This is a genomic window from Nocardiopsis sp. TSRI0078, assembly GCF_001905145.1.
Classification (GTDB): Bacteria; Actinomycetota; Actinomycetes; order Streptosporangiales; family Streptosporangiaceae; genus Nocardiopsis.
The window spans coordinates 1-56,785 of the sequence record NZ_LWLB01000009.1; the positions used below are offsets into that span (position 1 = coordinate 1).

Annotated in this window: 49 protein-coding genes and 1 pseudogene (1 of these 50 cut by a window edge); 27 read left to right on the forward strand and 23 right to left on the reverse strand. The window is 71.8% G+C overall.

Annotation, left to right across the window (positions count from 1 at the left end):
* Positions 1-14: 14 nt before the first annotated feature.
* The 4 genes and pseudogenes from A6A08_RS29340 to A6A08_RS09290 all read right to left on the reverse strand — a co-directional run bounded on the left by A6A08_RS29340 (position 15) and on the right by A6A08_RS09290 (position 4,272).
* Positions 15-3,013: pseudogene (locus A6A08_RS29340) on the reverse strand (AAA family ATPase).
* Positions 3,014-3,200: 187 nt separating this feature from the next.
* On the reverse strand, positions 3,201-3,437 hold the full coding sequence (locus A6A08_RS09280) for a helix-turn-helix transcriptional regulator (protein ID WP_073702142.1): 237 nt from the start codon (positions 3,435-3,437) through the stop codon (positions 3,201-3,203).
* Positions 3,437-3,934: a DUF2975 domain-containing protein gene (locus A6A08_RS09285; RefSeq protein ID WP_073702143.1), complete on the reverse strand. Its 498-nt coding sequence runs from the start codon at positions 3,932-3,934 to the stop codon at positions 3,437-3,439. Before A6A08_RS09285 ends, A6A08_RS09280 begins: the two co-directional genes overlap by 1 nt.
* Before the next feature lie 155 nt (positions 3,935-4,089).
* A complete protein-coding gene (locus A6A08_RS09290) occupies positions 4,090-4,272 on the reverse strand; it encodes a hypothetical protein (protein WP_073702144.1) in 183 nt (60 codons plus the stop codon).
* A 254-nt stretch (positions 4,273-4,526) separates the two neighbouring features.
* Between A6A08_RS09290 and A6A08_RS09295 the strand changes: the two genes are divergently transcribed.
* The 3 genes from A6A08_RS09295 (at position 4,527) to A6A08_RS09305 (ending at position 7,878) form a co-directional block, all read left to right on the forward strand.
* The gene (locus A6A08_RS09295) at positions 4,527-5,168 is read left to right on the forward strand and encodes a hypothetical protein (protein ID WP_242422287.1); all 642 of its coding nucleotides are present in this window, start codon (positions 4,527-4,529) and stop codon (positions 5,166-5,168) included.
* A gap of 121 nt (positions 5,169-5,289) precedes the next feature.
* Positions 5,290-5,628, forward strand: coding sequence for a hypothetical protein (locus A6A08_RS09300; RefSeq protein WP_073702146.1), 339 nt, complete (start codon positions 5,290-5,292; stop codon positions 5,626-5,628).
* 411 nt (positions 5,629-6,039) lie between these two features.
* The gene (locus tag A6A08_RS09305; RefSeq protein ID WP_073702147.1) at positions 6,040-7,878 is read left to right on the forward strand and encodes a carbohydrate-binding module family 20 domain-containing protein; all 1,839 of its coding nucleotides are present in this window, start codon (positions 6,040-6,042) and stop codon (positions 7,876-7,878) included.
* A 344-nt stretch (positions 7,879-8,222) separates the two neighbouring features.
* Here A6A08_RS09305 and A6A08_RS09310 read toward each other — a convergent pair whose 3' ends face one another.
* Positions 8,223-11,273, reverse strand: a complete 3,051-nt coding sequence (locus tag A6A08_RS09310) for a bifunctional [glutamine synthetase] adenylyltransferase/[glutamine synthetase]-adenylyl-L-tyrosine phosphorylase (protein WP_073702148.1) — start codon at positions 11,271-11,273, stop codon at positions 8,223-8,225.
* A 196-nt stretch (positions 11,274-11,469) separates the two neighbouring features.
* Entirely contained in the window at positions 11,470-12,894 is a 1,425-nt protein-coding gene (gene glnA / locus A6A08_RS09315) for a type I glutamate--ammonia ligase (RefSeq protein WP_073702149.1), read from the reverse strand.
* A gap of 327 nt (positions 12,895-13,221) precedes the next feature.
* Between glnA and A6A08_RS09320 the strand changes: the two genes are divergently transcribed.
* From A6A08_RS09320 to A6A08_RS09340, 5 genes are all read left to right on the forward strand, one after another.
* On the forward strand, positions 13,222-13,698 hold the full coding sequence (locus A6A08_RS09320) for a transporter (protein WP_073702150.1): 477 nt from the start codon (positions 13,222-13,224) through the stop codon (positions 13,696-13,698).
* A gap of 166 nt (positions 13,699-13,864) precedes the next feature.
* Positions 13,865-15,292, forward strand: coding sequence for an LCP family protein (locus A6A08_RS09325; RefSeq protein ID WP_073702151.1), 1,428 nt, complete (start codon positions 13,865-13,867; stop codon positions 15,290-15,292).
* A gap of 187 nt (positions 15,293-15,479) precedes the next feature.
* Entirely contained in the window at positions 15,480-16,835 is a 1,356-nt protein-coding gene (locus A6A08_RS09330) for an LCP family protein (RefSeq protein ID WP_073702213.1), read from the forward strand.
* Between the two features lie 173 nt (positions 16,836-17,008).
* Positions 17,009-17,662 (forward strand): DUF2975 domain-containing protein, encoded by a 654-nt coding sequence (locus A6A08_RS09335; protein ID WP_073702152.1) that lies wholly within the window; start codon positions 17,009-17,011, stop codon positions 17,660-17,662.
* A complete protein-coding gene (locus tag A6A08_RS09340; protein WP_073702153.1) occupies positions 17,662-17,907 on the forward strand; it encodes a helix-turn-helix transcriptional regulator in 246 nt (81 codons plus the stop codon). Before A6A08_RS09335 ends, A6A08_RS09340 begins: the two co-directional genes overlap by 1 nt.
* Before the next feature lie 80 nt (positions 17,908-17,987).
* Here the strand turns inward: A6A08_RS09340 and A6A08_RS09345 are convergent, their stop codons facing one another.
* The 10 genes from A6A08_RS09345 to A6A08_RS09390 form a co-directional block, all read right to left on the reverse strand.
* Entirely contained in the window at positions 17,988-18,707 is a 720-nt protein-coding gene (locus tag A6A08_RS09345; RefSeq protein ID WP_073702154.1) for a DUF4191 domain-containing protein, read from the reverse strand.
* Positions 18,708-18,922: 215 nt separating this feature from the next.
* On the reverse strand, positions 18,923-19,876 hold the full coding sequence (gene lipA, locus A6A08_RS09350) for a lipoyl synthase (protein WP_073702155.1): 954 nt from the start codon (positions 19,874-19,876) through the stop codon (positions 18,923-18,925).
* A 96-nt stretch (positions 19,877-19,972) separates the two neighbouring features.
* A complete protein-coding gene (gene lipB, locus A6A08_RS09355; protein WP_073702156.1) occupies positions 19,973-20,677 on the reverse strand; it encodes a lipoyl(octanoyl) transferase LipB in 705 nt (234 codons plus the stop codon).
* Between the two features lie 9 nt (positions 20,678-20,686).
* Positions 20,687-21,619 (reverse strand): TIGR01777 family oxidoreductase, encoded by a 933-nt coding sequence (locus tag A6A08_RS09360; protein WP_073702157.1) that lies wholly within the window; start codon positions 21,617-21,619, stop codon positions 20,687-20,689.
* Positions 21,620-21,948: 329 nt separating this feature from the next.
* Entirely contained in the window at positions 21,949-22,515 is a 567-nt protein-coding gene (locus tag A6A08_RS09365) for an NADPH-dependent FMN reductase (RefSeq protein WP_073702158.1), read from the reverse strand.
* Between the two features lie 298 nt (positions 22,516-22,813).
* Positions 22,814-24,649 (reverse strand): 2-oxoglutarate dehydrogenase, E2 component, dihydrolipoamide succinyltransferase, encoded by a 1,836-nt coding sequence (sucB, locus tag A6A08_RS09370; protein ID WP_073702159.1) that lies wholly within the window; start codon positions 24,647-24,649, stop codon positions 22,814-22,816.
* 104 nt (positions 24,650-24,753) lie between these two features.
* A complete protein-coding gene (gene lpdA / locus A6A08_RS09375) occupies positions 24,754-26,130 on the reverse strand; it encodes a dihydrolipoyl dehydrogenase (protein ID WP_073702160.1) in 1,377 nt (458 codons plus the stop codon).
* A gap of 145 nt (positions 26,131-26,275) precedes the next feature.
* Complete coding sequence (locus tag A6A08_RS09380) at positions 26,276-27,781, reverse strand: leucyl aminopeptidase (RefSeq protein WP_073702161.1); 1,506 nt, start codon at positions 27,779-27,781, stop codon at positions 26,276-26,278.
* Positions 27,782-28,115: 334 nt separating this feature from the next.
* The gene (locus tag A6A08_RS09385) at positions 28,116-28,874 is read right to left on the reverse strand and encodes an adenosylcobinamide-GDP ribazoletransferase (RefSeq protein WP_073702214.1); all 759 of its coding nucleotides are present in this window, start codon (positions 28,872-28,874) and stop codon (positions 28,116-28,118) included.
* An 80-nt stretch (positions 28,875-28,954) separates the two neighbouring features.
* The gene (locus tag A6A08_RS09390) at positions 28,955-29,950 is read right to left on the reverse strand and encodes a bifunctional adenosylcobinamide kinase/adenosylcobinamide-phosphate guanylyltransferase (protein ID WP_073702215.1); all 996 of its coding nucleotides are present in this window, start codon (positions 29,948-29,950) and stop codon (positions 28,955-28,957) included.
* A gap of 271 nt (positions 29,951-30,221) precedes the next feature.
* Here A6A08_RS09390 and A6A08_RS09395 point away from each other — a divergent pair, with 271 nt between their 5' ends.
* Positions 30,222-30,428, forward strand: coding sequence for a hypothetical protein (locus A6A08_RS09395; RefSeq protein ID WP_073702162.1), 207 nt, complete (start codon positions 30,222-30,224; stop codon positions 30,426-30,428).
* Positions 30,429-30,523: 95 nt separating this feature from the next.
* Positions 30,524-30,988, forward strand: a complete 465-nt coding sequence (locus tag A6A08_RS09400) for a hypothetical protein (RefSeq protein WP_073702163.1) — start codon at positions 30,524-30,526, stop codon at positions 30,986-30,988.
* A gap of 24 nt (positions 30,989-31,012) precedes the next feature.
* Here the strand turns inward: A6A08_RS09400 and A6A08_RS09405 are convergent, their stop codons facing one another.
* From A6A08_RS09405 to A6A08_RS09415, 3 genes are all read right to left on the reverse strand, one after another.
* The gene (locus A6A08_RS09405) at positions 31,013-31,378 is read right to left on the reverse strand and encodes a DUF1622 domain-containing protein (protein ID WP_073702164.1); all 366 of its coding nucleotides are present in this window, start codon (positions 31,376-31,378) and stop codon (positions 31,013-31,015) included.
* Positions 31,379-31,670: 292 nt separating this feature from the next.
* On the reverse strand, positions 31,671-32,675 hold the full coding sequence (locus tag A6A08_RS09410) for an aldo/keto reductase family protein (RefSeq protein ID WP_199866892.1): 1,005 nt from the start codon (positions 32,673-32,675) through the stop codon (positions 31,671-31,673).
* A 164-nt stretch (positions 32,676-32,839) separates the two neighbouring features.
* Positions 32,840-33,493 (reverse strand): DUF3043 domain-containing protein, encoded by a 654-nt coding sequence (locus tag A6A08_RS09415; protein WP_083609029.1) that lies wholly within the window; start codon positions 33,491-33,493, stop codon positions 32,840-32,842.
* Positions 33,494-33,610: 117 nt separating this feature from the next.
* Between A6A08_RS09415 and A6A08_RS09420 the strand changes: the two genes are divergently transcribed.
* From A6A08_RS09420 to A6A08_RS09440, 5 genes are all read left to right on the forward strand, one after another.
* Positions 33,611-34,384 carry a PspA/IM30 family protein gene (locus A6A08_RS09420; RefSeq protein ID WP_073702166.1) on the forward strand — a complete coding sequence of 258 codons (774 nt, stop codon included), beginning with the start codon at positions 33,611-33,613 and terminating at the stop codon, positions 34,382-34,384.
* On the forward strand, positions 34,381-34,659 hold the full coding sequence (locus A6A08_RS09425; protein WP_073702167.1) for a hypothetical protein: 279 nt from the start codon (positions 34,381-34,383) through the stop codon (positions 34,657-34,659). The genes A6A08_RS09420 and A6A08_RS09425 overlap by 4 nt, the downstream gene beginning before the upstream one ends.
* Before the next feature lie 382 nt (positions 34,660-35,041).
* Complete coding sequence (gene htpX / locus A6A08_RS09430) at positions 35,042-35,962, forward strand: zinc metalloprotease HtpX (RefSeq protein ID WP_073702168.1); 921 nt, start codon at positions 35,042-35,044, stop codon at positions 35,960-35,962.
* Positions 35,963-36,041: 79 nt separating this feature from the next.
* Positions 36,042-36,638 (forward strand): hypothetical protein, encoded by a 597-nt coding sequence (locus A6A08_RS09435; RefSeq protein ID WP_073702169.1) that lies wholly within the window; start codon positions 36,042-36,044, stop codon positions 36,636-36,638.
* A gap of 70 nt (positions 36,639-36,708) precedes the next feature.
* On the forward strand, positions 36,709-37,812 hold the full coding sequence (locus A6A08_RS09440; RefSeq protein ID WP_073702170.1) for a glycerate kinase: 1,104 nt from the start codon (positions 36,709-36,711) through the stop codon (positions 37,810-37,812).
* Positions 37,813-38,005: 193 nt separating this feature from the next.
* Here A6A08_RS09440 and A6A08_RS09445 read toward each other — a convergent pair whose 3' ends face one another.
* Positions 38,006-39,253 carry an ABC transporter substrate-binding protein gene (locus A6A08_RS09445; RefSeq protein ID WP_073702217.1) on the reverse strand — a complete coding sequence of 416 codons (1,248 nt, stop codon included), beginning with the start codon at positions 39,251-39,253 and terminating at the stop codon, positions 38,006-38,008.
* Between the two features lie 427 nt (positions 39,254-39,680).
* Positions 39,681-40,127 (reverse strand): PaaI family thioesterase, encoded by a 447-nt coding sequence (locus A6A08_RS09450; RefSeq protein WP_073702171.1) that lies wholly within the window; start codon positions 40,125-40,127, stop codon positions 39,681-39,683.
* Between the two features lie 135 nt (positions 40,128-40,262).
* Between A6A08_RS09450 and polA the strand changes: the two genes are divergently transcribed.
* The 5 genes from polA to coaE all read left to right on the forward strand — a co-directional run bounded on the left by polA (position 40,263) and on the right by coaE (position 46,775).
* Positions 40,263-43,064: a DNA polymerase I gene (gene polA, locus A6A08_RS09455; RefSeq protein WP_073702172.1), complete on the forward strand. Its 2,802-nt coding sequence runs from the start codon at positions 40,263-40,265 to the stop codon at positions 43,062-43,064.
* A 48-nt stretch (positions 43,065-43,112) separates the two neighbouring features.
* Positions 43,113-43,556 carry an alternative ribosome rescue aminoacyl-tRNA hydrolase ArfB gene (gene arfB / locus A6A08_RS09460; RefSeq protein ID WP_073702173.1) on the forward strand — a complete coding sequence of 148 codons (444 nt, stop codon included), beginning with the start codon at positions 43,113-43,115 and terminating at the stop codon, positions 43,554-43,556.
* A gap of 436 nt (positions 43,557-43,992) precedes the next feature.
* Complete coding sequence (gene rpsA / locus A6A08_RS09465; protein WP_073702174.1) at positions 43,993-45,489, forward strand: 30S ribosomal protein S1; 1,497 nt, start codon at positions 43,993-43,995, stop codon at positions 45,487-45,489.
* A 151-nt stretch (positions 45,490-45,640) separates the two neighbouring features.
* Positions 45,641-46,165: a GNAT family N-acetyltransferase gene (locus A6A08_RS09470; RefSeq protein WP_073702175.1), complete on the forward strand. Its 525-nt coding sequence runs from the start codon at positions 45,641-45,643 to the stop codon at positions 46,163-46,165.
* A 10-nt stretch (positions 46,166-46,175) separates the two neighbouring features.
* The gene (gene coaE / locus A6A08_RS09475; protein ID WP_073702176.1) at positions 46,176-46,775 is read left to right on the forward strand and encodes a dephospho-CoA kinase; all 600 of its coding nucleotides are present in this window, start codon (positions 46,176-46,178) and stop codon (positions 46,773-46,775) included.
* 240 nt (positions 46,776-47,015) lie between these two features.
* Here coaE and A6A08_RS09480 read toward each other — a convergent pair whose 3' ends face one another.
* Positions 47,016-48,128 (reverse strand): hypothetical protein, encoded by a 1,113-nt coding sequence (locus A6A08_RS09480; protein ID WP_242422257.1) that lies wholly within the window; start codon positions 48,126-48,128, stop codon positions 47,016-47,018.
* Positions 48,129-48,283: 155 nt separating this feature from the next.
* On the opposite strand from A6A08_RS09480, the gene uvrB reads away from it, so the two are divergent.
* From uvrB to A6A08_RS09500, 4 genes are all read left to right on the forward strand, one after another.
* Positions 48,284-50,383: an excinuclease ABC subunit UvrB gene (gene uvrB, locus A6A08_RS09485; RefSeq protein ID WP_073702177.1), complete on the forward strand. Its 2,100-nt coding sequence runs from the start codon at positions 48,284-48,286 to the stop codon at positions 50,381-50,383.
* Between the two features lie 180 nt (positions 50,384-50,563).
* Positions 50,564-51,010, forward strand: coding sequence for a DUF3060 domain-containing protein (locus A6A08_RS09490; protein WP_073702178.1), 447 nt, complete (start codon positions 50,564-50,566; stop codon positions 51,008-51,010).
* A 361-nt stretch (positions 51,011-51,371) separates the two neighbouring features.
* Positions 51,372-52,367 (forward strand): GNAT family N-acetyltransferase, encoded by a 996-nt coding sequence (locus A6A08_RS09495; RefSeq protein ID WP_073702179.1) that lies wholly within the window; start codon positions 51,372-51,374, stop codon positions 52,365-52,367.
* A gap of 78 nt (positions 52,368-52,445) precedes the next feature.
* Positions 52,446-53,369, forward strand: coding sequence for a hydroxymethylglutaryl-CoA lyase (locus tag A6A08_RS09500; RefSeq protein WP_073702180.1), 924 nt, complete (start codon positions 52,446-52,448; stop codon positions 53,367-53,369).
* A gap of 53 nt (positions 53,370-53,422) precedes the next feature.
* On the opposite strand, the gene A6A08_RS09505 is transcribed toward A6A08_RS09500, so the two are convergent.
* The gene (locus A6A08_RS09505) at positions 53,423-53,740 is read right to left on the reverse strand and encodes a hypothetical protein (RefSeq protein ID WP_143181728.1); all 318 of its coding nucleotides are present in this window, start codon (positions 53,738-53,740) and stop codon (positions 53,423-53,425) included.
* Positions 53,741-53,792: 52 nt separating this feature from the next.
* Here A6A08_RS09505 and A6A08_RS09510 point away from each other — a divergent pair, with 52 nt between their 5' ends.
* From A6A08_RS09510 to A6A08_RS09520, 3 genes are all read left to right on the forward strand, one after another.
* Entirely contained in the window at positions 53,793-54,128 is a 336-nt protein-coding gene (locus tag A6A08_RS09510) for a helix-turn-helix transcriptional regulator (RefSeq protein WP_073702182.1), read from the forward strand.
* Positions 54,128-54,844: a cation diffusion facilitator family transporter gene (locus A6A08_RS09515; protein WP_073702183.1), complete on the forward strand. Its 717-nt coding sequence runs from the start codon at positions 54,128-54,130 to the stop codon at positions 54,842-54,844. Before A6A08_RS09510 ends, A6A08_RS09515 begins: the two co-directional genes overlap by 1 nt.
* A gap of 354 nt (positions 54,845-55,198) precedes the next feature.
* Positions 55,199-56,785, forward strand: the 5' portion of a protein-coding gene (locus tag A6A08_RS09520) for a CTP synthase (RefSeq protein ID WP_073702184.1). It continues 54 nt past the right edge of the window; 1,587 of the gene's 1,641 nt are visible here — the first part of the coding sequence; its start codon is at positions 55,199-55,201; the stop codon falls past the right edge of the window.

Sequence of the window (56,785 nt, forward strand, 5' to 3'; positions counted from 1 at the left end):
TTCCCAAACAGGCCCTAGGCCAGCCCCAGCTCCCGGAGCCGGGCCCCGGCGGCCGCCCGGTTGGGCACGTCGAGCTTGGCCAGGATGTTGGACACGTGCACGCTCGCGGTCTTGGGTGTGATGAACAGCTCTCCGGCGATCTGGGCGTTGGTGCTGCCCACCGTCAGCAGCCGCGCCACCTCCGCCTCGCGCGCGGTCAGCCCGGCCGGCACGGCGGGCGGTGCGGTGTCCTCCACCAGCCCCGAGCCCATCCTGCGCGCCAGGTCCGCCGCGGCGCCGGCCAGCGGTACCGCCCCGCACTCCTCGGCCGCCGTGTGCACCTGCCGTACCCACTCAAGGGCCCGACCCCGGTCCCCGCCCGCCACCGCCGCCTCGGCCGCCCGCAACCGGGCGCCCGCCAGGTGCAGCCGCATCGGCGTGGCCTCCCAGGCCGCCACCGCGGCCGTCCACCGCTCCAGCAGCGCGGCGGGCTCCACGCCGTCCACCGCCGCGACCCGGGCCGCCACGGACATCTGGTAGGCCTGCTGCGCCGTTCCGTGGGCCGGCATCAGCGTCACCAGGTCGGCCACCAGGTCCCGTACCCGGCGTGCCCGCGCCGCCGTCTCCTCCGAGCGGCCCGGCGCCGCGCCCCGCCGCGCCGCCTCGGCCATCACGTCCGCCATCGGCCACGTGTACCCGTGCGCGGACTCCAGGACCAGCCGCTCCAGGGCCCGTTCGGACACCGCGAGCGCGTCGTCGACCTCGCCCGCGACCAGGTCCGTCTCCAGGAGCGCCAGCAGGGACAGCTGCACGATGTTCATCCGCTGCGAGGTCAGGGCGTCCGACCGCCCCGGCGCCCGCATGGCCCGCCGCGCGGCGGGCAGGTCTCCCTGGGCGGCGGCCGACCGGGCCAGCACCGCGTCGACGTAGTAGCGGTGCTTGCTGAGCGGGTGGGTGCGCAGGACCGCCTCGACGATCCGCCGCGCCCCGGCCAGGTCGCCCAGCTCGAAGTAGATCTCCGCGCGGTTCTGGTGGTTGAAGGTCTTGTGGACGGACGCCCAGCCCATCGCCTCGTGCCGGGCCAGGGACTCCTCCAGCACCGCCAGACCCTCCTCGTGGTGGCCCAGCTCGCGGAGGAAGTGTCCCAGGTTGCCCGCTCCGCGCGCCTCCAGGGAGGGGTCGGAGATCTCGGCGGCGTAGCCGATGGCCTCCTCGATCAGCGGACGGCCCCTCTCCAGGTCCCCCGAGTCCATGTGGAGCCCGCCCAGGGTGATGCGGGCGTCGGCGGCCGCGCACATGTCCTCCTGGCCGGCGGAACCGGCGAGTGCGATGGCCTCCTCCGCCAGTGCGCGCGTGGACCTTCCGCCCTCTCCAGCTCCCTCAGGCGCTCCTGTCCGGGCGTCTCGCGCCGGTCACCGCGGTGGACCATGCTCTCCCTGGCCAGGATGGCCACCAGGATGACGTACCCCGGCATGTGCGGCGGATGCAGCTCCAGGGCCGTGATCAGGTCGATGATCCCGCTGCCGCAGGCCTCCTCGGCGCGTGCCAGCCCGCGGCGGCGCAGCAGGCACGCCCGCACCATCAGCGTGTGGTCGTCCCGGTCGTCCTCGGACAGGGTGGCCAGGGCCTCGTCGGCGAGGTCGAGGGCGCGCCGGGGGCGGCCCGCCTCCACGGCGGCCCCCGCCGCGCGGCTGACCACCTCGGCCCAGGACAGGCCCTGTACCCGCTCCCGGGCGTCGGGCACCCGGTCCCACAGGGCCAGGACACGCTCCAGCATGTCGAGCTCCTCCCCGTAGGCGAGGGTGTCGCTCGCGCGCACCGCGGCCCACCAGGCCGCCTGCAGGGCGCTGGGCAGCTCCTGCGCGGCGTTGTAGTGGTGGGCCTGCTCGGCGGCCCGCCGGTCGAGGGGGACGGAGTCGGGGTACTCGTCGATGAGCTGGGCGAAGCGCATGTGCAGCCGGGCGTGGGGGCCGGGAAGCAGCTCGCCGTGCACGGCGTCGCGCAGCAGGGCGTGCCGGAAGCGGTACCCGGTGCGGTCGGCGCGCAGCACGTTGGCGTCCACCAGGGTGCGCAGGGCGGACTCCAGCTCGCGCTCGGCCAGGCCGGCCGCGTGGTAGAGCATCTCGTGCTCGATGCTGCCCGAGACCGCGCCGACCGACGCCACGCGCAGCACCGACAGGGCGGTGTCGTCGAACCGGTGCAGGGGTTCCAGGAGCAGGTCGCGGAACTGGTCGGGCACGTCGTGGCCGTCGCCGCCGGGGTCGCCGACCGACGCCGCGAACGACTCCACGAACAGGGGGACGCCCTCGGTGCGCCGGTAGAGCTCGTCCATCTCGTGGTGGGTGAGCGCCGTGCCCCGGATCGCGGCGGCCTGGGTACCGGCCTCGTCGCGGCTCAGCGGTGCCAGTTCGAGCGCCTCGACGCCGGGTACGCGCCGCAGCTCGGGGAGCAGGCGGCGCAGGGGGTGGGCGCGGTGCAGGTCGTCGCTGCGGTAGGTGGCGACGATCTGCACGCCCGGAAGGTCGAGGTTGCGTACGAGGAAGACGAGCAGGTCGCGGGTGGCGCCGTCGGCCCAGTGCAGGTCCTCCAGCACCACGGTGACACCGCCGGACCCGGCGGCCTGATTGAGCAGGCGCAGGACCTGTTCGAAGAGGATGCCCCGGTTCTCCGGGCGCTGGGCGGGTACCTCGCCCAGTTCCGGCAGGAGTCGGGCGAACTCGCCCACCCCGCCGGGCGCGGCGGTCTCGAAGGCCTCCCGGCCGCGTTCGCGCAGGAGCTGGCGCAGGACGGCGGTGAAGGGGGCGTAGGACAGTCCGTCCACGCCGAGCTGGAGGCAGCCGCCGACGAACACCGACCCCTGGGGCAGGGCCGAGACGAACTCGCCGACCAGGCGGCTCTTGCCGACGCCCGCGTCCCCGCCGATCAGAACCGCTCCGGGGGCCTCGGTGTACGACCGCCCGGCGTGGTCCCGGAGGAGTCGGAGCTCGGGTTCACGGCCCACGAACACGGTGTTGCTCTCGACAAGAACGGGCATGACGCTCATTATGCCCACAAGGTCGGACATCGCGGTTGCCGTCGGGGCTCGCACACCGGCCCCAGACGGCCCGGCCGAAGCGGGAGCGGTGCTCCTCCCGGCGGCGCCCCCGTCCTCCGGCACCGGGGGAGCGGGCGGGAGGCACGTCCGGCTGCGCTGACGGCCGGACGCGGGGAGGCCGTCGCGGTCACAGTGCGGCGTCGCCCGCCTGCACGGCGTCCTTGGCCTCCCAGCGCAGCAGGTCCCCTGGCTGGCATTCGAGCACCTCGCAGAGCGCGGCGAGCGTCGTGAAGCGCACCGCCTTGGCCCGGCCGTTCTTGAGCACCGCCAGGTTCGCGGGCGTGATCCCGACTCGGTCCGCGAGCTCTCCCACGGACATCTTCCGCTTGGCCAGCATCACGTCGATGTCGACGACGATCGGCATCAGATCACCTCTTCGAGCTCGGCCCGCATCCGCGCCGCCTCGATGTCGCGCGCGACGGCCTGGGCGAGCAGCATCCGCAGCACGAGCACGATGAGCGCGACACCCAGGATCGCCACGACGACTCCGCACACCAGCAGGACGATACCCGGGGGGACGGCCTCGCCCGGCGCCAGCACGACCGCGAGCGCGAACGTCAGGACGGCGGCCGTGACGAACGCGCCGATCACGATGTGCACGTACCGGAAGGCGGCGTGGGAGAACACGGTGCCGCGCCGCACCATCGTCACCAACCGCCACACGCAGGCCAGCACGACCTGGGCCGTCACGATGCCCAGGAACACGATCACGAGGACCTGGGCGCGCGGGAACGCGAGCTCCGGGTCGGTCTCACCGAGGTCGACGGCCAGCAGCGGCACCATCACCGCCTGCAGGAACACCGAGCCGGCGAGCAGCATCACGAGCACGGTGCGCAGCGCGAGCACTGTCAGCTTTCCCATTGCGTCTCCCTCAATCGAATCACGATGGAAATCTATCGATATTCGATAGTTATGGCAAGAGGGGGTAGCCGGGGGAGAGGGGCGGAGGGGTGCCGGTGCGGCCCCTGGGTCAGCCCCAGCTCCCGGAGCCGGGCTCCGCGCGGGTGTCCGGGGCCTCAGACGGCGCGGCCGTAGTCCTCGCGGTCGCGCCGTGGACGGCGGCGTTCGAGGCGCTCGCGCCTGCGCCGTGCGCGCTCCTCGGTGCGGGCCCGGTAGACCGCGCGTACGTTCTGCATCTCGCGGACGCGCTGCTCGGTCATCGCCCGGGCGTTGGCGTTCATCAGGTCGCTGTGGAACACGGTGTTCTCCCCGTTCTCGGGCGCGGACTCCGTGTCCCCGCCGACTGGTGTCCACGATCTCCCTAAGACCCCGGGGCGCACATGGGGAGGAATCCCAGTCCTGGGGAGGAACAGGGCATGTGCCGCCCTAAGGCCCCGGAGGAGCGACCCTTCGGCCCCGAGTCCCGGGACCGAAGGGCGTGTCACCACATGCACTCGTGTGATCACCCATAGTTGTCTAGGGGTGTCGGATCCTGAACACGCGGGAGGCGCGGATGACTGGGATGGTCCGGAAGAGCCGGAACACGGTGTACGGGCGGGCGGTCGCGATCGGCCTGGTGGCGGCGGGTGTGTTCGCCGCCCCGGCGCTCGCCGCCGACCGGTCCGGGGAGGCGCCGCAGGTCCGGCTCGCGGGCGGCGTCGACCAGGCCCCCGGGATGGGCCTGACCCTGGACGCGGGCGCGGAACCGCCGCGGCCGGGGCAGGAGCTCACACTGCGCACCACCCTGGCCAACGGCAACGGCGACGCGGTGGAGGGCGCCCTGATCGCCCAGCACGTCCCCGAGTCGCTGGAGATCGTGGAGGTCGGCGGTGACGGGGTGGTCAAGGACGGCATCGTGAACTGGCAGGTCGCCGTGCCCGCGGGGGAGGAGTCGGTGTACACCGTGCGCGTGCGGGTGCCGGAGGGGGCCAAGGGCCGGGAGCGCCTGACGAGCACCGCCTGCCTGCTGCTGGAGCGCGACGCCGACCCGGCCACGTGCGCGAGCGACACGGTGGTCGTCAGGGAGGCGACCGTGGCGTGGCGGATGTCGGAGTACATGGACCGCGACGGCCTGCTGAGGGCCGCGGGTGCGGCCCTGCTGGCGGGGCTGGCCTGGGTGCTGTGGCGGCGCAGGAGTGCCGCGGGGCGCGGGTGAGCCGGGGCGGGGGAGCCCCGGCCGTGGCCCCGGGCCCGCGGCCGGGGTCGGCGCCGCCGGACGCGCTGTGCCGCCGGTCCCGGGGCCGATTGACGACTACAAGGCGTAGTAGTGTTCCGGTATGGACATCTTCTACTCCGCGCTCGTCTTCCTCCACATGCTCGGCCTCGCGGGCATCCTGGCGGGCTTCCTCATGCAGGTCATGACCGGTAACGCCAAGTCGACCAAGGTCCTGCTGCACAGCTCCCTGCTCCAGCTCGTCACCGGACTGCTGCTGGTCGGGGTCGCCGAGATGGCCGACCTCACCGAACTGGACCACGTCAAGGTCGCGGTCAAGCTGGTGGTCGCGCTGGCCGTCGTGGTGGTGGGCGTGCTGAACCTGCGCAAGCCCGCCAACAACCTCGCCGTCATCGCGGGCGTGCTCGCCGTCCTCAACATCGGCGTGGCCGTCTTCTGGTAGTCCCGCCCTCCGGCGGTCCCCGGCGCGGTCCTACGCGGACCGCTCCTCGCCGGTGGTGGTGCGGAGCCCGTGGTCCGTACCGCCACCGGTTTTTTCTGTGCCTTTCAGTAACCTTGCAAGGTTTTTCATGCTGCGCGCAGAAGGCTCCCGCGGCCGTCCCCGCAGTTCACGGCGGCGGCGCCCTGGGGCGCCCTCAGGGCGAAGGCCCTGATGGGTCGGGTGTCCGTCCAGGTGGGAGCGTTGTTCGTCGCGCTGAGTGAAAGACGACATCCCGATGACACGGACTGTTCACAAGAGCGGACTCGTCTGTTACCTTCATCACGCTCACGCAAACTCTTGCAAACACTGCAAGAGGGCGGCGGTGGGGCGGTGCCGCCCCACCGCGAGACTCCCTCCCCCCAAGGAGCGAACATGAACAGAAGCAGACTCGGCTCCCTCGCGGGAGCCGCCGTGCTCGGAGCCGGCCTGCTAGCGGCTCCGGCCGCGGCGGCCCCCGGGGCGTCCGCCCCCGCCGCCCCGGTCCCCGCCGAGGCCGCGGCCACCGAACAGAACGGCGAGACCATCGTCCACCTCTTCCAGTGGAACTGGGACTCCGTGGCCCGGGAGTGCGAGGACTTCCTCGGACCGAACGGCTTCGGCGGCGTCCAGGTCTCCCCGCCCCAGGAACACGTGGTCATCCCCTTCGCCGAGGGCGGCAACTACCCCTGGTGGCAGGACTACCAGCCGGTCTCCTACCAGGTCGACAACACCCGGCGCGGCACCGCCGAGGACTTCGAGGCCATGGTCGCCACCTGCCGCGACAACGGCGTGCGGATCTACGCCGACGTCATCATCAACCACATGACCGGGCCCGGGACGGGCACCGGCAGCAACGGGACCCCGTGGGAGAAGTACGGCAACCCCGACCTGTTCGGCGACGGCAGTGCCTCCTACGGCCGCGACGACTTCGGTCCCTGCTACGAGACCATCAGCGACTGGAACGACAAGTGGGAGGTCCAGAACTGTGAGCTCCTGGACCTCTCCAACCTGGACACGGCCACTCCGCACGTGCGCGAGCAGCTGACCCGCTACCTCAACGGGCTCGTGGCCATGGGCGTGGGCGGCTTCCGGGTGGACGCCTCCAAGCACGTCGCCGAGGCCGACGTCGACGCCATCTTCAGCGGACTCGACGACGTGCCCGGCTTCGGCGGCGAGCCCGACGTCTACCACGAGGTCTACGGTGACCAGACGGTGCCCTACACGGCCTACACCCCGTACGGGAAGGTCACCAACTTCGACTTCAAGAACGACTTCGCCGGAAGGTTCGCCGGAGGCGACATCGCCGGACTGGTCGACATGCCCGACTACGGCGGCCTGACCGCCGACGAGGCCATGGTGTTCGTCGACAACCACGACACCCAGCGCTACACCCCGACCCTCACCTACAAGGACGGGGACCGCTACTACCTGGCCACCGCCTTCATGCTCGCCCACCCCTACGGCACCCCCGTGGTGATGTCGAGCTACGACTTCGGCGACAACCAGACCGAGGGCCCGCCCAGCGTCGGCGAGGTCGACGGCAACCCCGCCGGCTGGATCACCGAGGACACCGACTGCTCCAGCGCCGACTGGGTCTGCGAACACCGCAACGGCACCGTGGCGGGCATGGCCGCCTTCCGTACCTCCACCGAGGGAACCGGCATCGTCCAGCGCGCCGCCGACGGCGCCTCCCGTGTGGCCTTCGACCGCGGCGACCGCGGCTTCGCGGCCTTCAACGCCGGAAGCGGCACCTGGAACCTGACCGCGCAGACCGCCATGCCCGACGGCGTGTACGAGAACGCGGCCGGGAGCGGATCGGTCACCGTCTCCGGGGGCCGGATCAGCGCCGAGGTCCCGGCCGACGGCGCGGTCGCCGTCCACGTGGGGGGAGTCTGCGACGGCTCCGCCGAGTGCGACGGCGGCACCGACCCCGGTGACCCGGGCGACCCCGGGGACCCCGTCGGAAGCAGCGTCTCCGCCACCGTGGAGACCTGGTACGGCCAGGAGGTGTACGTGGTCGGCTCCACCCCCGAACTGGGCTCCTGGAACCCGCTGGACGGGGTGAGGCTGTCCACCGACGCGTCCACCTACCCCGTGTGGTCGGGCACCGTCCCCATCGGCGCCGACACCGAGTGGAAGCTGGTCAAGGTCGACGGCGCGGGCAACGCCGAGTGGGAGTCCGGCGCCAACCGCGTCGGCCCCGCCGGCACCGTCACCTGGCGCAGCGGCTGACGGACCGTGGCGCCCGGCTTCGGAGCGCCACCCGCCCGCCCGGAGAGGACCGGGCGGCCGCGGACCCGAGAGAAACCCGCCGGCCACCACCCGGGCCGCGCCACTGCCGGCCCCGGCGTCCCCGTGCCCCACTCCCACGGCACGGGGACGCCCCCCTTCCCGGTCCGGACTCATCGTCTGCGGCCGACACGCCCAGTGGGCCGGCCGTAAGCGTTGCGGGTGTGGGGCAGGAGGTTCCACGCCCGTTGATCTTGTACTCGTGGCGAGGCCGGGCGCCCAAAATCGCTCCAGGTACAAGATCACGCCGGTCGGGACCGGCCCGGTCAACCCTTGCGGTCACCGCGTCAGTCGTCGTAGAAGACCCGCTCCATGACGGCGCGCGCCCGGCGGGTGGTGCGCAGGTAGAGGTCGGTCAACCGGTCCGACGGGCCCTCCCACACCTCCTCGTCCTCGTCGCCGCCACCGCATCCCATCGCGCCGGCCACCGCGGCGCGCACCCGCAGGTCCGTGGGCAGCGAGTCTCCGCCCCGGCCGCGCACCAGCATCACCATCCCGCGCACCCGCGACGCCAGTTTCCAGGCCTGTCCCAGGACCTCGCCGTCCTCCTCGTCCAGGAGCCCGTGCGCCACGGCCGCCCCCAGCGCCTCCAGCGTGCCCGTGGTCCGCAGGTCCGGGTACTCGTGGGCGTGGCGCAGCTGCGTCAGCTGGACCACCCACTCCACGTCCGACAGCCCGCCCCGGCCCAGCTTGGTGTGCAGGGTCGGATCGGCCCCGCGCGGCAGCCGCTCGGCCTCCATACGCGCCTTGAGCTTGCGGATCTCCAGCACCGCGGAGGAGCCGATCCCGCCCTGCGGGTACCGGAGGGGGTCGATCAGCTCCGTGAACGCCTTCCGCAGCCCCGGATCGCCCGCGACCGGTGCGGCCCGCAGCAGCGCCTGGCTCTCCCACACCTGCGACCAGCGCTTGTAGTACGCGGCGTAGGAATCCAGCGTGCGCACCACCGGGCCGCTGCGCCCCTCCGGGCGCAGGTCGGTGTCCACCTTCAGCGGCGGCTCCGCCGCGGGCATCTCCAGCAGCCGCGCCAGCTCCCGCACGATCGCCATCGCCTGCTTGGTGGCCGCGCCCGTGTCCACCCCCGGCAGGGGATCGTGCACGTACATCACGTCCGCGTCGCTGGCGTAGGTCAGCTCACCGCCGCCGAACCGTCCCATCGCCACCACGCACACCCGCGTGAGCGGCTCGTCCTGCGACGCGGCCACCACCCGCTTCTGCGCCAGGCGCAGCGCGGCCTCGATGGTCACCGCCGCGATGTCGGTCAGCGCCGAGCCCACCTCCTGGACAGAGGAGACCTCCAGCAGGTCGGCGGCGGCCGTGCGCAGCAGCTCGCGGCGGCGCAGCGCGCGCACCGCCGCCACCGACTCCTCGGCCGTGTCGTAACGGCGTTGGGCCGCCTCGGCCTCGGCCGCCAGCACCTTCGGGCTGCGGCGCGCCAGGTTGGCGTCGTCGGACAGCATGGCCACCGCCTCCGGGGCGCGCAGCAGCAGCTCCGTCACGTAGCGGCTCGTGCCCAGCAGCCACGCCATGCGCTCGGCCACCCGCACGTCGTCGCGCAGCAGCCGCAGGTACCACGGGGTGGTGCCCAGGGCCTCGCTCACCTGCCGGAACCCCAGCAGGCCCGCGTCGGGGTCGGGGGCGTCGGAGAACCAGCCCAGCATCACCGGCAGCAGCGTCCGCTGGATCGACGCCCGCCGCGAGACCCCCGACGTCAGCGACTCCAGGTGGCGCAGGGCACCGCCCGGATCGGCGAACCCCAGCGCCTCCAGGCGGTCCCTGGCCTGTTCCGGCGACAGCCGGGCCTCCTCGTCGGGCAGCCTGGCCACCGCGTTGAGCAGCGGCCGGTAGAACAGCTTCTCGTGCAGGCGCCGCACCTCCGAGGACACCCGGCGGCGCGCGGCGGTCAGCTCCTTGACCGGGTCCGCGGTGAACCCGAGCGCCCGCCCCAGGCGGCGCAGGTGCTCGGAGCCCTCCGGGACGGCGGAGTCGGGCATCATGTGCGTGCGCCGCAGCCGCTCCAGCTGCAGCAGGTGCTCCAGCCGCCGCAGGAACCGGTAGGAGTCCGCCAGTCCGGACGCGTCCCTGCGCCCCACGTACCCGTGCCCGGACAGTGCCGCCAGGGCCTCCAGGGTGTTGCCCGACCTCAGCCGCTCGTCGGTGCGCCCGTGCACCAGTTGGAGCAGCTGCACGGAGAACTCGATGTCGCGCAGCCCGCCCGGCCCCAGCTTGAGCTCCCGCTCGGCCTCCCCGGCCGGGATGTGGGCCACCACCCGGCGGCGCATCGCCTGCACGTCCTCCACGAAGTCCGTGCGGCTCGCGGCCCCCCACACCATCGGGGAGATCACGTCCATGTAGGCCCGGCCCAGCTCCGCGTCACCGGCGATCGGGCGGGCCTTGAGCAGCGCCTGGAACTCCCAGGTCTTGGCCCAGCGCTCGTAGTAGGCGCGGTGTCCCGACAACGGGCGCACCAGCGGCCCGTTGCGCCCCTCCGGCCGCAGCGCCGGGTCCACCTCCCACAGGGTGCCCTCGGCGTCGGTCTCCGTCGGGACGCGCATCATCGCGGTGGCCAGCCGGGTCGCCGCACGCATCGCGGCCTGGTCGTCCACCGGCTCCTCGGAGCCGGCCTCCCCGACCGGCTCGGCCACGAACACCACGTCCACGTCGCTGACGTAGTTCAGCTCCCGGCCGCCGCACTTGCCCATGCCGATGACCGCTAGGCGGCACAGCGCCGCGTCCTCGGGGTGTTCGGCGCGGACCACCGCCAGGGACGCGTCCAGCAGGGAGGCGGCCAGGTCGGCCAGCTCCGCGGCGACCTCGTCCACCGTGCACATGCCGGTCAGGTCCCGCCCCGCCAGGCGCAGCACCCGCCTGCGGTAGGCCACGCGCAGGAGGTGCCGGAGGGCGGCGGCGGACCCGTCCTCGGACACGGCGGGGTCGGCCACCGGCGCGGGGCTGTGGGGGTCGGCGCCCACGGTGTGCATCAGCCCCCGGCGCACCTCCTCCGGCTCGGGGGAGCGGGCGGCGTCGGCGCCCCGCAGTTCCCGCCAGTCACCCGGGTGGCGCACCAGGTGGTCGGCCAGGGCGGTACTGGTGCCCAGCACCCGGCACAGCCGGGCACGCAGCTCGCGGTCCTCGCGCAACGCGTCCAGGACCTCGTCCGGGTCGGGATCGGACTCCAGGACCCGGATCAGCCCGAGCAGGGCCTGGTCGGGGTCGGGAGCCGCCGCGAGGGCGTCGATGACGTCGGTGTCGGCCTGGGCGTCCAGGCCGGCCTCCGCCACCAGCCGCAGGGCCCGGATGCTGTCGCTGAAACCGCGCCTGGCGAGTGCGCCTGCCGTCATGTTGGTTCTTCCGTCCCTTGCCACGCGTCCACGGTAACCGTGCGGTCGGCGGGCGGGCGTTCGCGGCCGCACCCGCCGCTTTCTGTTCCCGGCGGCCGGCCGCCGGGAACCCGGAACCGGCTCGGGGCCGGTATCCGCACGAACGGATACCGGCCCCGAGGGGAGCTGCCGGGTATACCCGGCAGCCGGGTGCTGCCTAGATGTCGTAGTAGAGCTCGAACTCGCGCGGGTGCGGGCGCAGGCGCAGGGAGTCGATCTCCTCGGTGCGCTTGAAGTCCACGTAGGTCTCGATGAGGTCCTTGGTGAACACGCCGCCCTCGAGCAGGAACTCGTGGTCGGCCTCCAGGGCCTCCAGGGCCTCGTCCAGCGACGCCGGGACGGTCTTGATGGCCTGGGCCTCCGCCGGGGGCAGCTCGTACAGGTCCTTGTCGATCGGCTCCGGCGGCTCGATCTTGTTCTTGATGCCGTCGATGCCGGCCATCAGCATGGCGGAGAAGGCCAGGTACGGGTTGGCCGACGGGTCCGGCACGCGGAACTCGATGCGCTTGGCCTTCGGGTTCGAGCCGGTCAGCGGCAGGCGGATGCACGCCGAGCGGTTGCGCTGGCTGTAGACCAGGTTGATCGGGGCCTCGTAGCCGGGCACCAGGCGGTGGAAGGAGTTCACCGTCGGGTTGGTGAAGGCCAGCAGCGCCGAGGCGTGCTTGAGCAGGCCGCCGATGTAGTAGCGGGCCGTGTCGGAGAGCTGGCCGTAGCCGGACTCGTCGAAGAACAGCGGCTCGCCGTCCTTCCACAGGCTCTGGTGGCAGTGCATGCCCGAGCCGTTGTCGCCGAACAGCGGCTTGGGCATGAAGGTGGCCGTCTTGCCCGCCTCGTTGGCGACGTTCTTGACGATGTACTTGTACAGCTGCACGCGGTCGGCCTGCTGGAGCAGGGTGCCGAACTTGATGCCGATCTCGGCCTGGCCCGCGGTGCCGACCTCGTGGTGCTGGAGCTCGACCTCGATGCCCGACTCGATCAGCTGCTGCACCATGTCCGAGCGCAGGTCGCTGTAGTGGTCGACCGGCTCGACCGGGAAGTAGCCGCCCTTGTAGCGGGGACGGTAGCCGCGGTTGCCGCCCTCGAGGGTGGAACCGGTGTTCCAGGCGCCCTCGATCGAGTCGATCTCGTAGTAGCCGGTGTTGGACCGGGTCTCGAACTTGACGTCGTCGAAGATGTAGAACTCGGCCTCGGGGCCGAAGAAGGCGGTGTCGGCGACACCGGAGCCGCGCAGATAGGCCTCGGCCTTGCGGGCGACGTTGCGCGGGTCGCGGCTGTAGGACTCCAGGGTCAGCGGGTCGTGGACGAAGAACGTCATGTTCAGCGTCTTGTGCTTGCGGAAGGGGTCCAGCACGCCGGTGCTCAGGTCCGGGAGCAGCAGCATGTCGGACTCGTGGATGGCCTGGAAGCCGCGGATCGAGGAGCCGTCGAACATCTGGCCATCGGTGAACGTCGACTCGTCGACGTTCTCGGTCGGGAGGGTAACGTGGTTCACGCCTCCGAACAGGTCCGTGAAACGGACGTCGAGGAACTTGACGTCCTCTTCTCGGATATAGGCGAGCACCTCGTCGACGCTGCTGAACAAAACGAACCTCCGTGCAGGTGGCTGAGACGGTGGACCGGGGTCCGCCCCATCGCGGACACGTCGGATCGCGCGCCGTCTCCCGGCTTCGTCATCGAAGCTAGGAGGGGGTGGTTTCCGTGCCATGTCTCTATTGTTTCCTGCATGTTACGGAGCCGTCCGTTTCCGCAGTCCACCGCATCCGACCCGGTGATTCCACCACGTACGGAGTCAGAACGGTACGCTCCGCGACGCCGGCTGTGGGCCCCGCCACCCGTCCGCGGAGCCCACGTCACACCGTCGCGACCGGCCCGGACACGGGTGCGCCGGGAACGCGGATACCGTGGGGGCATGAGTGACGAGAGCCGGGGCGCCACCACCGCCCCCGGGGACGACTTCCGGTACCGGGGCAACCGGCTCGGCCTGCCCGAGAGCGGCACGGGCTCGGTGCCCGGGGTCCCCCGCCGCCTGGTCGGCCTCGCCCTGGACTGGGCGCTGGCCCTCATGCTGGCCTGGGCGGCCTACGGCCTGGGCCTGGTCGGCTCGGGCGCGACCTCCGCTGAGGAGGTCGCCCCGATGGTCAACAACACCGCCCTCGTCGTCTTCGCGGCCATGAACATCCTCCTGCTCACCCTCTTCGGCACCACCGTCGGCCGCCGCGTCGCCGGTGTGGGCATCCGCGCCACCGGCGAGCGCTCCTGGCCCTGGTTCGTCTCCATGACGGTGCGCACCCTGCTGTTGTGCCTGGTCGTCCCCGCCGTGGTCTACGACCGCGACACCCGCGGGCTGCACGACAGGGCCGCTGGAACGGTCGCCACCCGCTACTGAGCCCTCACGCCGTGTCCCCGGCGCGTTCGGCGCGGCCCGCACGCGTGTGCGCACCCGCTCCGAGCTGCTGTTAGCATCCGTTCATCACAAGGCCCGGGGACGGACCGAAACCCGCACGGTGTCCGCCCCGCCTTCCCACGCACCTCGCCTCCGTCCGAAGGTTCGCATGGCTGGAAAACGCTCCGCCCCCCGCCCCCCCGGCGCACTCAACGCCATGCGGATGTCCGCAGGGCAGTGGGTCGCCTGTGCCGCCACCGCTCTGGCCATCATCGCCAGCCTCGGCGGTTACGGCTGGTACCAGGGCATCGTCGGCAACATCACCACCACACAGGTGGACACCGACGCCTGGGACCGGCCCACCAGCGTCGAGGGCGTGATGAACCTGCTCATCATGGGCTCCGACATCCGGTCGGGGGAGAACGCCGAGTACGGCGAGGCCGAGGGCGAGCGCCCCGACACCATGCTCATCGCCAGCATCAACGTCGACAACGGCGCGGCCACCCTGGTCAACCTGCCCCGCGACCTCCTGGTGGACCTGCCCGCCTGCGAGGCCGTGGAGGGCTACCCGGGGATGAGCGCGCACAGCGGCATGATCAACTCGGCGATGACCTTCGGCGGCGTGGGCTGCCAGTGGCAGACCATCGAGCAGATCACCGGCGTGCACCTGGACCACTTCGTCATGATGGACTTCGCCGGGTTCAAGGACATGGTGGACGCCATCGGCGGCGTGGAGATGTGCATCCCCCAGCCGGTCGACGACCCCAAGGCCCACCTGACGCTGGACGCGGGGAGGCAGACGCTCAACGGTGAGGAGTCGCTGGGCTACGTGCGCTCCCGCTACGGCCAGGGCGACGGCAGCGACCTGTCCCGGATCGACCGCCAGCAGGAGTTCATGGGCGCGATGCTGCGCCAGGTGCTCAGCAGCGAGGTCATGACCAGCCCGATGACCATCACCAACTTCCTCGGCGCCGTCACCGACTCGGTGACCACCGACGAGGAGCTGACCGTCGACATCATGACCGACATCGCCATCTCCATGCGCGAGGTCGACCTCGAACGCGTCCAGTTCGTCACCGTGCCCAACGGCCAGCACCCCGCCGACCCGAACCGGCTGGCCATGAGGCAGCCCGACGCCTCCGAGCTGTTCGAGGCGATCAACTCCGGCGCCGACCTCGCGGGCGGCGACGAGGAGGAGAAGCCCGAGGAGTCCGGCGAGGCCGAGGCCGGTCCCGAGCCCTCCGAGATCTCCGTGCAGATCATCAACAACGCGGGCATCAACGGCCTGGCGGGAGAGGTCGAGGGCGTCCTGCTCGACCAGGGGTACAACGTCACCGGCGCGGGCAACCCCGTGGACCGGGTTCCGAGCAGCACCACGGTCTACTACGCGCCCGGCCAGGAGACGGCGGCCGACCTGCTGGCCGGCTCGCTGGAGAACGCGGTCACCGAGGAGGTCGCCGGCCTCCCCCAGACCCTGGAGCTGGTCATCGGACAGGACTGGGGCGGCTTCACCGGTGACGACTCCGAACCGGACATCTCCGTCACCGAGGACCTGGGCGGCACCACCGCCGAGAAGAAGGAGGAGAGCGCCTGCTGACCGGATCCGGGCAGCAGGCGCGATCTGACACGGTTCGTACCTTCCGGTAGCATCCGGCCGTTACGTCCGTGTCGCCGCGCGCACAGCGCGCCCTGACCCCACCGCGACCGGACCAGACCTTGTCCCACGACGGATCGCAGGTGCCCCCTTGGCTCCCAGAAACGTGTCCCCGGCCCTGGCCGGGAAGATGAGTCCCGGCCAGTGGGTGGCGTGCGGGGTGACCGGTCTGCTCATCGCGGCGAGCCTGACCGTCTACGGGGGGTACCGCGACACCCTCAGCATCGAGACCGAGGAGATCAACACCGACGCCTGGGGTGAGCGCCCCGAACAGGTCGCGGGCATCCACAACATCCTGCTGCTGGGCGGGGACAACGAGTCGGGCGGCAAGCGCCCCGACGTTCTGGTCATCGTCAACATCAACGTGGACAACGGCACCGTGACCATGGTCAACCTGCCGCGCGACCTGATCGTGGACATCCCCCCGTGCGATCCGGTCGACGACTCCCCCGGATGGCCCGGCGGGCTGCAGCAGATCAACCACGCCGCGACCTACGGCGGTCTGGACTGCCTGGGCAACACCGTGGAGGAGACCACCGACATCCATCTGGACCACATGGTGATGGTGGACTTCGCCGGGTTCGAGAGCATCGTGAACACCGTCGGCGGCGTCGAACTGTGCATCCCCGAGGAGCTGGACGACCCCAAGGCCCACCTGTCGCTGGACCCGGGGACGCAGACCCTCAGCGGTGAGGAGGCGCTCGCGCTGGCCCGCTCCCGCCAGAGCACGGAGAACCAGGACGACATGGGGCGGATCAAGAGCCAGCAGCGGCTGATCGGCGCCATCCTGCGCAAGGTCACCAGCGGCGAGACCCTGTCCAGTCCCACCACGCTCTACGACTTCCTCGGCTCGGTCACCGACAGCATGGTGACCGACGACGGGCTCACCGTGGACAAGATGGCGGAGCTGGCCATCGCCATGCGCGAGGTCGACCTGAGCCGGATCAACATGGTGATGGTGCCGGTCGTCAACTCGCGGACCCACCAGTACAAGGTGGACCCCAAGCGGCCCGCCGCCGACGAGCTGTTCGCCGCCGTCGCCTCCGGTGGCGTGCTGCCCGAAGAGGAGGGCGAGGACGGGGGCGGGGAGTCCGAGGAGCCGGCCGTCGAACCCGGCGACGTGTCCGTGCGGGTGCTCAACGGCACCGCGCGGAACGGTCTGGCCGACGCCGTCCAGGGGCTCCTGGAGGAGAAGGGCTTCACGGTCACCGGGGTGGGCAACCCAGGACCGCGCAACCCGCGGCAGAGCACCATCTACCACGGCCCCGGCCAGGAGGCCGAGGCACAGACCCTCGCCGCCGCGCTCGACACCGTCCGGCTTGAGGAGGTCCCCGAGTTCGGCGGGGAGCTGGAGTTGGTGATGGCGGAGAGCGACTGGTACGGCCTGGCCGGTGACGGCTCCGCCCCGGCCGAGGACGGGGGCGAGGGTGCGCTGGCCGGGCTGGACACCGCGTCCGCCGCCGAGGACACGGTCTCCTGCGAGTAGGCCCGACGACCGCGAGGAAGGGCCCGTGAGCACCCCGGAAGGTGCTCACGGGCCCTTCCCGTGTCCGGGGGGGAGGTGTGCGGGCGGGCTCGGGGCCACGGCCCGGCACGGACATGACAGACTGTGGCATATCGATTATCGTTATTATCGAAAAACGATAAGGAAGGTGTGTCATGTCCAGGTGGTACCACGTCCGCTGGAGCCGGGCCGACAGCGTCATCGTCCAGGTCGTCCTCATCCTCGGTATCGGGCTCACCGGCCTCGGTATGCTCCTCGCCCTCGCGTGGACCGCTTCGCTCCTTCCCCCGGGCGGGGGAGCGGTGCCCGACACCATCACCGTCCGGATCCCGGATGAGGCCTCCGAGCCCCGGGTCGGCGTGGCGACCACCGGCGCCGTCTACGAGACCGGGCCGACCGGGGCCATACGGCTCACGTTCCACGACCCCACCATCGCGGAGCGGCTCCTGCTGGTCGCCCCCGGCATGCTGGGCGCCACCGCGGCCCTCGTGGTGATGGCCATGGTGCTGCGCCTCATCCAGAGCCTGGACAAGGGCGACCCCTTCGTCCCCGCCAACGTGCGCCGCGTCTACACCATCGCGTTCACGGTCCTGGCGGCCTCCGTGCTCGTCCCCCTGACCGGGATGGTCTGCGAGGGGATCCTGCGGTCCCGGGCCCTTGGCACGGACGGGTTCTTCCTCGCGGTGGGCGCCTCCGAGGGAAACGGCATCTCCCTCACCCACGTCTTCGTCGGGCTCGTCCTGGCCGCGCTCGCCGAGGTCTTCCGCCGCGGCACGCGGCTGCGCGAGGACGTCAGGGGGCTCGTCTGATGCCGCCCGAGGACGCCGACGGTATCCGCGTCCACCTGGACAAGCTCCTGGCCGAACGCGGTATGACCCTGACCCAGCTCGCCGAGCGGGTCGGCGTCACCGTCGTCAACCTGTCGGTGCTCAAGAACGACCGGGCCAGGGCGATCCGCTTCTCCACCCTGGCCGCGCTGTGCCGTGAGCTCCGCTGCCAGCCAGGCGACCTGATCGGCTACGAACCCGAGGCGGGGCCCGAGGGCTCCGACTGAGCCCGGCCGGACACGCGAAGGGGGCCGTCGCACCCGTTGGTGCGACGACCCCTCCACGCCTGCCTTGCGGCCCGGGGCGTCTAGCCGCCCATCTGGCCGCGCATGCCCTTGGGCATCTTCGCGCCCTTGGGCATGGGGCCCTTGGGCATCTGCATCTTGGCGGGCAGCGCCTTGAGCCGGTAGTTCAGCTCGGCGGTCCCGGCCTTGTCCAGGTTGCGGGGCAGCTTGACCAGGGTGCGCTGGAGCTTGGAGACCGGCACCTGGTCCTCGCCGTTGCCGACCTTGAAGTCGTAGATGGGGGTGTCGTAGGCGACGCGGGAGACGCGCTTCTTCTCGCCGGCGATCAGCGGCTTGAGGCGGCCCGGGTCGCCCTCGCCGACCAGGATCACGCCGGGGCGGCCCACCACGCGGTGTACGACGTCCATCTGCTTGTTGGCGGCCACACCGGGCTCGACCGACCAGTTGCCGCGCATGTTCTCCAGGATCGCCATCCCCGCGCCCAGGCGCCCGTCCAGCATCTTGTACTGGACGCGCTGCGCGGAGCGGGTGAAGATGATGAAGCCGACCAGGAAGGCGACCGGCAGACCGGTCAGCGGCCACAGGATCCACGAGCCGGTCCAGAGGCCGATACCGACGAAGACCGCGAGGATGACCACCGCGGCGCCGACCGCGAGCGGGATGCTGCGCGGACTCTGCTGGTGGACGACCTTGGCGACCATGCCGATCTGCTTGAGACGGCCCGGCTGCTTCTCGGCCCCGTCCTTGCCCTGAGCCGTGTTCTGGGAACCCTTTTTCGCCATCGTGCTCTCAGGCAGCGCGCGCCGACCTTGGTCGGCGGGGAAGGAGATCCCTGGGCTGCCTTGCCTCCTCTTCGCGGTCGACCTGGGTGCGGCGCCTTGCGGCGCCACCGACGGGGCGCCTCTCCTCACCAGGATATGTGGACGTGCTCCTATGTGAGGAACGGTGGCCCGCGGGCCACCGTTCCAGGTTGGTCACGACTCGGGCGAAAGGCCCGTTACGCGTTGTTCGCCAGGGCGTTGTTCTCGGCGTCCCGCTTCTCCCGCGCCTGCTTGTACAGGCGTCCGGCGCGGTAGGAGGAACGCACCAGCGGACCCGACATGACACCGGCGAAGCCGATCTCCTCGGCCTCCTGGCCCAGCTCCACGAACTCCTCCGGCTTCACCCACCGGTCGATCGGGTGGTGCAGCTTGGAGGGGCGCAGGTACTGGGTGATGGTGAGCAGGTCGCACCCGGCCTCGTGCAGGTCGCGCATCGCCTCGCTGATCTCCTCACGGGTCTCGCCCATGCCCAGGATCAGGTTCGACTTGGTGACCAGGTCGTCCTCGCGGGCCTCGGTGATCACCCTGAGGGAGCGCTCGTAGCGGAAGCCCGGACGGATGCGCTTGAAGATCCGCGGCACCGTCTCGATGTTGTGCGCGAGCACCTCCGGACGCGAGCCGAACACCTCGGCGAGCTGCTCCGGGTCGGCGTTGAAGTCGGGGATCAGCAGCTCCACGCCCGTGTCCGGGTTGAGCTCGTGGATCTTGCGGACGGTCTCCGCGTACAGCCAGGCGCCGCCGTCCTCCAGGTCGTCACGGGCCACCCCGGTGACGGTGGCGTAGCGCAGCCCCATGGTCCTCACGGAGTTGGCGACCTTGGTCGGCTCCATGCGGTCCAGGGCGGTGGGCTTGCCGGTGGCGATCTGGCAGAAGTCGCAGCGCCGCGTGCACTGGTCGCCGCCGATGAGGAACGTGGCCTCGCGGTCCTCCCAGCACTCGTAGATGTTGGGGCACCCGGCCTCCTGGCACACCGTGTGCAGGCCCTCGCTCTTGACCAGGGAGTGGAGCTCGGTGTACTCGGGCCCCATGTGCGCCTTGATCTTGATCCACGGCGGCTTCTTCTCGATGGGGGTCTCGCTGTTGCGCGCCTCCACGCGCAGCAGCTTGCGGCCCTCAGGAGCGATGGTCAACGTGAACCCGTTCCCTTCTGTGCCCCGTGACGGGGACCCTTCCGCCCCTTGTGGGGGCGCTTCGTCCCTGCGGGGACTGGCTCATGGTGTGGTGTGTCATCCACGGGCGGTGGCGCCGGAGAGCAGTTCGGCGCCGTCGGTGTGGCTGTACCCCTCCGCGCCGAGGACGTCCGCCAGGTGGCGTTCCATCAGCGGCCGTACCTCGGCCACGGTCACGTCACGCCCCAGCTCGACGGAGAGCGAGGTGGTCCCGGCGTCGGTGATCCCGCACGGGATGATCCGGTCGTACCACGACAGATCATTGTTGCAGTTCAACGCGAGTCCGTGCATACCGACCCCACGGGCGATCCGGCAGCCGATGGCGGCCACCTTGCGCTCGATCAGACCGCGCTCGGGGTCGGCGTCCAGCCACACCCCGGTGCGCCCCTCCACCCGCCTGCCGGTCAGGCCGTACTCCGCGATGGTGCGGATGATGGCCTCCTCCAGCATCCGTACGTAGGCGATCACGTCCACGGGGTCGGGCATTCGGACGATGGGGTACACCGTCAGCTGCCCGGGGCCGTGCCAGGTGATCTTGCCGCCCCGGTCGATGTCCACGACGGGCGCTCCGGGGTCGGTGATGGGACGATCCCACCTCCCGGTGCGTTTTCCGGCGGTGTAGACGGGCTCGTGTTCCAGGAACAGGACCGTGTCGGCCACCTCATCGGCGACGCGGCGCTCGTGGAGCCGCTTCTGCAGATCCCAGCCCTGGTGGTACGGGACGGGAGTGTCGCCCAGCCATGCGTAAACGAGATCACTCACACACCCACCTTACGCCCCGGTGGAGGGCGCGGGTCTGGCCAGGATGTCGGATAGCGCACGGTCGAGGGTGGGCAGGGAGAAGGAATACCCGGCCTTGTCCAGGCGTTCGGGCAGCACCCTCAGGTCGGTCAGCGCGGTCTCCTCGGCGAAGTCCCCCAGGGCCGCGCGCAGTGCCGCGGCCGGGACGGGGAGGAGCGTCGGGCGGCCCAGCGCCCCACCCAGGGCCCGGGCGAAGTCCGCGTTGCTCACCGGCTCCGGCGCGCACATGTTCACCGGCCCGGTGATCTCGGGATGCTCCAGCAGGAAGCGCACGGCCCCGATGTGGTCGCGCATGGCGATCCAGCTCATGTACTGAGTTCCCGGCCCCATGCGGCCGCCCAGCCCGGCCCGGTACAGCGGCAGCAGCGTGCGCAGCATACCGCCCGAGCGGTCGAGCACCACCGAGGTGCGCATGTGGGCCACCGACAGGCCCGCCTCGACGGCGGGGGCGGCGGCCTCCTCCCAGGCCCGGCACACCCCGGCCAGGAACCCGGTGCCCGGCGGGCTGTCCTCGGTGGCCGGGTGCCCGCCGGTGTCACCGTAGTAGTGCGTCCCCGACGCGGTCAGCAGGCGCGGAGGCGGACCGGCCATGCCCGCCAGCGCCTGGCACAGCGTGCGGGTGCCGCGCACCCGGCTGCGCCGGATGAGGGTGCGCCGGTGCCGTGTCCACAGGGCCGGGCCGATCGGCGCGCCGGCCAGGTGTACCACCGCGTCGGTCTCGTGCAGGGCCACGGTGTCCACCCGTCCCTGCTCGGGGCGCCACTCCGCCTCCTCCACGCGCGACGGATGCCGCCCCCGGGGCAGGTGCCGCACCATGCGCACCACCGTGTGCCCGTCGTCGAGGAGGGACGCCTCCAGCGCCCTGCCGATGAGTCCTGATGCCCCCGTGATCGCCACTCTCATGGTCCAGGGTCTACCCTCAGGGCCCCCGGACTCCCGCGCAGGCGGCCGCCAAAGGCGTGTCCCGGGGGCAGCGGCCGGTTTTTCCTCGGCTTTTTCCGTGAAAGAGCTGCGGGAGGGCTCCCCGGTCTTCTACCTTGAAGGTGGGACAGGAACTCCGCGTCATCGCGGAGCTACTGTGGGCGACGCGCTGTCGGGCTGGCTGCCGCGCGCCCGGCCACAGACCTTTGATGATGGGGATCATCAGGGGATGGTGATTGGTGGGGTAGAAAGGCGGGGCGGTGCCGCGAGGCACCGCCCCGCCGTATTCACGCCGTGCCCGGGCCCCGCGGCTATCCCGGGTAGGGACGGCGCTCCCGGGCCTCGCGCAGGGCCAGCGCCCACCACGCCAGCTGCCGCAGCATCCTCTCCACGGCCGCCTCCGCCTCCGCCATGTCCACCACCGGCTCGCCGTCGGCGCCGAACATCGTCTGTGCGTTGTGCAGGCTGACCGTGTCGCGGATCGTGGCGGTGTGCAGCTCCGAGAAGACCGAGCGCAGCTGCTCGATCGCCCGCAGGCCCCCCGACATCCCGCCGTAGGAGACGAAGCCGACCGCCTTGCCGAACCACTCCCGGCGCGCGGCGTCGATGGCGCTCTTGAGCTCGCCGGGGTAGCCGTGGTTGTACTCCGGAGTCACCACCACGAACCCGTCGGCCGCGTCCACGGTCCGAGCCGACCCCGGGGCCATCGGCCCGCCGTGGCCGTCCGCCGGACTGATGTCGTCCACGTCCAGGAAGTCGAACTCCATGCCCGGGTCGGGGTGCTTGACGGCCCGGTCCACGAACCAGCGCGAGACGGAGGGACCGGTGCGGCCTCTGCGGTTGCCGCCGAGGATGACCGCGATCCGAAGGTTGTCCATGTGGGTCCTTGCTTCTTGGTGCCGTCTCGGCCCACGAAAGAGCGGGCACGTCGGGCGGGCACGCGCGGACCGGCTCTGCCCTGCCGGGAAAGGAGCCGCGCGGCGCACCGTCGGTTCTTCGGGACGCGCCAACGCTAGAACCTCAACAGCTGTTGAGGTCAAATCGGACGGGTCCCGCGGAAGGGGCCCGCCCCGGGGAGGGCTGCGGGCCACAAGACTGCGCCGGGCCGGGAGCCGCGGGGACGGCGCCCGACCCGGCGGGGTCGTACGGAAGGGATCCGGGCAGGGCCCGGGGTGCTCAGGCCAGGCCCAGGTCGCCCTCGAAGGCGCCCTCCTCCAGACGCGCCTTCACCGCCTGCAGGAAGCGTCCGGCGTCGGCGCTGTCGATCAGGCGGTGGTCGTGGGCCAGCGACAGGTACACCATCGAGCGCACCGCGATCACCTCGTCGCCCATGGACGGGTCCTCGAGCACCACGGGGCGCTTGACGACCGCGCCGGTGCCCAGGATCGCCACCTGCGGCTGGTTGATGATCGGTGTGCCGAACAGCGCGCCGGTGCAGCCGGTCTCGGCGATGGTGAACGTGCCGCCGCCCAGCTCGTCCGGGCCGAGCCCGCCGGTGTGGGCGCGCTCGGTCAGGTCCGTGATCCTGTGCGCCAGGCCGCTCAGGTCCAGCTTGCCCGCCTCCTTGACCACCGGGGCGAGGAGGCCGCGCTCGGTGTCCACCGACACGCCGAGGTTCTCCACGTCGTGGTAGGTCACCTCGCGCTTGTCGCTGTCGACCACCGCGTTGAGCTTGGGGTGGGACCGCAGGGCCTCCACCGCGGCCAGCGCGAAGAAGGGGAAGAAGTCCAGCGGAAGGCCCTCGCGCTCGGCGAAGCGGTCGGCGGCCTGCTCGCGCAGGCGGGCGATCTTGGTGACGTCCACCTCGATGACCTGCGTGGTCGTGGCCGAGACGTGCAGCGACTCCACCATCCGGTCCGCGATGGACAGGCGCAGGCGGCTGAGCTTCTCGGTGCGGCCGCGCAGCGAGGCGTCGTCGGCCACCTTGCTCGGCGCCGAGGACGGGGCCGGTGCGGCGGCGCGCGCGGCCTCCTTCTGCTCCTCGGCGGCCTTGAGAACGTCCTGCTTGCGGACGCGCCCGCCCACGCCGGTGCCCTTGACGCGGCCCAGGTCCACGCCGTGCTCGGCGGCGAGCTTGCGCACCAGCGGCGTCACGTAGGCCTCGGTCCCGGAGTCGGTGCCCGAGGCCCGGCCGGTGCCGCTGAGGGTCTCGATGTCCACGGACGGGCCCCCGCCGGCCTGAGCCTCGTCACCGGCGGGCTCGGCCTTGGGAGCGGGCTCCGGCTTCTCGGGAGCGGGTTCCGGCTTCTCGGAGGCGGGCTCCGGCTCGGGCTCCTCGGCGGCTTCGGGCTTCTCGGCGGGCTCGGGCCGCGGCTCGGCCTCGGGCGGAGCGGGCGCCTCGGAGGTGGCCGGGGGCTCGTCGCCGGTACCGCCGATGACGGCGATCTCCGCGCCGATCTCCACGGTCTCGTCCTCGTCGACGAGGATCTTGGTGAGCACACCGGCGGCGGGTGACGGAATCTCGGTGTCCACCTTGTCGGTGGAGACCTCAAGGAGCGGCTCGTCCACCTCGACGGTGTCGCCCACGTTCTTCAGCCACTGGGTGACGGTCCCCTCGGTGACGCTCTCACCCAGGGCGGGCATGGTCACCGACGTCTTCGGACCGCCGGAGGAGGACTCCGACGGCGCGGACGGGGCGGGCGCGGGTTCCGGCTCGGGCTCCTCGGCCGGCTCGGGCTCCTCGGCCGCCGCGGGCTCGGGGGCGGACTCCTCCTCCGGCTCGGGACGGGAGGCCTCGGCGGCGGGCTCGGCACCGCCCTCGTCGGCGCTCTCGCCCTCACCGCCGATGATGGCGATCTCCGCGCCGATCTCCACGGTCTCGTCCTCGTCGACGAGGATCTTGGTGAGCACACCGGCGGCGGGTGACGGAATCTCGGTGTCCACCTTGTCGGTGGAGACCTCAAGGAGCGGCTCGTCCACCTCGACGGTGTCGCCCACGTTCTTCAGCCACTGGGTGACGGTCCCCTCGGTGACGCTCTCACCCAGGGCGGGCATGGAAACGGAAGTCGGCATGGGTTCCTCGTTGGATCTGGGCGCGGTCTCTGCCCAACCCCTTGACTGGGCAGCGCGGATGTGTGCGGGGGCGGGCCTTGGCGGCCCGCCCCCGGGTGGTGCGGTCAGTCGTGGACGTGGAGCGGCTTGCCCGCCAGCGCCAGGTGCGCCTCGCCGAGCGCCTCGGACTGGCTCGGGTGCGGGTGGATCAGTTGCGCCACCTCGGAGGGCAGCGCCTCCCAGTTGTAGATCAGCTGCCCCTCGGCGATCAGCTCGCCGACGCGGCTGCCGACCATGTGGACGCCGAGCACACGGCCGTCCTTCTCGGCGATGACCTTCACCGCTCCCTGCGTCTGCAGGATCTGGCTCTTGCCGTTGCCCGCGAGGCTGTAGTTCATCTCCACGACGTCGTGGCCGCGTTCCTTGGCGACCGCGGAGGTCAGACCCACGGACGCGACCTCGGGCTCACAGTAGGTGACACGGGGAACACCGTCGTAGTCGATCGCGGGCGGGTTCTGCCCCGCGATGTGCTCGGCGACGAAGATGCCCTCGGCGAAGCCCACGTGGGCGAGCTGGAGGGTGGGGATGAGGTCGCCCACGGCGTAGACGTTGCCCACGCCGGTGTGCAGGTTCTCGTCCACCTGGACGAAGCCGCGGTCCAGGGTGATGCCCTGCTCCTCGTAGCCCAGGCCCTCCGAGACGGGCCCGCGTCCGATGGCGACCAGCAGGACCTCGGCCTCCAGGGTCTTGCCGCCCTTGAGGGTGACGGTCACGCCGGAGCCGGTGGTCTTGACCGACTCGAACGGGGTACCCAGCTCGTACTTGATCTTGCGCTTGCGGAAGGCGCGCTCCAGCAGCTTGGAGCTCGACTCCTCCTCCACCGGCACCAGGTGGGGCAGGGCCTCGACGATGGTGACGTCGGCGCCGTAGGAGCGCCACACGCTGGCGAACTCCACACCGATCACACCGCCGCCCAGGACGATGACCGACTCGGGGACGCGGTCCAGGTCCAGGGCCTGGTCGCTGGTCATGACCTTCTCGCCGTCGATGTCCAGGCCCAGGGTCTTGGGCTTGGAACCGGTGGCCAGCAGGATGTTGCGGCCCTTGTAGACGGTGCCGTCGACGGTGACCTCGTCCTTGCCGGTGAGCTTGCCCTCACCCTCCACGACGGTGATCTTGCGGGACTTGACCAGGCCGGTCAGGCCCTTGTACAGGCCGCCGATCACCTTGTCCTTGTACTTGTGCACGGCCTCGATGTCGATGCCCTCGAAGGTGGCCCTGACACCGAAGTTCTCGCTCTCCTTGGCGGAGTCGGCGACCTCGGCCGAGTGCAGCAGGGCCTTGGTGGGGATGCAGCCGCGGTGCAGGCAGGTGCCGCCGAGCTTGTCTTTCTCGATCAGGACGACGCTCATGTCCAGCTCAGCGGCGCGCAGTGCCGCCGCGTAGCCGCCGCTGCCGCCGCCAAGGACGACGAGGTCGAAGGTGCCGCCGCTCTCACTCACGGGAACGAACTCCTTGTTGTGTGGCTGGTGATGGGTGGTGGTTCCGCGGACGGGGCTGGGGAAGACGGGGGGCGGTGTCCGCGTCCGCGGTGCCGGGGAGGGGCGGACGCTCCGGCTCACAGGAGCCCCGCCCCGTCCACGGTGACTACCTGGCGTACTCCTCCGCGATGCGGACCAGCGTGCGCGTACCCGCGCCGGTGCCGCCCTTCGGGGTGTAGCCGTGCGGACCGCCGTGGTTGAAGGACGGACCCGCGATGTCGAGGTGCGCCCACTTGACGCCGTCCTCGACGAACTCCTTGAGGAAGACGCCCGCGGAGAGCATGCCGCCCCAGCGCTCGCCCGCCACGTTGGCGATGTCGGCGACCGAGGAGTCCAGGCCCGAGCGAAGCTCCTCGGGCAGGGGCATCGGCCAGGAGGACTCGCCCGCCGCGCCCGCGGCGGAGACGACCTCGGCGCGCACGTCGTCGTCGTTGGCCATGACCGCGAACACGCGGGTGCCGAGCGCGACCAGCTGGGCGCCGGTCAGGGTGGCGATGTCCACGACCAGGTCGGGAGCGTCCTCCTGCGCGCGGACCAGGGCGTCGGCCATGACCAGGCGGCCCTCGGCGTCGGTGTTGAGGACCTCCACGGTCCTGCCGCCGTAGATGGTCAGCACGTCGGAGGGGCGCTGGGCGGTGCCGCTGGGCATGTTCTCGGCCACGGCCAGGTAGCCGACGACGTTGACCTTCAGGCCCAGGGAGGCGATGGCGCGCATGGCGGCGAGCACGGAGGCGGCGCCGGCCATGTCTGACTTCATCCAGTCCATCGAGCCCGCGGGCTTGAGGGACAGGCCGCCGGAGTCGAAGGTGATGCCCTTGCCGACGAAGGCGACGGTGCGGGTGGCCTCCGGGTGGGTGTGGGAGAGGCGGACCAGGCGGGGCGGGTTGGCCGAGCCCTGGCCCACGCCGGTCAGGCCGCCGTAGCCGCCCTCGGCCAGGGCGCGCTCGTCCAGGACCTCGATCTGCAGGCCGTTCTGCTGGGCGATCTCCTGGGCGGTGTCGGCGAGGTCCTCGGGAACCAGGTCGGCCGGTGCGGTGTTGACCAGGTCACGCGTGAGGTTGACGGCATCGGCCAGGACGGCGGCGCGCTCGGCGGCGTCCCCGGCCTCGGATGCGGGGGAGATCAGGACCAGCTCGGTGGTGGCGTCGGCCCTCCTGCCGTCCCCGGTGCGGTACCGGTCGAAGCCGTAGGCGCCCAGCCGCGCGCCGAGGACGACGGCCTCGGCCTCGGCGGCGCTCTGGGCGGGCAGGGCCAGGGCGACGCGGCCCGCACCCTCCGGGCGCGAGGTCAGGGAACGCAGCGCGGCACCGGCCGCGCGGGACAGGATGTCGGAGTCGACGGGGCCCTCGGCGGGCGCCGGGCCGAGACCGACCGCGACGACGACCGGGGCCTTGACGGCTCCGAGGGAGGCAAGGGTGTGCACCTCCTCGGGGGCGCCGCTCGCTCCCAGGAGCGACAGGGTCTGGCCGAGGCCGCCGGAGAAGGCGGCGTCGACGTCGTGTGCGCCCGACGCGGGCTCCGGAGCATCGCCTCCGGAGTGGTAACCGACGACAACCGCGTCGGCGTCGAGCGAACTGGGGGACTCCGTATTTACTGACAACGACGTGCTCACATCCCTGATGCTAGTCGCCTCGCGTGCTCGGCGGCGACGCGGCGCCCCGGGTCGCGAGGGGGTCTGACGCGGCGCTGCGGGCGGCCCCGGGGGGCGGGGGTTCCCCGGGGCGGCCCCGGCCCGTTCGAGCGGCGAGGGCGGCTCTGGCCGCCGGTGGAGGGCGTCGTGGGCCACCGCCCGGGGGACGGCGCCTGCCCGTGTGCGGAATCCGTGAAACCGGGTGTGAAAAAATGTGATGATCGCGACACCGGGGCCCGGAGCTGCGCGTCGGCGGGAAGCGGCCGACCGCCTCCCGTGTCCACGGCGGGTTCCGCGCACCCGGGGTCGGCGGCCCTCACCCCCAGGCGGAGGCCGCCGCGGCCACCACGAGTACCGCCGTCGCGGCGGACTCCACCAAGGCCCCCAGCACGTCGCCGGTGACACCGCCCAGCCTCCGCACCGCCCGGCGCAGTACGCCGCCCGCCACGAGCAGGCCCGCGACCCCCGCGAGCACGCACGCCGCCGCGAACGCCGGAGCGTGCGCCCAGCCCGTCAGGCACACCGCGGCCGTGAACACACCGGCCGTCAGCGCCCCCGGCCAGCGCACGGTCCCCGCCACGAACGCGCCCAGACCCTCCGGCCGTGCCGACGGCACGCGCGGCGTGCACGCCAGCGCCACCGCGCACCGCCCCACCGCCCCGGCCGCCGCCGCGCCCGTCGGCGCCGCCCACGGCGAGGCCTCCGCCAGCTGCCCCAGCGCCAGCACCTGCGCGCCCAGCACGACCACGAGGGTGACCACGCCGAACGGGCCGATGTCGGAACGCCGCATCACCTCCAGGGCGCCCTCGGGCGGACGGCCGCTGCCCAGCCCGTCGGCCAGGTCCGCCAGACCGTCCAGGTGCAGTCCCCGGGTCGCCAGCGCGGCCAGGCCCACGGCGAGTACCGCCGCCAGCGGCGCGGACAGCCCCGAGGCCGTGCCCAGCACGGCCACCGCGCCGGTCAGGGCGCCCAGGGCCGCGCCCAGCACGGGAGCCCACACCATCGCCCGGCCCGCGACGGAGCGGTCCACCCGCCCCACGCGCACGGGGAACACGGTGAACGTCCCCAGCGCCATCCGCGCGCCGGCGGCCGCACCGGAGACCGCGCCCGAGGGGCCGGGGCCGGGTTCCGGGGAGGCGCCGTGGGCCGTACCGGTCACGGGAACTCCAGGACGCGGCCCGCGGTCACCAGCACGACCTCCTCGGACTCGGCACCCACCCACTGGTTCAGCCGGCCCAGGTGGTCGCGGAACAGTCCTCCGGCACGGGTCGCGGGCACCACGCCCGACCCCACCTCGTTGGTGACCGCCACGACGTAGGCCTGGGTGGAGCGCCAGGCCTCCAGCAGTCCGTGCACCGCGGCCTCCACCTCGTCCTCGGCGCCGGAGGGAGGGTCCTCCTCCCACAGCCCTGCCTCGCCCATCACCCAGGTCAGCCACGTGCCCAGGCAGTCCACCAGGACCGCGCCCCGGGAACGCTTGAGCACCGCCGCCAGGTCGGTGGTCTGCTCGGTGCGCCACCACCACGGGCGGCGCCGCACGTGCCGCTCCACACGCTCGGCCCACGCGGGGTCCTCGACGGGGTCGGGCACCGGGCCGGTCGCCGCGTACAGCACCTTCGGCTCGGCCATCAGGCGCAGCTCGGCCTCGGTGGACTTGCCGGACCGGGCGCCGCCGGTCACCAGGGTCCGGTGTGGGCCGTGCGGCCGCGGCTCCGGCCACACCGCGGGCGGACACGACAGGACCTGCCCGTCGCCCGGCACCAGGGCGCCCCACAGCCGCGCCCGCCGGGCGAACTCCGCGGGGGAGCGGACGCGGTGGTCGCCGCCGACCGCCACGACGGCCGTGGTCACCCCGATCACCCCCGAGCGGCGCAGCTCGCCGATGACCTCGGGGCGCTGCGCCGCGTCCACGACGACCATGTCCACCTGCTGGTCGGGCCGGGTGGAGGAGTAGCCGGAGGAGCCCTCCGCCCGCGCCTCCACCGGCGGGACGCCGGGCAGGGGGCCGGGCCCCGTGCGGGCGTACAGCAGCTTGCCGCCGTCGGGACCCTCCACCAGGACGCCGTCGGGCGTCGGGGACACCGAGTACCCCGGGGGCACCGGGCCCACCGCACCCGTCTCGCGGATACGGAAGCGGTCGTCCACGGTCACGCGCAGGGGCAGGCGCCGTTCGGCGAGGGCCTTGTTGCAGGAGGCGCAGGTGCACTGCGGGGCGGGCCACCCCGAATGGCCGGCTGTCCCGAGAAAACGGATACGCACCCGAAGAGTAAACCTCATGGTCCGCCAAGCCCCGGTCAGGTTCCCCTCCCCCGGAGGGAACGTGCCCGGGGGAGGCCCCCGTCCGGACGCCGAGTGGTTAGGCTCGGGAGCAGGGTCACGGTGACCGGATGCCGTGGCCTCCGCGACGAAGGGGCGGTCGAACATGGCGTGGACCTGGCGGTACTACGGAGCCGAGGGTTCCGGCCCGACGGGGCAGGACCTGCCCTCCGAGACGTTCACCTCGAGGGGCGACGCGGAGAGCTGGCTGGGCGAGAACTGGCAGGAGCTCACCGAGGGCGGAGTGAACCGGGTCGCCCTGCTGGAGGGCGACAAGGAGGTCTACGAGATGTCCCTGGAACCCGTCGAGTAGGCGCTCCGCCGTGTCCCGCCGGGGCACGGCCTCACACGGGTCCGGCGGCCCCGGACCCGGGGGCGCCGGGGCGCCGTCTGCGGGACGATCGGGACATGGTCTCGTCCCTGCGCAGTCTGGCCGTCCTGGAACTGGTCAACGTCCCCCTGTTCGCCGTGGTGCTCTTCCGCTTCCTGAGCGTGCCCGCCTCCCCGGCCAACCTGGCCGGGTTCGCCCTGTTCGCCCTGCTGCTGGTCCAGGGCGGCGCCTACTGGTGGATCAAGGTGCGCCAGCTGCGCACACGGGCACGGGACCCGGAGGGCATGCCGGTCTTTCGCGCCCTGCGGTGGGTGGACCCGCTGCTGCTCCTCGCGGGCGGCGCGGTCGTGGCGGCGGCCCTCGCGGGGGGCGTCCTCTGGACCCGGGTGTGGCCGGGCCTGGGCCTGTGGCTGTTCGCGGTCCTGGAGTACGTCAACTACTTCCACGTCCAGCTGTCCCACCAGACCCGGGCCGACCTGGCCCGGCTGCTGCGGACCGGGCGCCTGCACCGCTCCCACCTGGCCCGCGACATGGCGCGCTGACCGGCCCGCGGCGGGCGGCGCGGGTCAGCTCCGGCCGGAGGAGGGGGAGCTGCGGGACTGCCACGGCCAGCGGTTCTCCAGCTCCACCTCCAGGGAGAAGCTGAGGAAGGTCCGGATGAGAACGATCCCCGCGAGCACCCCGACGGTGGCGAAGGTGGGCGAGACCGCGACCGTGCGGATGATGTCCCCCGCGACGAGGAACTCCAGGCCGAGCAGGATCGCCCGGCCCAGTCCCTGCCGGTAGGGGCGGTAGGCCTCCGCGAACGCCCTGCCGACCACCACGCGGTACACGAACAGCGCCGTCGCCCCCACCGCTCCGACGACGATGACGCCGACCCCGGCGACGTCGATGGCGGTCCCCACTGCCTCGATGACCTGTGCGGTGTCCATCTGCCCCCTCTTCCACGGCTCGTGTGGGGCGACAGCTACCCAGAGCGGAAGGGGGGACACCAGAGGAACGCTCCCCGGACCGGACGCGCGAAGGCCCCGGCCGCCCGGAGGCGGTCGGGGCCCGGTGCGCGGAAGGGGGCGGAGCCCCTGGGGGTGGTTCGGGTGCCGGCGGGGTTCCGGAGGTGCGGTAGGAGGGTTCGTGAGGAACGAGTGAACCCTCCGGAGGCGCCGAAGGTTCCCGCCCTCAAGGCGCCCGAACACGGGGCGGAGCGGAGCCCCCGAGGAACACTGTCTAGCCGCGGATGTTCTCCGGGCTCTTGGTCAGCGACGGGTCGCGCTTGACGCTGTCGCCGAGGATCTCGTCGATCCTGGCGAGCAGCCCCTCGTCGAGCTTGACCCCGGCGGCCCGGACGTTGTCCTCCACCTGCTCGGGACGGGAGGCGCCGATGATCGCGGACGACACGTTCCGGTTCTGCAGCACCCAGGCCACGGCCAGCTGCGCCGGGGACAGGCCCGCCTCGGCGGCCAGCGGCTCCAGCTTCTGCACGCGCTCCAGCAGGACCTGGTCCTCGAGCGGGCCGCGCAGGAAGTGCCCGCTGTTGGGATCGGCGGCGCGCGAACCGGCGGGCAGCTCCTGGCCGGGCTTGTACTTGCCGGTCAGGACGCCTCCGGCGATCGGCGACCACACGATCTGGCCGATGCCCTCGCGCTCGGAGAGCGGGACGACCTCGGGCTCGATGACCCGCCACAGCATGTTGTACTGCGGCTGGTTGGAGACGATCCGGTCGAAGCCCATCTCGTCGGCGATCTTGAGTGCCCGCTCGATCTCCTCGGCACGCCACTCCGACACACCGACGTAGAGGACCTTGCCCTGGCGGACCAGGTCCTCGAAGGCCCGCATGGTCTCCTCCAGCGGCGTGGAGTAGTCGAACCGGTGCGCCTGGTACAGGTCCAGGTAGTCGGTTCCGAGGCGGCGCAGGGAGTCCTCCGCGCCGCGCATGATGTGCTTGCGGGACAGGCCCTTGTCGTTCTTGCCCTCTCCCATGGGCCAGTAGACCTTGGAGAAGATCTCCAGACCGTCCCGGCGCTCGCCCTTCAGGGCGCGGCCGAGCACCTCCTCCGCCCGTCCCTGGGCGTAGACGTCGGCGGTGTCGAACGTGGTGATACCGGCGTCCAGGGCCGCGCGGACACAGGCCTTGGCCGTGTCCTCCTCCACCTGGGATCCGTGCGTGATCCAGTTCCCGTAGGCGATCTCGCTGACCATGAGACCGCTGTTGCCTAGATGCCGAAAGTCCATGCCGAGCACTCTAGTAGGCGGTTGTGGCTCTCCGCGAGGTTCTCGACCGGCTGGGCGGAACCGAATGGGAACGCTCCCATGAAGGGTGCGGTGAAGGGCCGGTGCGAACACCGGCCCTGCTCACGCTGCTCGGCCCGAAGGGTCCGAAGAGGGGGGAGGGCGCCCTAGCGCACTCCGCGCGGGGTGGGGTCCTCGCGGACCTTCAGCCGCGGCTTGGGCAGGCGCAGGCGGCGGAACTGCAGCTGGCGCATGGCCGCGTACATGCCGACGCCCTTGACGCTCGGGTCGTCGGGGAAGTACTCGGAGGCGCGCTTCTTGACCGTGCGGCCCACCAGGACGCCCTCGGCGATGATCGTCACCATCATCAGCGGCCACGCCACGTAGGCCACACCGACCTGGAAGACCGGGTTGTTGATGAACAGCAGGGCGATGATCAGGATCGAGAACGGCAGGAAGAACTCGCTGGCGCTGCGGCGGGAGTCGACGAAGTCACGGGCGAAGGCCCTGGCCTCGCCGAGGTCCTGCTGGCGGTAGTAGCGGGCCTCGTCCTTGGGCACGCCCTTGGGCGCGCTGGAACCCCGTGCGCCCGAAGCGCGTTGACGTTCGAGACGTTCCCGGTAGGCCCGGTAGGCCTCCTTGCGGGTCTCGGGCGCCTTCAGCGGCTTGCGCGGGGCCACCTCGGATTCCCTGCGTTTTGGGGTGGGGACCCCCTTCTTGGGGGTATATCCCTTAGGTTGGGTGGCCTCAGTGGCCTCAGGGCTGGCGGATTCGGCGGTGGCCGAGTCCGGGGCTGTGGAAGCGGAGCGACGTCGGAACACACCCACAGGGTAGCCGCTCGTCGCATTATGGCGACCGCAGGCCAGAGCGCGTAGGGTTGGGCAAAGCGCCCGCTGGGAACAGCCGATGTACGCACCGAGAAGGGGACGGCCACGCCGATGAGCGTGTTTCAGCGACTTTCGATGATCTTCAGGTCCAAGGCCAACAGAGCCTTGGACTCGGTCGAGGACCCCAGGGAAACACTCGACTACTCGTACCAGAAACAGCTTGAGCTCTTGCAGAAGGTGCGTCGTGGTGTGGCCGACGTCGCGACCTCCCGCAAGCGCGTGGAGCTCCAGATCCAGCAGCTGGAGCAGCAGTCCGGAAAACTGGAGAGCCAGGGCCGTGCCGCCCTGACCCAGGGGCGGGAGGACCTCGCCCGCGAGGCCCTGAGCCGCCGCTCCGGCCTGTCCCAGCAGATCGAGAACCTGCGCGAACAGCACGCCAACCTCCAGGGCGAGGAGCAAAAGCTCACGATGGCGGCGCAGCGCCTGCAGACCAAGGTGGACGCCTTCCGCACGCGCAAGGAGACCATCAAGGCCACCTACACCGCCGCCCAGGCCCAGACGCAGATCAGCGAGGCCTTCTCGGGCATCTCCGAGGAGATGGGCGACGTCGGCATGGCCGTCCAGCGCGCCGAGGACAAGACCGCCGAGATGCAGGCCCGCGCGGGCGCCGTCGACGAGCTGCTCGCCTCCGGTGCGCTCGACGACGTCACCGGCACCGCCCGGGACGACATCCAGAGCGAGCTCGACCGCATGGCCAGCACCACCAGCGTCGAGGCCGACCTGGAGCGCATGAAGAGGGAGCTCGGGCAGGGCGGTGGTGACTCCGCCCCGCAGATCGAGGGCGGCAACGGCGCCGGCAACACCGGAAACCGGGAGGGCGCGTGATCGTCCGCATCATGGGTGAGGGGCAGCTCGACCTCACCGACGCCGACCTGGAACTGCTCAACTCCTTCGACTCCCAGCTGGAGTCGGCCATCGAGTCGGGCGACGAGGCCACGTTCCGCCGGGCTCTGCACGACCTTCTGGAGAAGGTGCGTGAGGACGGCAAGCCGCTGCCGGCCGACGCCCTGGAGCCCTCGCAGTTCATCCTCCCGCCGGCCGACGCCAGCATGGAAGAGGTACGGGAGATGCTGCAGGACGACGGGCTCATCCCCGGCTAGGACCGTCTCCGTCCAGGTGCACCGCTTCCGTCCAGGTGCGCCCGGGCAAAGATGAGCGGGCCCCGAAGGCCAGGCCACGGCCGTTCGGAGCCCGGCTCGGTGCCTGCACGCGCGTTCTCAGGCCGCCGTGACCCCCAGGGGGCACGGCGGCCTTCGTCGTACGCGGGGGCTCCTCGCACGACGCGCGGGGCGGGAGGAGCCCGCCGGGAACCGCGGCCGGAGCCCCGTTCGTTGGAGTGGTGGGTGCGAGCGCGGCAAGGGAGGCCGCGGGCGCCGCTCCGGTGGGGGCGGGCGCCGAACACGCTGCGGACCGCCTCGGGCCCTTTCCCACCTGGGCGAACTACACTCCGAGACAGTCGACGCGTCGGGGAGAGGACTAGGCATGGCCGGTTCCAAGTTCAGACCTGACCGGGGGCTGACCACCCGCATGGTGATGACCATGGGCCTTCTCGCCCTGGTCTACATGGCCTTCATCGCCGGACTGGTCCTGGTGGGCCTCAACGTGTGGCTGGTCCTGCTCATCGTCGCCGGGTTCGCGCTGTTCAGCTACTTCGCCTCCGACAGGATCGCCATGTTCTCCATGGGGGCCAAGGAGGTCACCCCCGAGCAGGCGCCCGAGCTGCACGCCGTGATCGACCGGCTGTGCGCCCTGGCGGACATGCCCAAGCCCCGCGTGGGGATCGCCGACACCGACGTTCCCAACGCCTTCGCCACCGGGCACAACAAGAAGTCCGCGGTCATCTGTGTGACGACCGGCCTCATGCGCCGCCTGGAGGGCTCCGAGCTGGAGGCGGTCCTGGCCCACGAGCTGTCCCACGTCGCCCACCGCGACGTCATGGTGATGACCGTCGCCGGCTTCCTCGGCATCGTCGCCGGGTTCCTCACCCAGGCCGGGCTGCGCTTCGCCATGTTCAGCGGGGGTATGCGCAGCAACAACAACGGTCCCGCCCCGGCCGTCGTCGCCCTGCTCGTCGTGCTGGTCAGCGCGGTCGCCTGGGCGCTCAGCTTCCTGCTCACCCGGGCGCTGTCGCGCTACCGCGAGCTGTCCGCCGACCGCGCCGCCGCCTACCTCACCGGGCGCCCGTCCATGCTGGGCAGCGCCCTGACCAAGATCACCGGCGACATGGCCCGGATACCCACCCGCGACCTGCGCCAGGTGGAGCCGTTCAACGCCTTCTTCTTCGCACCGGCCCTCTCCCGCAAGGGGTTCAGCTTCAGCCAGCTGATCGCGACCCACCCGCCCGTGCAGCAGCGCCTGGCCCAGCTGTCCGACATCTCCCGGCAGCTCGGCCAGGGCGGTTGACCGCGGCCGGCCCGACCGGACCCCGACCGGACCGGTCGTACCGGCCGATCCCAGACTCCGAAAGGACCGGGAGAACACGATGAGTTTCTGGCGAGCCCTGCTCGGGCGCTCCGAACCGGCCAAGCCCGACCTCGACGCCCTGTTCGGCCTGCCCTCGGCGTCCGTCACCCTGCGGGCCGCCGCGGGCTTTGGGCCCACCGGTACCGGCTCCGTCGCCTTCCGCGCCACCGAGGGCGCCGCCTTCGCCGACCTGGAGCGCGACATCACCGAGCTGCTCGACAGCGGCGGGGGCCCGCCCGTGGACCAGGTCACCGACGACTACGGCTACACCTGGCTGGTGGTCCGCTCACAGAACGCCCCGGCCTCCGGGGACGAGGCGGCCACCCCCGACATCACCGGCCTGGTGACCGACCTGCACGCCGTCAACTCCACCCTGGAGGCCAACGGGTACGGGCCCTCCCTGCTGTGCTCCCTGGTCGGCTTCACCGACGGCGGCCGCTCCCTGGGACTGGTCTACCTCTACAAGCGCGGCACCTTCTACCCCTTCGCGCCCGCCGGCGGCCAGCGCAGGGACAACGCCCTCGAACTCCAGGCGGAGGCGGCCATCGGCGCGGACCTGCCCATGGAGAAGGACCGCTCCCGCTGGTTCCCCGTCTACGGCGCTCCCGGACTCTGACCAGGGCCGTGCGGGCTCTGACCAGGGGTGCCCCGAACGCGTGAGAATGTGGCCTGGCACACTGGAGCACGTGCGTATCCTCATCGCTCCTGACAAGTTCGCCGGTACCCTCTCCGCGCTCGAAGCCGCCCAGGCCGTCGCCGACGGCTGGCACCGGACCGACCCCTCCGCCCGAACGGAGCTGCTCCCGCTCTCCGACGGCGGACCCGGGTTCGTCGAGGTGCTGCACACCGCCCTCGGCGGCGAGGTGCGGCGGGCCGAGGTGACCGGCCCCCTCGGCACACCCGTGACCGCGGAGTACCTCCTCGACGGCGACACCGCCTACGTGGAGAGCGCCCAGGCCTGCGGCCTCCACCTGGTGCCCGCCGACGACCGCGACCCCGGCCGCACCACCACCCGCGGCGTGGGCGAACTGGTCGCCCACGCGGTCCGCGCGGGCGCCCGCACCGTCGTCGTCGGCCTCGGCGGCAGTTCCACCAACGACGCCGGAGCCGGGTTCCTCGCCGCACTGGGCGCCACCCCCGCCGACCACCTCGGCCACGGCGGCGGCACCCTGGCCGAGCACGTCGACGCCGTCGACCTCGACGCCGCCCGCCGGACCCTGGAGGGGGTCCGCCTCGTCGCCGCCACCGACGTCGACAACCCCCTCCTCGGCATCCACGGCGCCAGCGCCGTCTTCGGCCCCCAGAAGGGCGCCGACCCCGACCAGGTCCAGCGCCTCGACGCGGCCCTCTCCGCCTTCGCGGACCGGGTGGACCCCGACAAGGGCACCCGTGACACCCCCGGCGCCGGCGCCGCGGGCGGCCTGGGCTTCGCCCTGCTCCTCCTCGGCGGCACGGTCGAGTCCGGCATCAGCCGCGTCCTCGGCTCCGTCCGCCTGGCCGAGCGCCTCGACGGCGCCGACCTCGTCATCACCGGCGAGGGCTCCTTCGACTCCCAGTCCCTGCGCGGCAAGCTCCCGCACGGCGTCGCCCAGGCCGCCAGCCGGCACGGCGTCCCCTGCATCGTCACCGCCGGGGCCGTGAAGGTCGGCCGGGCCGAGGCCGCCGACGCCGGGATCACCGAGACCTACTCCCTCGTCGAGTCCGCCGGCTCGGTGGAGGCGGCCATGAGCCGCTCCGCCGAGGAACTGCGCGCCCTGGCCGCCGACATCGCCCGCCGCTGGTCCCGGTGAGCGGGCGGGGCGGGAAACGGTAGGGAAGGAGAGGGGCGGCCGCGCCGCCCGCCCCTCTCCACGCCACCCGCGGACTCCGCGCCCTCTCCGGTGGGGACGGGGGACACGGACGGCGAGGAGCGCCCCGGGAGGGGGATCTCCCGGGGCGCTCCCCGTGGTCGGTGACGGGCGGGCGGGGCCGGCCGTCGCTCACCTAGTCCTGGAGCGAGTGCTCCTCGTAGGCGAGGATCTCGTGACCGTCGTCCCCGTAGTGGAAGATCTCGAAGGTGGCGGCGGTCGGGTCGCCGTTGTCGTCGAAGTCGATGTTGCCGCTGGTGCCCTGGTAGTTGATCTCCTCACCGTCGGCCAGCAGGTCGCGGCACTCGGAGAAGGAGGAGCACTCGGTGCCCTCGGGGCGACTGACGTTGGGCAGCTCGGCCACGTACTCGGACGGGTTCACGCTGCCGGCGGCCTCGGCGGCCAGGGCGATCACGGTGACGCAGTCATAGACCTGCGGGGCGAACTGGAAGACCTCCAGCTCCTCGTTGAAGCTGCGCAGGCCCTCGGAGAACTCGGGGTTGTCCGCGCTCGGGGCGATACCCGTGATGCCGTTGACACTGTCCGGGTTCTCCTGGTTGACGGTCTCGCCCAGCTGCGGGTCGTTGAGGCCGTCGGTGACGAAGATCTGCTCGCCCTCGATGTCGCTCTCCAGGAACTGGGAGATGACCTGCGCGCCCTCCTCGAAGGCGATGAGCGCGACGGCGTCGGGGTCCTCGTTGGCGACGCTGTTGACGACCGAGTCGAAGGTGGTGGCCATGGGGTCGTAGGTCTCGTTGACGACGACCTGGGCGCCGAGGCTCTCCAGCTCCGCCTGGAGGGCCTGGGCGTAGCCGCCGCCGTAGTCGTCGGCGCGGGCGACGATGGCGACGTTCTGGTTGCCGCCCTCGACGATCTTGCGGGCCATCACCACCGCGGAGAGCAGGTCGCTGGGCGCGGTGCGGAAGTAGTAGCCGTTGTCCTCGATGTCGCTCAGCGCGGCGGAGGTGTTGGAGCCGGAGCACTGGACGATCTCGGCACCGGTGATGGTGTCGTAGGTCGCCTGGGTCATACCGGAGGCGGCGGCGCCGATGACGGCGTTCACCTCGTCCGACACGAGGCTGTTGGCGGCCTCGTTGGCCTGGGCGTTGTCGCCCGCCTCGTCACCCTGGACGATCTTGGGGACCTCGCTGCCGAGGATGCCGCCGGCCTCGTTGATCTCGGAGATCGCGTACTCCGCCGCGGTGATCTGGGGCGGGCCGAGGAAGGAGAGGTTGCCGGTCTGCGGGTAGAGGATGCCGTAGGTGAACTGGTCGCCCCCTCCGTCACCGCCGTCTCCTTCGCCGCCCCCGCTGCCACACGCGGTCAGGCCGAGTACAAGGGCCGCGGTTGCGGCAGTGAGGCCTAGGGCCTTCTTGCTTGCCATGATCGTGGTCACTCCGTTCAACCGGCGAAACACGCGCTGCGTGACGCAGCCGTGCCGATGTGCATGTGCGTCCTGATGTCCGCGATGTGTGGCATGACTTAATCAGGAGCGTTAGCGGAGCTTAATCACGGAACTTCTGGATCGGAAAGCGGGGGGCGGCCGTTGGTGCCGACTCGCCGTCAGGCTGTTATGCCTCTGTAGTCATCATTGGGCTTCCGCGCCCGATATTTGTACAGTTCGCAGCTATGCGTGTGCAGGGGGCAGCAAACTGTCGCGACGACCAGGCATGACGAAGCCCGACCGTCAAGAGCTGCGGTCGGGCTGTAGGAAAACTACAGAAGGACTGCACACGGGTGTGAAGTGGTCCTTCCCCAAGCAGGAAAACCCTTGACCGATATACGCGTCCCGTTCCTCCGGACGCTTCCGGTCACCTGCCCGCCTCCCCCTGACCGCCGGGCATCTCGCGCAGCATGCACGTGAGCCGGGAGGTGCACACCTTCCGGTCCTCCTCGTCGGTGATGGTGATGTCCCACGTGGCCAGTGTCCGGCCCAGGTGCACCGGGGTGGCCACACCGGTCACGTACCCCTTGGTGGCCGACCGGTGGTGGGTGGCGTTGATCTCGATGCCGACCGCCACCTTGCCGAACCGGGCGGCGTGGGCGGTGGAGCCGATCGAGCCCAGGGACTCGGCCAGCACGCACGACGCGCCCCCGTGCAGCAGCCCGAACGGCTGGACGTTGCCCTCCACCGGCATCCGCCCCACCACGCGTTCGTCGGAGGCCTCGGTGACCTCGATGCCCATGCGGTCGCCCAGGCCGCCGGTCAGGGCGCCCGTGTCGAGCATCCGGCGCATCGCCTCGGAGTCCGTCGTCATATGTGTGCCTTCCGATCCGCTGGGGCGCCGGCCGCTCCGGCCGGAGGAGGGGCGCTCCGGCCCGGGACGGTCGGCCTTGCCGGTGTTCTCGCGGTGTGGCCGCGAAGTGTCCGCATCGCATCCTAGGATTTGTCTGTGGTGACCAAGCGAGAGACCCCCGACCAGACATCCCAGGCCGGCGCCGGGACGGGCGGCGCAGCCCCCGCCGACGGCGGCGGCCGGCGCCCCCGCCTCCTGCTCCTGGACGGCCACTCGATGGCCTTCCGCGCGTTCTTCGCGCTCCCGGTGGAAAAGTTCGGCACGAGTACCGGCCAGTCGACCAACGCCGTCTACGGCTTCGCGTCGATGCTGGTCAAGCTGCTGCGGGACGAGGAGCCCACCCACATCGCGGTGGCATGGGACCTGTCCGGCCCCACCTTCCGGCACGAGGAGTACGCCGAGTACAAGGACGGCCGCTCCGACACACCGCCGGAGTTCCCCTCCCAGGTGCCGCTCACCCAGGACCTCATGCGGCTGGTCGGCGTCGCCAACCTGTCCGCGCCGGGCTTCGAGGCCGACGACGTCATCGCCACCCTGGCCCACCAGGGCGGGGAGGCCGGGATGGAGGTGCTCATCGCCTCGGGGGACCGCGACGCCTTCCAGCTGGTCACCGACTCCTGCACGGTCCTGTACCCGGGCAAGAGCCTGTCGGACCTGCGGCGCATGGACCCCGCGGCGGTCGAGGACAAGTACGGGGTCCCCCCGGAACGCTACCGCGACCTGGCCGCCCTGGTGGGGGAGAAGGCCGACAACCTGCCCGGCGTGCCCGGAGTGGGCCCGAAGACCGCCGCCAAGTGGATCACCAAGTACGGGTCCCTGGATGAGCTGGTCGCCCACGCCGACGAGCTCACCGGCAAGGCCGGGCAGAACTTCCGCGACCACCTGGACGACGTGCTGCGCAACCAGCGCCTGAACCGGCTGGCCACGGACGTGGACCTGGACGTGGACGTCAGGGCGCTGGGCCTGGGCGAGGCGGACCGGGCCGGGATCGACGCGCTCTTCGACAACCTGGAGTTCGCCTCCAACCTGCGCGAGCGCCTGTACTCCGTGGTCCGGCTGGAGGACGGCGCGGAGCCGGACGGCGCCGAGCCCGCCGAGGGCTTCCGGGTCGACCTGACCGTGGCCGGGACCGGGGAGCTGGCCTCCTGGATCACCCGGCACGCCGCCCCCGGCGACACCCTCACCCCCACGGCGCCCGCCGGACTGGCCGTGGACGGCACCTGGGGCCGCGGTACCGGCAGGGTGGACGCGCTGGCCATCAGCGTGCCCTCGGGGGAGGCGGTGTTCGTCGACCCCACCGCCCTGGACCCGGCCGACACCGAGGCGCTGGCCGCCTTCCTGGCCGATCCCGGCCGTCCCAAGGTCGTGCACGAGTACAAGGGGGCCCTGCTCGCACTGGGCGCGCACGGGTGGACGCTGGGCGGCGTGGTCAGCGACACCGCCCTGGCCGCCTACCTGGTCCAGCCGGGACAGCGCCGCTTCGACCTCGCCGACCTGTGCCGCAGGTACCTGGGCCGGGAGCTGGAGGAGGACGCCTCCGGCGACCAGCTGACCCTGGACCTGGGCGACGGCGGGGAGGCGGGCTCGGGCCGCCAGCACCTGCTGGCGGTGCGCGCGAGCGCCACCCGCGACCTGGCCGGGGTGCTGTCCGCGGAGCTGGACAAGCGGGGCGGCACCCACCTGCTGCACGAGGTCGAGCTTCCGCTGGTGGACGTGCTGGCGCGGCTGGAGCACGCGGGGATCGCCGCCGACCGCGAGTACCTGGAGGGGCTGCAGGGCGAGTTCGCCGCCGCGGCCCGCGGCGCGGTGGAGCGTGCGCACGAGGTGGTGGGCCGCGAGTTCAACCTCGGCTCGCCCAAACAGCTCCAGCAGGTGCTGTTCGAGGACCTGGGCCTGCCCAGGACCAAGAAGATCAAGACCGGCTACACCACCGACGCGGACGCGCTGGCGTGGCTGGCGGCGCAGACCGACAACGAGCTCCCCGCGGTCCTGCTGCACCACCGCGACCAGACCAAGCTGCGCACCACGGTCGAGGGGCTGATCAAGACGATCGCCGACGACGGCCGCATCCACACCACCTTCAACCAGACGGTGGCCGCGACCGGCCGCCTCAGCTCCACCGACCCCAACCTGCAGAACATTCCGGTGCGCACCGACGTGGGTAGGCGCATCCGGCGGGCGTTCGTGGTGGGGGAGGGCTTCGACGAGCTGCTCACCGCCGACTACAGCCAGATCGAGCTGCGCATCATGGCGCACCTGTCGGGCGAGCAGGCGCTGATCGACGCCTTCAACAGCGGCTACGACTTCCACGCGCAGATGGCCGCCCAGGTCTTCGACGTCGGGGTCGAGCAGGTCGACGGGGAGGCGCGCTCCAAGATCAAGGCGATGAGCTACGGCCTGGCCTACGGGCTGAGCGTCTACGGCCTGTCCCAGCAGCTGGGCATCGCACCCGAGGAGGCCAAGCGCCTCATGGAGAACTACTTCGCCGAGTTCGGCGGGGTGCGCGACTACCTCGACTCGGTGGTGGAGGAGGCCCGCAGGGTCGGCTACACCGAGACGATCCTGGGACGCCGCCGCTACCTGCCCGACCTGACGAGCGACAACCGCCAGCGCCGGGACATGGCCGAGCGGATGGCGCTCAACGCGCCCATCCAGGGGTCGGCGGCCGACATCATCAAGGTGGCCATGCTCCAGGTGGACTCGGCGCTCACCGAGGGCGGCTTCGCGTCGCGGGTCCTGCTGCAGGTACACGACGAACTCGTGGTGGAGATCGCTCCGGACGAACGCGAGGCGGTCGAAAAGCTCGTGACGCGGGAGATGAGCTCCGCCTATGATCTGCGTGTCCCGCTGGCCGTCTCGGTCGGCAGCGGGCAGAGCTGGCACGACGCCGCGCACTGAGCCGCGGCGCGGACGAGAGCGCGGACGCGACGCGAGGAGGCGGGAACGGTGACGGCACGTGGTGGAGCCCCCGAAGGGCTGACCGTGGGCTCGGTCACCGTCCCCGCCGACGCGCTCACGTGGCGGTTCTCCCGCTCCTCGGGTCCGGGCGGCCAGCACGTCAACACCTCCGACACCCGGGTGTCGCTGTCGTTGGACGTGGCGGCCTGCACCAGCCTGGGGAGCACGCGGCGCCAACGCGCGCTGGAGCGGCTCCAGGGACGCCTGGTCGACGGTGTGCTGACGGTGACGGTGCAGACGCACCGGTCGCAGGCGCGCAACCGGGTCGAGGCCAGGGAGCGGATGGCGGACCTGTTGGCGGAGGCCACGGCCCCGCCCGCGCGCGAGCGCCGTGCGACCCGTCCCAGCCGCAGGGCCAGGCAGCGCCGCGTGGACGCCAAGAAGCGACGGAGCGCGATCAAACGGTCACGCTCCCGTCCTCCTATGGACTGACCGCAACCCGCCCTCCGAAGATTTTTTTCGGGCGTCCCGGAGGTGCCCCGCAAGCGTGCCCCCGGCGTTCACCCCGAGGCGGTACGCCCCTGCGGACATGGGGGGACCCCCAGTTGATCTTGACCACCATGCTCGGGTAAATTGCCGCCATTGCGACCTACGTCGGGTTGGCGGTCCTGGGTTCCGATTGACCAGGACGCCCTTGTCTCATATTCTGGCTGAAGCGTTGTGGGTTCGTGCGGGCGTCCGCTGTCTCCAGTGAGGGGCAACAGGATGGCGCCGCTTCGGTCAACACTCTGGACCCGGCGGCTGGTGGTCAAGGCGGCTTTGTGTCGTCATGGCCCTGCTTCTCACCTTCCGGACGACGGATCGACGGGCTCGGACCTACGGCGTGCCCATCTTCCTGAATCTGTCCGTATCCGGAGTCCACCCACAAATGACGAGCAGCACCGAGGCCACCTCGACACCCCAGGTAGCGGTCAACGACATCGGGTCCGAGGAAGCCTTCCTCGCGGCGATCGACGAGACCATCAAGTACTTCAACGACGGTGACATTGTCGAGGGCACCATCGTGAAGGTCGATCGAGACGAGGTCTTGCTCGACATCGGCTACAAGACCGAGGGTGTGATCCCTTCCAGGGAACTCTCGATCAAGCACGACGTCGACCCCGGCGAGGTTGTTGCCGTCGGCGACCAGGTCGAGGCCCTCGTCCTCCAGAAGGAGGACAAGGAGGGTCGTCTGATCCTGTCCAAGAAGCGCGCCCAGTACGAGCGCGCCTGGGGCACGATCGAGAAGATCAAGGAGGAGGACGGCGTCGTCACCGGCACCGTCATCGAGGTCGTCAAGGGCGGTCTCATCCTCGACATCGGCCTGCGCGGCTTCCTGCCCGCGTCCCTGGTCGAGATGCGCCGTGTGCGCGACCTGCAGCCCTACGTCGGCCGTGAGCTCGAGGCGAAGATCATCGAGCTGGACAAGAACCGCAACAACGTGGTCCTGTCCCGCCGTGCCTGGCTGGAGCAGACCCAGTCCGAGGTCCGCCAGACCTTCCTCAACACCCTGCAGAAGGGCCAGATCCGCAAGGGCGTCGTCTCCTCGATCGTCAACTTCGGTGCGTTCGTGGACCTGGGCGGCGTCGACGGCCTGGTGCACGTCTCCGAGCTCTCCTGGAAGCACATCGACCACCCGAGCGAGGTCGTCGAGGTGGGCCAGGAGGTCACCGTCGAGGTTCTCGACGTGGACATGGAGCGCGAGCGCGTCTCCCTGTCGCTCAAGGCGACGCAGGAGGACCCCTGGCAGCAGTTCGCCCGGACCCACCAGATCGGCCAGGTCGTTCCCGGCAAGGTCACCAAGCTGGTTCCGTTCGGTGCGTTCGTGCGCGTCGAGGAGGGCATCGAGGGCCTGGTCCACATCTCCGAGCTGGCCGAGCGCCACGTCGAGGTGCCCGAGCAGGTCGTCCAGGTCGGCACCGAGATCTTCGTCAAGATCATCGACATCGACCTCGACCGCCGCCGCATCAGCCTCTCGCTGAAGCAGGCCAACGAGAGCGTCTCGCCGGACCAGGTGGACTTCGACCCCACCCTGTACGGCATGGCCGCGGACTACGACGAGCAGGGCAACTACAAGTACCCCGAGGGCTTCGACCCCGAGAGCGGCGAGTGGCTCGAGGGCTTCGAGGCTCAGCGGGACGAGTGGGAGCGCAGCTACGCCGAGGCGCAGGCCCGCTTCGAGGCGCACCGCAAGCAGGTCGAGGAGGCCCGCGCGGCCGAGGCCGACGCGGCCAACGCGCCCGCCCCGGAGGAGGAAGAGGAGTACACCGGCGGTGGCCAGAGCGCCAACCAGTCCGGCGGCTCCGAGCCCTCCACCAGCGGCGCCCTGGCCTCGGACGAGGCCCTGGCCGCCCTCCGCGAGAAGCTCGCGGGTGGCGAGGCCTAGGCAGTAGGTCCGCGAGGACTCGCTGACAGCCCCGAAGGGCCGTCCCCGCTTTGCGCGGGGGCGGCCCTTCGCCGTGTCCGGGACCGCTTCGGGGGCCGAAGGACTAGTGTCGTGGCGTGTCCCGAGGGGCGGGGCGTGTTGAGGAGGCGACGTGTTCGACATCCACCCGGCCACCCCCGCCGACGCGGGCGAGGTCTTCACCCTCCAGCGGGCCGCGTTCGTCGACGAGGCCCAGGCCTTCGGAGACCCGTTCGTGCTGCCGCTCACCGAAAGCCTGGAGAGGGTGGAGAGGCTGCTGGGGCAGGAGGACACCCTCGCGCTCAAGGCGGTCTCCGGGGCCCGCCTGGTCGGAACGGTCCGGGCGCGGGTGATGGGCACCAGCGCCGTGATCGGCCGCCTGGCGGTGGCCCCCGACCTGCGCCGTCGGGGGATCGCGCGGGCGCTGCTCGCCGGCGTCGAGGAGCGCCTGCGCGAGCGCCACCCGCACCTGGCCGCGCTCACCCTGTCCACCGGCGCGCAGGAGGCCGGACAGCAGCGGCTCTACCGCGGACTCGGATACGCCGAGACCTCGCGGGAGCGGGTCGCCGACCACCTGGTCATGGTGCACATGCGCAAGGAACTCGCTCCGGACGGCTCCGGCGGGGGCGGCGTCGCCGATCGGGGAGCGGCGGTCTAGGGTTTCCGGCATGCTGAAAGTAGGACTCACCGGCGGGATCGGCTCGGGCAAGAGCGCGGTCTCGGCCGAACTGGCGGCCTACGGCGCCACCGTCATCGATGCCGACGCCATCGCCCGGGAGGTGGTCGAGCCCGGAACGCCGGGGCTGGACGCGGTCGTCGCCGAGTTCGGGGAGGAGGTGCTCACCCCGCAGGGGCGGCTGGACCGGCCCAGGCTGGGGGAGATCGTCTTCGCCGACGGGGAGCGCCTGGCCCGGCTCAACGCCATCGTGCACCCCCTCGTGGGCGAGCGCAGCGCCCGGTTGATGGAGGAGGCGGTGGCCTCCGGGACGCAGGTGGTGGTCTACGACGTCCCGCTGCTGGTGGAGAACGGCCTGGAATCGCTCTACGACGTGGTGGTCGTGGTCGACGCACCCGACGAGGTGCGGGTGGAGCGGGTCGCCGTCAACCGGGACATGCCGCGGGAGCAGGTGCGGGCCCGCATCCGTGCGCAGGCCGACCGGGAGGTCCGCCTGGCCGCCGCCGACCTGGTGGTGGACAACTCCGGCACCCGCGAGGAACTGCGGGAGCGGGTGGCCGAGCTCTGGCGCGAACTCCTCAAGCGCGCCTAGGCGCGTTCCACGGTCCGTGGCCGGGCCGGGCCGGGGCACGGCATGGACAGCGTGCCCGCGGCCGGTGGCACGTGTGTCGCTCCGTGGCGCACACCGCGGTCAGCGCCCCTCCCGCGGTCGCCGTCCCGAGGGGCCGCGCCCACCGGTGCCGTCCAGCGTGGTCCTGTCCTCGTGGCCGGGTTCGGCGTCCGAGACCCGCCGCGGGTACGGAACCAACGGGGCCGGAGCCCACACGCCACGCTAGCCGCCTCCCTTCCCGCCCGGCCCCCGGCGCAGGGACTCGGACAGGGACGCGCCGGCGTCCACGGCCTCGCGTACCAGCTCCTCCCGTACCGAGTGCGCGGCCTCCACGCTGAGCAGGCTCTCGTCGATCTCCTCGGTGCGCACGGCGTCCCGGGACGAGGTCAGCGCCAGGTCGGCGTAGTCCGCCGCGCGGTCGGCGATCTCCTGGCACTGCTCCCACTCGCGGTGGGCGGTCACCGCCGCGTGCACGCGCTCGCCGTAGCCGGTCAGCACCCCGATCCGCTCGGCGAGCGCCGCGTGGGCGCGGTCCACGGCCTCCTCCTGAGGTTCGAGCGCCCGGGTGACCTGGTCGGACACCGCCTCGCGCTTGCGCCGCAGCAGCTCCTTGCGCAGGGAGCGCAGGCGTAACAGCTCCTGGGACATCCGCCACTCCTCCTCACGCAGCAGGGGAAGGGTGTGGCCGGCGTCGAAGGAACCGCCCAGCACCCTGGTGCCCTCCTCCACCCGGTCGGTGGCCTGCTGGAGCTGGGCGAACAGGTGCGCCTCGGGCTCGTCGCGGCGGGCGGCGTAGCCGTAGGGGCGGCCGAAGTCCTCGGGCAGCACGTAGCGGCCGGCGTTCTCCGAGGCCAGGCGGGCGACCATGCCCGGGCGCATGATGGCCCCGGTGCCGCCCACGGCGGCGGTCAGGTACAGGGCCGCGGTCGCGGGGTCGCCGGGGACGAAGGAGCCGAGCGGTCCGACGACCTGTTCGAGCAGCAGCCGGGCGCCCGTGACCCCGGCCGCGGAGGCGGGCAGTGCCCAGAAGGCGTGCATGACCAGGTCGGCCCAGTCGTCGGTGAAGGAGCCCCTGAGGGAGATCAGGCCGAGGACGGCCATGGTCGTTCCCAGGCACAGCAGAGCCACGAGGACGGCACCGGCGGCCGGGGAGAGCAGGGCGAGGGCGGCCAGGGAGGTGCACCCCGCGGCGGTGAGCGCGGCCCCCTGCCTCCAGGTGGGGCGGCGGGAGGGTCCGGCCGAGGCCGGGACCAGCCTCTCGGGGCGGGCCCGCATGCGCGCGAGCGCGCGGGGCGGCAGGGCCGGGTCGAAGGTGGGTCTGCGGGGATGGGACACGGCTGGCACCTCCGCTTCGGACACAGGGCGCTGGTTTTCGATGGTAGCCTCCGCGCCCGCGGCCGGACAGGGATGTCACAGGCGGTCTGTAGCGTTGGGAGTGAGGGACACGCGGGCGCGGGGGCGGCCCGCCGTTCGATGGGAGAAGAGGCGACGTGCGACCGGTCAGCGACATCAAACGCAGTGAGGCGCCCTTCGAGGTGGTCTCGGAGATGACCCCCGCGGGGGACCAGCCAGGCGCCATCGCCGAGATCAGCAAGCGGGTGCGTGCGGGGGACCCGCACACGGTGCTGCTCGGCGCCACCGGCACCGGCAAGACGGCGACCGTGGCGTGGACGGTGGAGCAGCTCCAGCGGCCGACCCTGGTGATGCAGCCCAACAAGACCCTGGCGGCCCAGTTCGCCAACGAGCTCCGGCAGATGCTGCCGAACAACGCGGTCGAGTACTTCGTGTCGTACTACGACTACTACCAGCCCGAGGCCTACGTCCCCCAGAGCGACACCTACATCGAGAAGGACTCCTCGATCAACGACGAGGTGGAGCGCCTGCGCCACTCGGCGACCAACTCGCTGCTCACCCGGCGGGACACCATCGTGGTCGCGTCGGTCTCGTGCATCTACGGCCTGGGCACCCCGCAGGAGTACGTGGACCGGATGGCGCAGCTGGCGGTGGGCATGGAGGTCGACCGCGACGAGCTGCTGCGCCGCCTGGTGGAGATGCAGTACTCCCGCAACGACACCGCGTTCACGCGCGGCACGTTCCGCGTGCGCGGCGACACCATCGAGATCATCCCGGTCTACGAGGAGCTGGCGATCCGCATCGAGATGTTCGGTGACGAGGTCGAGCGCCTGCTCACCCTGCACCCGCTCACCGGCGAGGTGCTGGGGGAGAGCCGGGAGATGTTCATCTTCCCCGCCTCGCACTACGTGGCCGGCGAGGAGCGCACCGAGCGCGCCATCGGCTCGATCGAGGCGGAGCTGGGCGAGCGGCTGGCCGAGCTGGAGGCCCAGGGCAAGCTGCTGGAGGCGCAGCGCCTGCGCATGCGCACCACCCACGACCTGGAGATGATGCGCCAGCTGGGCACCTGCTCGGGCATCGAGAACTACTCGAGGCACTTCGACGACCGCGAGCCGGGCAGCCCGCCCAACACGCTGCTGGACTACTTCCCCGAGGACTTCCTGCTGGTGCTGGACGAGTCGCACGTGACCGTCCCGCAGATCGGCGCGATGTACGAGGGCGACGCCGCGCGCAAGCGCACCCTGGTCGACCACGGGTTCCGGCTGCCGTCGGCGATGGACAACCGGCCGCTGAGGTGGGAGGAGTTCACCGAGCGGATCGGGCAGACCGTCTACCTGTCGGCGACCCCGGGACGCTACGAACTGCGCCAGAGCGGCGGCGACGTGGTGGAGCAGGTCATCCGCCCCACCGGCCTGGTCGACCCGGAGGTGCTGGTCAAGCCCACCGACGGGCAGATCGACGACCTGGTGCACGAGATCCGGGTGCGCGCCGAGCGCCAGGAGCGGGTGCTGGTCACCACGCTCACCAAGAAGATGGCCGAGGACCTCACCGACTACTTCGCCGAGCTGGGCATCCGGGTGCGCTACCTGCACAGCGAGGTGGACACGCTGCGCCGGGTGGAGCTGCTGCGGGAGCTGCGGGTGGGCGAGTTCGACGTGCTGGTGGGCATCAACCTGCTGCGCGAGGGCCTGGACCTGCCCGAGGTGTCGCTGGTGGCCATCCTGGACGCGGACAAGGAGGGCTTCCTGCGATCGGAGACCTCGCTGATCCAGACGATCGGCCGCGCGGCGCGCAACGTCGCGGGCCAGGTGCACATGTACGCCGACAACGTCACGGACTCGATGCGCTCGGCGATCGACGAGACCAACCGGCGCCGGGACAAGCAGCTGGCCTACAACGCCGAGCACGGGATCGACCCCACGCCGCTGCGCAAGCAGATCGCCGACATCCTGGACGCGCTCAACCGGGAGGACGTGGACACCGAGGAGCTCATGGCCACCGGCTACCGCAGCTCCGGGGCCAAGGGCGGCCGGGCTCCGGTGCCCGCTCTGGGCGAGCGCTCGGCCGACGTCTCCTCCATGCCGCGGGCGGAGCTGGCCGGCCTCATCGAGCAGCTGAGCGAGCAGATGCACCAGGCGGCGGCCGACCTCCAGTTCGAGCTGGCGGCCAGGTTGCGCGACGAGATCGGTGAGCTCAAACGTGAGCTTCGCGGCATGGACGCGGCCGGGGTGAAGTGACGCCGAGCCCCGTGGGACGGCGGTTCCGGCTCCCGGTGGCCGGGGCCGGGGACGATCGGGGGTATCGGAACGGGAACGTTTAGGGAACAGCGAGGTCGCATGGTTATCTCCGCGTGACATACTCTTGGCTTCGCGCAAGCTGTATGTCGCAATTGCCGGTTATCCGGTTGTGGGGGAAACATGAGGGTTCGGCTCCTGGCGGCCGCGGGCGGTGGCCTGCTGTTCACCTCCCTGCTTCCCGGGTGCGGTCTGGCCTTCGGGCATGAGGACGTCGAGGTGCCCAACGGCGCCCCGGGCACCGAGAGCGCCCGCGACGACGCGGTCATACCCGACCACAACGTCAGCGACGACGACACCCTGATCGTCGTCGACGACGGCGCCGAGATCGACGAGGACTGCGGCGGCCGCGAGGTCGTGGTCACCGCGGACGACGCCGCCGTGGTCCTGCACGGAGGCTGCGGGCTGGTACGGGCCAGCGGCCGCGGGTCCACCGTCGACGTGGGCTCGGCGGACAAGATCGTGCTGATCGGGGTGGACAACATCGTCTCCTTCGCCTCGGGCGACCCCGAGGTGGTCAACCACGGCCGCAACACCACGGTGACCGAGGGCGGCGTCGCCAGGAAGTGACCTGGAAGCGCCGGGATCCGGGAAGGCCGGTGGGCAGGGAGGTTCCGTGTCGGTGCGTTGACCGCCCCGGCATCCGGGAGTGACCTTCGATCCGTTACCGTGGTGCCCGTCCGCTCGCGTCCGCACCGGGGCGCGCGGGTGCCGACGCCGGGCGGACGCGGCGACGCTGAGTGAATTATCGGTTGCAATTGGCGCTTTCGTCTTCTCGGCCGGTTCCGAGGCGGTACGGTCGATTCGTCCCGCCCGCGGTGCAACCGGTCCCGTCGGGGCGGCACGACGGTCAGCGGCGCCGCACGCGCCGTGCCGGATACCGGTCCGGCAGCCGCGTGTTCGGCGTGAGGACCCGCTAGGGGAGGGGTGGATGAGCGGTTATGTCGCGCGGGTGCGACATGATGAGTCGCCCGGGGGCGATGTCGGCCTGGACCCGTTGGTGCGGTCGGCCGCCCAGCGCTGGGCCGCCGCGGACCCGCTGCTGCCCGAACCCGTCAACTTCGCTCCGAACTCCTACCCCCTCCTGACCGTCAGCGACGAGGACGGCCGCGCCGTCGCCGCCGGCACCATGCACTACACCTGGTACCAGCCCGGTGAGGTCGGCCGGATCTGGGGCGTGCCCGACCAGCACTGGCTGACCCCCATCGTCGGCGGCCCCGACCCCGGCCGTGCCCTGGACTCCCTGCTGACCAGCTGGCGCGACCAGCTGGAGGACCTGCCGACCGGCACCGGCTCGGAGTCGGCGGCCCTGGTGAGCTGGCCCGCCCGCGACGTGTGCGGCATCATCCCGCTGCAGCGCCACGGCCTGCAGCCCTACACCGTGCTGGCCGCCCGCCAGCGCCGCCGCGGGGTGCCCCCGTCGCTGCCGCCGCGCGACGTGACGCTGAGGCTGGCCGACCGCAGCGACCTGACCCAGGTGGTCGGGCTCCTGATGGAGGAGCACCGCTACGAGCAGCACTTCGGCGGGGTGTTCCTGCAGTCGGACACCGCCGAGCAGACCCGCAAGGTCGCCGCGCGTGCGCTCAACCGCTCCCGTTCCTGGATCTGGCTGGCCGAGAGGCGCGGCCGCGCCGTGGGGCTGCTGTGGGTGTCCCCGCCCGAGCGGTCCCGGTGGGCCAAGTCCCTGGTCAACGCCCGGCCGATCGCGCACATCGGCTACGGCGTGGTGGTCGCGCAGGAGCGCGGCAACGGGATCGGCACCGCGTTGGTGGGCCAGGCGCACCAGGCCCTGGACAGCCACGGCGTGGGCGTCTCGGTGCTCAACTACGCCGCGATGAACCCTTTGTCGGGCCCCTTCTGGCACCGTATGGGCTACCGCCCGGTGTGGACGACCTGGGAGGTCCGCCCCGCCCTGGCCCTGCGCTGAGCCCCGGTGCGGACCCGGTGCGGGAGCTTCCACTACCCTGTGCGCGAAAGCGCGACGGTGCGTGGAGGGTGAGGCAGGATGACCGCGAACGACCGTGGGCCCCAGGGCGCGGAGCATGTGGAGATCGTCGAGGTGGGGCCGCGCGACGGCCTCCAGAACGAGGCCAGGACGCTCTCGGTCGACGACCGCGTCGAACTGATCGACCGTGCCGCGGCCGCCGGCGCGCGCCGGATCGAGGCGGTCAGCTTCGTCAACCCCAAGCGGGTGCCGCAGATGGCCGGGGCCGAGGAGGTCATGGCGGGCGTCACGCGCACGCCGGGGGTCTCCCACATCGGCCTGGTGCTCAACCGGCGCGGCCTGGACCGCGCGGTGGCGGCGGGGGTCTCGGAGGTCAACGTGGCGGTGCCCGCCACCGACGGCTTCTGCGTCCGCAACCAGGGCTGCACCGTCGAGGAGATGCTCGGCGCCCTCGCCGGCATCGACGCCGCCCTCGCCGGGACGGGCATTCCGCTGAGCGTCACCGTCTCCACCGCGTTCGGCTGCCCCTTCGACGGTGAGGTGCCGCCCGAGCAGGTCGTCGAGGTGGTCCGCCGTGTCGCCGACACCGGCGCCGTGGAGGTCGCCCTGGCCGACACCATCGGCGTGGGTGTGCCCCGGCAGGTGGGCGACCTCCTGGCGAGGGTCGGGAAGGTCGCCGACGGCCGCAGGCTGCGCTGCCACTTCCACAACACCCGCAACACCGGTTACGCGAACGCCCTGGCGGCCGTGGACGCGGGGGTTCGGGTGCTCGACTCCAGCCTGGGCGGTTTCGGCGGCTGTCCGTTCGCACCCGCCGCGACCGGCAACATCGCCACCGAGGACCTGCTGTACATGCTCCACCGCAGCGGCCTGCACACGGGTGTGAGCCTGTCGGGGGCCGCCGCCCTGGGAGCGTGGATGGGGGAGCGCCTGGACAAGCAGCCGCCCGCCTACCTGGGACGTGCGGGAGCCTTCCCGGCCTGACGCGCCGTCGCCCGGGTGCTCGGGGCGTTCCCGGTAGCCCGGGCCGGACGCGGTCAGGCGAGGGCGCCCAGGAGCCGGGCCGCCTCCTCCGCACCGCCGCCGGGTGCCGGACGCCTGCCCGCCCGCAGCCCCACGCGCAGGAGCACGTGCGGTCCCCCGTCCTCGACGCGCAGGTCCAGGAAGGCGCAGCAGCTCCGTTCGGCGGCCACCAGGTCCGCCAGCGCCCCGGCACGGTCGGGGGACAGGCTCCAGACGGTCTCCCTCCCCTCCCGGTGCTCCCGGGCGCCGCGCAGCAGCTCCCGCCAGGCGGTGAGCCGCTCCCGGTGGCCGTCCCCGTCCAACGAACACGCCTCGGCCCCCACGGTGGCCACCTCCTTTTGTTCATAGTTTCATGGATTCACGATATTATGTATCGTGGAGGGCATGCTGCAAGTAGCCACCGAGATCGACGCCCTGGCCCGTTTCGGCCGTGCCCTGGCCGACCCCATCCGCTGCAGGGTCCTGCTGGTCCTGCGCGACGGTCCCGCCCACCCCGCCGAGTTGGCCGAGGAACTCGACATCAGCCGTACCCGGCTGTCCAACCACCTGGCCTGCCTGCGCGACTGCGGGCTGGTCGTCACCGCGCCCGTCGGCCGCCGGATCCGCTACGAACTCGCCGACCCGCGGCTCAGGCACGCCCTGGACGACCTGCGCTCGGCCGTGCTGGCGGTCGAGACCGACCGGGCCTGTGTCGACGCAGACGAGGAGGGCTGCTGCTGATGGACACCGCCACCGACCCCGGCCGCAGGGCGGTCCTCACCAGGAGGGTCCGCCTGCTGGTCGCGGCCACCATCACCTACAACCTCGTCGAGGCGGCCGTGGCCCTCTCCTCCGGGTGGGTCGCCTCCTCCGCCGCGCTCATCGGCTTCGGGCTGGACTCGCTGGTCGAGGTCTCCTCCGCCGCCGCCGTGGCGTGGCAGTTCTCCGCCCGCGAGGAGGCGGTCCGCCAGGCGCGTGAGCGAAGGGCGATGAAGGTCATCGCGGTCGCGTTCTTCGCCCTGGCCGCCTACGTCGGCGTCGAGGCGGTGCGCACCATCCTGGGCGCGCAGGAGGCCGCCCCGTCGACGGTCGGGATCGTCCTGGCCGCCGTGTCGGTGGCGGTCATGCCGCTGCTGTCCCTGGCGCAGCGCCGGGCCGGGCGCGAACTCGGCTCGGCCACGGCGGTCGCCGACTCCAAGCAGACCCTGCTGTGCGCCTACCTGTCCGCGGCGCTCCTGGTCGGCCTGCTGCTGAACGCCGTCCTCGGCTGGGCCTGGGCCGATCCGGTCGTGGCCCTGCTCATCGCGGCCCTCGCCGTGCGGGAGGGCCGCGAGGCCTGGCGCGGTGACGCATGCTGCGCCCCGCCCGGTCTCGCCCTCACGGTTCGGGGGGCGGAGGAGGACGGCCGCTCGTGCGGTTGCCCGGACGGCTGCTCGGACGGCTGCGCCTGCGACTGACCCCGTGCCGGGCGCGGTCCTACCCGAACGGCGCCCGGGCCTTTCCGCCCGGGCGCCGGCACCGCCCGGGACGGGATGGCTCGGCCCCGGGAGGGCCGTGCCCGGAACGTGTGGTGTTCGTCGCAGGGCGGTGGGGCCACAGCTCCCACGGGGGCGGCCGCGGCGGTGGGAGGAGAGGAACAGCGAGGTGTACGGAGGTGTTCCCCGGTATGGACGGACGGGGGGCCTGTTATCCTGGTGCCCCGTGGAGTCCGGCGGCCGGAGCGATGAGCACCCGCCCGCAACCGGACCGCCGCACGGCCGCTCAGTTCGCCCCGAGCCAGCCGTAGCCACTCAACCCACGGGAGCATCACTTTGGCATCCGCCGCGAGTACCAAGCACCTTTTCGTTACTGGCGGCGTCGCCTCCAGTCTTGGCAAAGGCCTGACGGCTTCCAGCCTGGGACGACTCCTCAAGTCGCGCGGCCTGCGGGTCACCATGCAAAAGCTCGACCCCTACCTCAACGTCGACCCGGGGACGATGAACCCCTTCCAGCACGGCGAGGTGTTCGTCACCGACGACGGCGCCGAGACCGACCTGGACGTGGGCCACTACGAGCGCTTCCTGGACACCGAGCTGTCCGCGACGGCCAACGTCACCACCGGCCAGATCTACTCCAGCGTCATCGCCAAGGAGCGCCAGGGCGCCTATCTCGGTGACACCGTGCAGGTCATCCCGCACATCACCAACGAGATCAAGGCGCGCATCTACGCGATGGACGCCCCCGACGTCGACATCGTCATCACCGAGATCGGCGGCACGGTCGGCGACATCGAGTCGCAGCCCTTCCTGGAGGCGGTCCGCCAGATCCGCCACGAGATCGGCCGGGACAACTGCTTCTTCCTGCACGTGTCCCTCATCCCGTTCCTCGGCCCGTCCGGGGAGATGAAGACCAAGCCCACCCAGCACTCCGTGGCCGCCCTGCGCAGCATCGGCATCCAGCCCGACGCGATCGTGTGCCGCTCGGACCGGCCCATCACGCAGAGCCTGAAGTCCAAGATCAGCCTCATGTGCGACGTGGACGAGGCCGGCGTGGTCTCCACCCCCGACGCCCCCTCCATCTACGATATCCCCAAGGTCCTGCACCGCGAGGGCCTGGACGCCTATGTCGTCCGCCGCCTCGGCATGCCCTTCCGCGACGTGGACTGGACCGAGTGGGACGAGCTGCTGCGCCGCGTGCACCAGCCCGACCACGAGGTCACCATCGCCCTGGTCGGCAAGTACATCGACCTGCCCGACGCCTACCTGTCGGTCAGCGAGGCCCTGCGCGCGGGCGGCTTCGCCACCGACACCCGTGTGAACATCCGCTGGGTGGCCAGTGACAACTGCGCAAGCCCCTCCGGTGCCGCCGCCGAGCTGGACGGCGCGGACGGCATCCTCATCCCCGGCGGCTTCGGCGTGCGCGGCATCGAGGGCAAGCTCGGCGCCATCCGCTACGCACGCGAGAACCGGGTGCCGCTGCTGGGCATCTGCCTGGGCCTGCAGGCCATGGTCATCGAGTACGCCCGCGACGTGCTCGGCCTGGAGGGCGCCAACAGCGCCGAGTTCGACGACAAGGCCCAGAACCCGGTCATCGCCACCATGGCCGACCAGACCGACGTCGTCGCCGGTGAGCGCGACATGGGCGGCACCATGCGCCTGGGCATGTACCCGGCCGAGCTGGGCGAGGGCACCGTGGTGCGCGAACTCTACGACGGGCTGGCCGAGGCCTCCGAGCGCCACCGCCACCGCTTCGAGGTCAACAACGCCTACCGTTCCCAGCTGGAGGAGGCGGGCCTGGTGTTCTCCGGGCTCTCCCCTGATGGCAAGCTGGTGGAGTACATCGAGCTGCCCCGGGACGTCCACCCGTTCTTCGTCGCGACCCAGGCGCACCCGGAGCTGCGGTCCCGCCCGACCAAGGCC

What these genes read in the sequence shown, in the direction of transcription:
- A6A08_RS09495 (WP_073702179.1), top strand. Translation starts at nt 51,372, where the DNA reads ATGAGCGGTTATGTCGCGCGGGTGCGACATGATGAGTCGCCCGGGGGC.
- A6A08_RS09320 (WP_073702150.1), top strand. Translation starts at nt 13,222, where the DNA reads ATGAGTGACGAGAGCCGGGGCGCCACCACCGCCCCCGGGGACGACTTC.
- rpsA (WP_073702174.1), top strand. Translation starts at nt 43,993, where the DNA reads ATGACGAGCAGCACCGAGGCCACCTCGACACCCCAGGTAGCGGTCAAC.
- A6A08_RS09345 (WP_073702154.1), bottom strand. Translation starts at nt 18,707, where the DNA reads ATGGCGAAAAAGGGTTCCCAGAACACGGCTCAGGGCAAGGACGGGGCC.
- A6A08_RS09420 (WP_073702166.1), top strand. Translation starts at nt 33,611, where the DNA reads ATGAGCGTGTTTCAGCGACTTTCGATGATCTTCAGGTCCAAGGCCAAC.
- A6A08_RS09285 (WP_073702143.1), bottom strand. Translation starts at nt 3,934, where the DNA reads ATGGGAAAGCTGACAGTGCTCGCGCTGCGCACCGTGCTCGTGATGCTG.
- A6A08_RS09365 (WP_073702158.1), bottom strand. Translation starts at nt 22,515, where the DNA reads ATGGACAACCTTCGGATCGCGGTCATCCTCGGCGGCAACCGCAGAGGC.
- A6A08_RS09445 (WP_073702217.1), bottom strand. Translation starts at nt 39,253, where the DNA reads ATGGCAAGCAAGAAGGCCCTAGGCCTCACTGCCGCAACCGCGGCCCTT.
- A6A08_RS09300 (WP_073702146.1), top strand. Translation starts at nt 5,290, where the DNA reads ATGGACATCTTCTACTCCGCGCTCGTCTTCCTCCACATGCTCGGCCTC.
- A6A08_RS09500 (WP_073702180.1), top strand. Translation starts at nt 52,446, where the DNA reads ATGACCGCGAACGACCGTGGGCCCCAGGGCGCGGAGCATGTGGAGATC.
- A6A08_RS09360 (WP_073702157.1), bottom strand. Translation starts at nt 21,619, where the DNA reads ATGAGAGTGGCGATCACGGGGGCATCAGGACTCATCGGCAGGGCGCTG.
- A6A08_RS09490 (WP_073702178.1), top strand. Translation starts at nt 50,564, where the DNA reads ATGAGGGTTCGGCTCCTGGCGGCCGCGGGCGGTGGCCTGCTGTTCACC.
- A6A08_RS09435 (WP_073702169.1), top strand. Translation starts at nt 36,042, where the DNA reads ATGAGTTTCTGGCGAGCCCTGCTCGGGCGCTCCGAACCGGCCAAGCCC.
- A6A08_RS09400 (WP_073702163.1), top strand. Translation starts at nt 30,524, where the DNA reads ATGGTCTCGTCCCTGCGCAGTCTGGCCGTCCTGGAACTGGTCAACGTC.
- A6A08_RS09280 (WP_073702142.1), bottom strand. Translation starts at nt 3,437, where the DNA reads ATGCCGATCGTCGTCGACATCGACGTGATGCTGGCCAAGCGGAAGATG.
- A6A08_RS09310 (WP_073702148.1), bottom strand. Translation starts at nt 11,273, where the DNA reads ATGACGGCAGGCGCACTCGCCAGGCGCGGTTTCAGCGACAGCATCCGG.
- A6A08_RS09395 (WP_073702162.1), top strand. Translation starts at nt 30,222, where the DNA reads ATGGCGTGGACCTGGCGGTACTACGGAGCCGAGGGTTCCGGCCCGACG.
- A6A08_RS09295 (WP_242422287.1), top strand. Translation starts at nt 4,527, where the DNA reads ATGACTGGGATGGTCCGGAAGAGCCGGAACACGGTGTACGGGCGGGCG.
- A6A08_RS09510 (WP_073702182.1), top strand. Translation starts at nt 53,793, where the DNA reads ATGCTGCAAGTAGCCACCGAGATCGACGCCCTGGCCCGTTTCGGCCGT.
- A6A08_RS09515 (WP_073702183.1), top strand. Translation starts at nt 54,128, where the DNA reads ATGGACACCGCCACCGACCCCGGCCGCAGGGCGGTCCTCACCAGGAGG.
- sucB (WP_073702159.1), bottom strand. Translation starts at nt 24,649, where the DNA reads ATGCCGACTTCCGTTTCCATGCCCGCCCTGGGTGAGAGCGTCACCGAG.
- A6A08_RS09340 (WP_073702153.1), top strand. Translation starts at nt 17,662, where the DNA reads ATGCCGCCCGAGGACGCCGACGGTATCCGCGTCCACCTGGACAAGCTC.
- A6A08_RS09405 (WP_073702164.1), bottom strand. Translation starts at nt 31,378, where the DNA reads ATGGACACCGCACAGGTCATCGAGGCAGTGGGGACCGCCATCGACGTC.
- A6A08_RS09410 (WP_199866892.1), bottom strand. Translation starts at nt 32,675, where the DNA reads ATGGACTTTCGGCATCTAGGCAACAGCGGTCTCATGGTCAGCGAGATC.
- A6A08_RS09335 (WP_073702152.1), top strand. Translation starts at nt 17,009, where the DNA reads ATGTCCAGGTGGTACCACGTCCGCTGGAGCCGGGCCGACAGCGTCATC.
- coaE (WP_073702176.1), top strand. Translation starts at nt 46,176, where the DNA reads ATGCTGAAAGTAGGACTCACCGGCGGGATCGGCTCGGGCAAGAGCGCG.
- A6A08_RS09330 (WP_073702213.1), top strand. Translation starts at nt 15,480, where the DNA reads ATGAGTCCCGGCCAGTGGGTGGCGTGCGGGGTGACCGGTCTGCTCATC.
- htpX (WP_073702168.1), top strand. Translation starts at nt 35,042, where the DNA reads ATGGCCGGTTCCAAGTTCAGACCTGACCGGGGGCTGACCACCCGCATG.
- A6A08_RS09450 (WP_073702171.1), bottom strand. Translation starts at nt 40,127, where the DNA reads ATGACGACGGACTCCGAGGCGATGCGCCGGATGCTCGACACGGGCGCC.
- A6A08_RS09385 (WP_073702214.1), bottom strand. Translation starts at nt 28,874, where the DNA reads ATGGCGCTGGGGACGTTCACCGTGTTCCCCGTGCGCGTGGGGCGGGTG.
- A6A08_RS09305 (WP_073702147.1), top strand. Translation starts at nt 6,040, where the DNA reads ATGAACAGAAGCAGACTCGGCTCCCTCGCGGGAGCCGCCGTGCTCGGA.
- A6A08_RS09325 (WP_073702151.1), top strand. Translation starts at nt 13,865, where the DNA reads ATGGCTGGAAAACGCTCCGCCCCCCGCCCCCCCGGCGCACTCAACGCC.